Source organism: Chryseobacterium panacisoli (genome assembly GCF_008274625.1).
In the GTDB taxonomy this organism is placed as follows: domain Bacteria; phylum Bacteroidota; class Bacteroidia; order Flavobacteriales; family Weeksellaceae; genus Chryseobacterium; species Chryseobacterium panacisoli.
This window is the reverse complement of the sequence record NZ_VTRU01000001.1, coordinates 288,358-346,028: the sequence shown is the minus strand read 5'-3', so window position 1 is coordinate 346,028 and position 57,671 is coordinate 288,358. Positions and strand designations below refer to the sequence as shown.

50 protein-coding genes (2 of these 50 only partly in view) are annotated in these 57,671 nt (G+C 38.0%); 11 read left to right on the top strand and 39 right to left on the bottom strand.

The genetic code is table 11. The features are described from left to right. Positions 1 to 268 carry the 5' portion of an NUDIX hydrolase gene (locus tag FW781_RS01620; RefSeq protein WP_149385826.1) on the bottom strand. Its footprint begins 194 nt before the window's first position, so only the first 268 of its 462 coding nucleotides appear in the window; it begins with the start codon at positions 266 to 268; its stop codon lies off the left edge, out of view. 260 nt (positions 269 to 528) lie between these two features. On the opposite strand from FW781_RS01620, the gene FW781_RS01615 reads away from it, so the two are divergent. The 4 genes from FW781_RS01615 (at position 529) to FW781_RS01600 (ending at position 4,232) form a co-directional block, all read left to right on the top strand. After that, positions 529 to 1,464, top strand: a complete 936-nt coding sequence (locus tag FW781_RS01615; protein ID WP_149385825.1) for an NAD-dependent epimerase/dehydratase family protein — start codon at positions 529 to 531, stop codon at positions 1,462 to 1,464. 94 nt (positions 1,465 to 1,558) lie between these two features. After that, positions 1,559 to 2,467 carry a helix-turn-helix domain-containing protein gene (locus tag FW781_RS01610; protein WP_149385824.1) on the top strand — a complete coding sequence of 303 codons (909 nt, stop codon included), beginning with the start codon at positions 1,559 to 1,561 and terminating at the stop codon, positions 2,465 to 2,467. A gap of 7 nt (positions 2,468 to 2,474) precedes the next feature. Beyond that, positions 2,475 to 3,164 carry a type 1 glutamine amidotransferase domain-containing protein gene (locus FW781_RS01605; RefSeq protein WP_149385823.1) on the top strand — a complete coding sequence of 230 codons (690 nt, stop codon included), beginning with the start codon at positions 2,475 to 2,477 and terminating at the stop codon, positions 3,162 to 3,164. 573 nt (positions 3,165 to 3,737) lie between these two features. Beyond that, a complete protein-coding gene (locus tag FW781_RS01600) occupies positions 3,738 to 4,232 on the top strand; it encodes a DoxX family protein (protein WP_149385822.1) in 495 nt (164 codons plus the stop codon). 438 nt (positions 4,233 to 4,670) lie between these two features. Here the strand turns inward: FW781_RS01600 and FW781_RS01595 are convergent, their stop codons facing one another. The 18 genes from FW781_RS01595 to FW781_RS01510 all read right to left on the bottom strand — a co-directional run bounded on the left by FW781_RS01595 (position 4,671) and on the right by FW781_RS01510 (position 27,732). Beyond that, the gene (locus tag FW781_RS01595; RefSeq protein WP_149385821.1) at positions 4,671 to 6,188 is read right to left on the bottom strand and encodes a TSUP family transporter; all 1,518 of its coding nucleotides are present in this window, start codon (positions 6,186 to 6,188) and stop codon (positions 4,671 to 4,673) included. A 5-nt stretch (positions 6,189 to 6,193) separates the two neighbouring features. Continuing rightward, complete coding sequence (locus FW781_RS01590; protein ID WP_149385820.1) at positions 6,194 to 9,070, bottom strand: TonB-dependent receptor; 2,877 nt, start codon at positions 9,068 to 9,070, stop codon at positions 6,194 to 6,196. Between the two features lie 316 nt (positions 9,071 to 9,386). Next, positions 9,387 to 11,066, bottom strand: a complete 1,680-nt coding sequence (locus FW781_RS01585; RefSeq protein WP_394349703.1) for an NADPH-dependent assimilatory sulfite reductase hemoprotein subunit — start codon at positions 11,064 to 11,066, stop codon at positions 9,387 to 9,389. A 39-nt stretch (positions 11,067 to 11,105) separates the two neighbouring features. Beyond that, positions 11,106 to 12,818, bottom strand: a complete 1,713-nt coding sequence (locus FW781_RS01580) for a diflavin oxidoreductase (protein WP_149385819.1) — start codon at positions 12,816 to 12,818, stop codon at positions 11,106 to 11,108. Further along, the gene (gene cobA / locus FW781_RS01575; protein ID WP_149385818.1) at positions 12,808 to 13,653 is read right to left on the bottom strand and encodes a uroporphyrinogen-III C-methyltransferase; all 846 of its coding nucleotides are present in this window, start codon (positions 13,651 to 13,653) and stop codon (positions 12,808 to 12,810) included. Before cobA ends, FW781_RS01580 begins: the two co-directional genes overlap by 11 nt. Before the next feature lie 23 nt (positions 13,654 to 13,676). Beyond that, positions 13,677 to 14,588: a cysteine synthase A gene (gene cysK, locus FW781_RS01570; protein ID WP_149385817.1), complete on the bottom strand. Its 912-nt coding sequence runs from the start codon at positions 14,586 to 14,588 to the stop codon at positions 13,677 to 13,679. 22 nt (positions 14,589 to 14,610) lie between these two features. Further along, entirely contained in the window at positions 14,611 to 15,447 is an 837-nt protein-coding gene (gene epsC / locus FW781_RS01565) for a serine O-acetyltransferase EpsC (protein ID WP_149385816.1), read from the bottom strand. Positions 15,448 to 15,451: 4 nt separating this feature from the next. Further along, complete coding sequence (locus FW781_RS01560) at positions 15,452 to 16,690, bottom strand: sulfate adenylyltransferase subunit 1 (protein WP_149385815.1); 1,239 nt, start codon at positions 16,688 to 16,690, stop codon at positions 15,452 to 15,454. 107 nt (positions 16,691 to 16,797) lie between these two features. After that, complete coding sequence (gene cysD / locus FW781_RS01555; RefSeq protein WP_262884113.1) at positions 16,798 to 17,706, bottom strand: sulfate adenylyltransferase subunit CysD; 909 nt, start codon at positions 17,704 to 17,706, stop codon at positions 16,798 to 16,800. Between the two features lie 11 nt (positions 17,707 to 17,717). Then, entirely contained in the window at positions 17,718 to 18,431 is a 714-nt protein-coding gene (locus tag FW781_RS01550; RefSeq protein ID WP_149385813.1) for a phosphoadenylyl-sulfate reductase, read from the bottom strand. Between the two features lie 82 nt (positions 18,432 to 18,513). Next, entirely contained in the window at positions 18,514 to 18,930 is a 417-nt protein-coding gene (locus FW781_RS01545; protein WP_149385812.1) for an RrF2 family transcriptional regulator, read from the bottom strand. Between the two features lie 241 nt (positions 18,931 to 19,171). Then, on the bottom strand, positions 19,172 to 19,672 hold the full coding sequence (locus FW781_RS01540; protein ID WP_149385811.1) for a GNAT family N-acetyltransferase: 501 nt from the start codon (positions 19,670 to 19,672) through the stop codon (positions 19,172 to 19,174). Between the two features lie 179 nt (positions 19,673 to 19,851). Then, on the bottom strand, positions 19,852 to 21,999 hold the full coding sequence (locus FW781_RS01535) for a M43 family zinc metalloprotease (protein WP_149385810.1): 2,148 nt from the start codon (positions 21,997 to 21,999) through the stop codon (positions 19,852 to 19,854). Positions 22,000 to 22,082: 83 nt separating this feature from the next. Beyond that, positions 22,083 to 23,348 (bottom strand): NAD(P)/FAD-dependent oxidoreductase, encoded by a 1,266-nt coding sequence (locus tag FW781_RS01530; protein WP_149385809.1) that lies wholly within the window; start codon positions 23,346 to 23,348, stop codon positions 22,083 to 22,085. Positions 23,349 to 23,356: 8 nt separating this feature from the next. Beyond that, a complete protein-coding gene (locus FW781_RS01525) occupies positions 23,357 to 24,355 on the bottom strand; it encodes a 4-hydroxyproline epimerase (protein WP_149385808.1) in 999 nt (332 codons plus the stop codon). Then, positions 24,352 to 25,839, bottom strand: a complete 1,488-nt coding sequence (locus FW781_RS01520; RefSeq protein ID WP_149385807.1) for an aldehyde dehydrogenase (NADP(+)) — start codon at positions 25,837 to 25,839, stop codon at positions 24,352 to 24,354. The genes FW781_RS01525 and FW781_RS01520 overlap by 4 nt, the downstream gene beginning before the upstream one ends. Then, on the bottom strand, positions 25,836 to 26,759 hold the full coding sequence (locus tag FW781_RS01515; protein ID WP_149385806.1) for a dihydrodipicolinate synthase family protein: 924 nt from the start codon (positions 26,757 to 26,759) through the stop codon (positions 25,836 to 25,838). The genes FW781_RS01520 and FW781_RS01515 overlap by 4 nt, the downstream gene beginning before the upstream one ends. 91 nt (positions 26,760 to 26,850) lie before the next feature. Next, on the bottom strand, positions 26,851 to 27,732 hold the full coding sequence (locus FW781_RS01510; RefSeq protein ID WP_149385805.1) for a helix-turn-helix domain-containing protein: 882 nt from the start codon (positions 27,730 to 27,732) through the stop codon (positions 26,851 to 26,853). 175 nt (positions 27,733 to 27,907) lie between these two features. Between FW781_RS01510 and FW781_RS01505 the strand changes: the two genes are divergently transcribed. The 3 genes from FW781_RS01505 (at position 27,908) to FW781_RS01495 (ending at position 32,367) form a co-directional block, all read left to right on the top strand. Next, entirely contained in the window at positions 27,908 to 29,302 is a 1,395-nt protein-coding gene (locus FW781_RS01505) for an aminopeptidase P family protein (protein ID WP_149385804.1), read from the top strand. Positions 29,303 to 29,315: 13 nt separating this feature from the next. Beyond that, positions 29,316 to 31,487, top strand: coding sequence for a S9 family peptidase (locus tag FW781_RS01500; protein WP_149385803.1), 2,172 nt, complete (start codon positions 29,316 to 29,318; stop codon positions 31,485 to 31,487). A gap of 274 nt (positions 31,488 to 31,761) precedes the next feature. Next, positions 31,762 to 32,367, top strand: a complete 606-nt coding sequence (locus FW781_RS01495) for a DNA-3-methyladenine glycosylase (RefSeq protein WP_149385802.1) — start codon at positions 31,762 to 31,764, stop codon at positions 32,365 to 32,367. Positions 32,368 to 32,459: 92 nt separating this feature from the next. On the opposite strand, the gene FW781_RS01490 is transcribed toward FW781_RS01495, so the two are convergent. The 3 genes from FW781_RS01490 to mug all read right to left on the bottom strand — a co-directional run bounded on the left by FW781_RS01490 (position 32,460) and on the right by mug (position 35,966). Continuing rightward, positions 32,460 to 34,340, bottom strand: coding sequence for a hypothetical protein (locus FW781_RS01490; RefSeq protein ID WP_149385801.1), 1,881 nt, complete (start codon positions 34,338 to 34,340; stop codon positions 32,460 to 32,462). Positions 34,341 to 34,353: 13 nt separating this feature from the next. Next, positions 34,354 to 35,253, bottom strand: a complete 900-nt coding sequence (locus FW781_RS01485; RefSeq protein WP_149385800.1) for a T9SS type A sorting domain-containing protein — start codon at positions 35,251 to 35,253, stop codon at positions 34,354 to 34,356. Positions 35,254 to 35,450: 197 nt separating this feature from the next. Then, entirely contained in the window at positions 35,451 to 35,966 is a 516-nt protein-coding gene (gene mug / locus FW781_RS01480) for a G/U mismatch-specific DNA glycosylase (protein WP_149385799.1), read from the bottom strand. 257 nt (positions 35,967 to 36,223) lie between these two features. Here mug and FW781_RS01475 point away from each other — a divergent pair, with 257 nt between their 5' ends. Beyond that, the gene (locus FW781_RS01475) at positions 36,224 to 36,541 is read left to right on the top strand and encodes a DMT family transporter (protein ID WP_149385798.1); all 318 of its coding nucleotides are present in this window, start codon (positions 36,224 to 36,226) and stop codon (positions 36,539 to 36,541) included. A 326-nt stretch (positions 36,542 to 36,867) separates the two neighbouring features. Here FW781_RS01475 and FW781_RS01470 read toward each other — a convergent pair whose 3' ends face one another. From FW781_RS01470 to FW781_RS01445, 6 genes are all read right to left on the bottom strand, one after another. Continuing rightward, positions 36,868 to 37,572 carry a LytR/AlgR family response regulator transcription factor gene (locus tag FW781_RS01470; protein ID WP_149385797.1) on the bottom strand — a complete coding sequence of 235 codons (705 nt, stop codon included), beginning with the start codon at positions 37,570 to 37,572 and terminating at the stop codon, positions 36,868 to 36,870. Beyond that, positions 37,550 to 38,635, bottom strand: coding sequence for a sensor histidine kinase (locus FW781_RS01465; RefSeq protein ID WP_149385796.1), 1,086 nt, complete (start codon positions 38,633 to 38,635; stop codon positions 37,550 to 37,552). Before FW781_RS01465 ends, FW781_RS01470 begins: the two co-directional genes overlap by 23 nt. A gap of 141 nt (positions 38,636 to 38,776) precedes the next feature. After that, the gene (locus tag FW781_RS01460) at positions 38,777 to 39,184 is read right to left on the bottom strand and encodes a DoxX family protein (RefSeq protein ID WP_149385795.1); all 408 of its coding nucleotides are present in this window, start codon (positions 39,182 to 39,184) and stop codon (positions 38,777 to 38,779) included. 130 nt (positions 39,185 to 39,314) lie between these two features. Beyond that, positions 39,315 to 39,818 carry a TlpA family protein disulfide reductase gene (locus FW781_RS01455; RefSeq protein ID WP_228720112.1) on the bottom strand — a complete coding sequence of 168 codons (504 nt, stop codon included), beginning with the start codon at positions 39,816 to 39,818 and terminating at the stop codon, positions 39,315 to 39,317. Between the two features lies 1 nt (position 39,819). Beyond that, entirely contained in the window at positions 39,820 to 40,254 is a 435-nt protein-coding gene (locus FW781_RS01450) for a rhodanese-like domain-containing protein (protein WP_149385793.1), read from the bottom strand. A gap of 80 nt (positions 40,255 to 40,334) precedes the next feature. After that, a complete protein-coding gene (locus FW781_RS01445; RefSeq protein ID WP_149385792.1) occupies positions 40,335 to 40,601 on the bottom strand; it encodes a hypothetical protein in 267 nt (88 codons plus the stop codon). A gap of 106 nt (positions 40,602 to 40,707) precedes the next feature. Between FW781_RS01445 and FW781_RS01440 the strand changes: the two genes are divergently transcribed. Both FW781_RS01440 and FW781_RS01435 read left to right on the top strand, forming a co-directional pair. Further along, on the top strand, positions 40,708 to 42,372 hold the full coding sequence (locus FW781_RS01440; RefSeq protein ID WP_149385791.1) for an FAD-binding dehydrogenase: 1,665 nt from the start codon (positions 40,708 to 40,710) through the stop codon (positions 42,370 to 42,372). A gap of 14 nt (positions 42,373 to 42,386) precedes the next feature. Next, on the top strand, positions 42,387 to 43,190 hold the full coding sequence (locus FW781_RS01435) for an SDR family oxidoreductase (RefSeq protein ID WP_149385790.1): 804 nt from the start codon (positions 42,387 to 42,389) through the stop codon (positions 43,188 to 43,190). Positions 43,191 to 43,227: 37 nt separating this feature from the next. On the opposite strand, the gene FW781_RS01430 is transcribed toward FW781_RS01435, so the two are convergent. The 6 genes from FW781_RS01430 to FW781_RS01405 all read right to left on the bottom strand — a co-directional run bounded on the left by FW781_RS01430 (position 43,228) and on the right by FW781_RS01405 (position 49,872). Further along, a complete protein-coding gene (locus tag FW781_RS01430) occupies positions 43,228 to 44,037 on the bottom strand; it encodes a phosphatase PAP2 family protein (RefSeq protein WP_149385789.1) in 810 nt (269 codons plus the stop codon). A gap of 33 nt (positions 44,038 to 44,070) precedes the next feature. Next, positions 44,071 to 46,491: a TonB-dependent receptor domain-containing protein gene (locus FW781_RS01425; protein WP_149385788.1), complete on the bottom strand. Its 2,421-nt coding sequence runs from the start codon at positions 46,489 to 46,491 to the stop codon at positions 44,071 to 44,073. 58 nt (positions 46,492 to 46,549) lie between these two features. Beyond that, positions 46,550 to 47,296 carry a COG4705 family protein gene (locus FW781_RS01420; RefSeq protein ID WP_149385787.1) on the bottom strand — a complete coding sequence of 249 codons (747 nt, stop codon included), beginning with the start codon at positions 47,294 to 47,296 and terminating at the stop codon, positions 46,550 to 46,552. Between the two features lie 182 nt (positions 47,297 to 47,478). Continuing rightward, positions 47,479 to 48,765, bottom strand: coding sequence for a sensor histidine kinase (locus tag FW781_RS01415; RefSeq protein WP_149385786.1), 1,287 nt, complete (start codon positions 48,763 to 48,765; stop codon positions 47,479 to 47,481). A 29-nt stretch (positions 48,766 to 48,794) separates the two neighbouring features. Beyond that, positions 48,795 to 49,172, bottom strand: coding sequence for a four helix bundle protein (locus FW781_RS01410; RefSeq protein WP_228720111.1), 378 nt, complete (start codon positions 49,170 to 49,172; stop codon positions 48,795 to 48,797). A 25-nt stretch (positions 49,173 to 49,197) separates the two neighbouring features. After that, the gene (locus FW781_RS01405; protein WP_149385785.1) at positions 49,198 to 49,872 is read right to left on the bottom strand and encodes a response regulator transcription factor; all 675 of its coding nucleotides are present in this window, start codon (positions 49,870 to 49,872) and stop codon (positions 49,198 to 49,200) included. A gap of 173 nt (positions 49,873 to 50,045) precedes the next feature. Between FW781_RS01405 and FW781_RS01400 the strand changes: the two genes are divergently transcribed. Beyond that, the gene (locus FW781_RS01400; RefSeq protein ID WP_149385784.1) at positions 50,046 to 51,893 is read left to right on the top strand and encodes a chloride channel protein; all 1,848 of its coding nucleotides are present in this window, start codon (positions 50,046 to 50,048) and stop codon (positions 51,891 to 51,893) included. Between the two features lie 115 nt (positions 51,894 to 52,008). Here the strand turns inward: FW781_RS01400 and FW781_RS01395 are convergent, their stop codons facing one another. The 5 genes from FW781_RS01395 to FW781_RS01375 all read right to left on the bottom strand — a co-directional run. Continuing rightward, on the bottom strand, positions 52,009 to 52,953 hold the full coding sequence (locus FW781_RS01395) for an aldo/keto reductase (RefSeq protein WP_149385783.1): 945 nt from the start codon (positions 52,951 to 52,953) through the stop codon (positions 52,009 to 52,011). 977 nt (positions 52,954 to 53,930) lie between these two features. Then, positions 53,931 to 55,739: a hypothetical protein gene (locus FW781_RS01390; protein WP_149385782.1), complete on the bottom strand. Its 1,809-nt coding sequence runs from the start codon at positions 55,737 to 55,739 to the stop codon at positions 53,931 to 53,933. Positions 55,740 to 56,030: 291 nt separating this feature from the next. Beyond that, positions 56,031 to 56,600 (bottom strand): Crp/Fnr family transcriptional regulator, encoded by a 570-nt coding sequence (locus tag FW781_RS01385; RefSeq protein WP_149385781.1) that lies wholly within the window; start codon positions 56,598 to 56,600, stop codon positions 56,031 to 56,033. Between the two features lie 45 nt (positions 56,601 to 56,645). Then, positions 56,646 to 57,404, bottom strand: a complete 759-nt coding sequence (locus FW781_RS01380; RefSeq protein ID WP_149385780.1) for a siderophore-interacting protein — start codon at positions 57,402 to 57,404, stop codon at positions 56,646 to 56,648. 2 nt (positions 57,405 to 57,406) lie between these two features. Beyond that, positions 57,407 to 57,671, bottom strand: the 3' end of a protein-coding gene (locus FW781_RS01375; RefSeq protein WP_149385779.1) for an MFS transporter. The gene runs 911 nt beyond the window's last position; the window shows 265 of its 1,176 coding nt (coding positions 912–1,176); its start codon lies off the right edge, out of view; its stop codon occupies positions 57,407 to 57,409.

Genomic DNA, 57,671 nt, shown 5'->3' with positions numbered 1-57,671 from the left:
CCAATGCCCAGGCATAAACTGTTTTTCCTCCTTTTTGCTTAATGGGCGACAATTCAATAAAGCTCCCTTCCAATGTTTTCCCTGTTTCTTCTTTAAATTCTGTTAATGCACGTTCCAATGGATTTTCATCTGGAAGCAGCTCTCCTTTTGGAATAGACCATGCCTCCAGGTCTTTATTTTTCCAGAAAGGCCCGCCAGGATGAACCAGAAAGTAAGATAGACTGTCTTTTTCTTTTTTAAAGAGCAAAATCCCGGCACTTGCTTTCATAGACTTAAAGGTTTGATTATTAAAGATATAAAAAATATATTAATTGAGCTGGAAAGAAAAGCCTTAAGAAGGCTGAAGTAAAACCTATCTTAATCATTTTATCATTGATCTCTTTTTAAACTCAGAGATTATGTTACAACTTTCCCGGATTCAGCTACTCTGTTTTTATGATTATGCCCGAATTTTGCATCAGAAATAAAAGCAATTGAAAGTATATTGTTTATTTTCAATGCAATATATAACCCTCAAAATTAGAAATGATGCAAACCATATTAGGAGCCAATGGACAGATTGGTGAAGAACTGGCAAGAGAACTGAAAAAAAAATACACTTCAGATATCCGTATTGTCAGCAGAAATGCTAAAAAAGTAAATGATACTGATACTGTTTTCTCTGCAGATTTATCAGACAGGAAAAAAGCAATAGAAGCAGTGAAAGGAAGCGAAATTGCTTATTTCACACTTGGGCTTCCCATGGATACAGATCTGTGGGAAAAACAGTTTTTGACAATATTGAAAAATGTAATTGAAGCCTGTAAAATCAACAAAACGAAGCTTGTATTTTTTGATAATACCTATATGTACCCTCAAAACAATGAAGTTTTAACGGAACAGGCCCGGTTCGCTCCTGTGGGCAGAAAAGGAATTGTAAGAAAAAAAATGGCAGACATGCTTTTAAAAGAAATGGAAGCCGGAACAATAGAAGCCGTCATCTGCAGAGCCCCTGAATTTTATGGTCCCGGGAAAACTCAAAGTATTACCAATAGTCTTATTTTTAATGCCATTAAAGAAGATAAAAAACTGAAAGTTCCTTTAAGAGATGATAAGTTACGAAGCCTGATCTGGACACCTGATGCAAGCCAAGCTACCGCTTTAATTGGCAATACTCCTGATGCTTATGGACAAACCTGGCATTTGCCGGTAGACGATAATAAATTAAGCTATAAAGAGTTCATTGCATTGGTCTCTCAGATCTATGGAAAAGAATTCAGATATTCTGTAATTCCGAACCTGGTTTTTAAAATAGGGTCTTTATTTAACAAAAATGCAAAAGAATTGCTGGAGCTTCTTCCAAGATATAAATATGATAATCTCTTTGATGATTCAAAGTTCAGAAAAAGATTCCCGGAATTTCAGGTAACTACTTACAGACAGGGAATTGAACAGATCAAAAAAGAACAGTTAGCGTCAAAATAGTTTCCTTAAAATAAGTAACTTAGAACAACCAATACTGCAACCGGAGGGCAATACATTCCCCTCTTCTGGCAGGGTGGTTAAATAAAGAAATAAAATGAAAACTCCTGAAAAAGTAACCTCTATCACAGCATTACACAACTATCTGAAACTGAAAAGGCCTTCCAACCCTTTGATCAGTGTGTTTGATTTTAATGATGTGAATATAGATCCGGAAACTATTCTGAGTGCCGTGATTACAGATTTCTATGTGGTTTCCATTAAAAAGGATTGTGCAGGAAGATGTAAATATGGACAGCATTATTATGACTTTGAGGATGGAATCATGTATTTTATTGCTCCCCATCAGGTATTGCAGTTTGAAGATATTCTGCTTTCTGAAGTGAGAGGAAATGTACTGGTTATACATCCTGATTTTCTGCAGGGATATCCATTAGCCTCTGTAATAAAAGATTATGGCTACTTCTCTTATACGGCCAATGAAGCACTGTATCTTTCCGAAAAAGAAGAAAAATCTGTAACGGATATCATAGATAATATCAGCAGAGAGATAGAAGCCAATATGGATGGTTTTACCCAGGATTTATTGATATCCAATATTGATTTGCTGTTAAAATACTGTGACAGATTCTACAACCGCCAGTTTTTAACCCGCAAAAAAGTAAATCATGATCTTTTGACTCAGCTTGAAAATTTACTGAATGATTATTTCAAAAATGAAAAACTGCTGATCAATGGGATTCCTACCGTACAATTTGTGGCAGGACAGATGAATATAAGTCCCAATTATCTAAGTGACATGCTAAGGGTTCATACAGGACAGACAACGCAGCAGCATATTCAGAACAGAGTGATTGAAAAGGCAAAAGAGCTGTTGTCTACCACAACCATGTCCGTGTCTGAGATTGCTTATAATCTGGGATTTGAGCATCCACAGTCTTTTCATCGTTTGTTTAAGAATCAGACCGCTGTTTCCCCTTTAGAATTCAGAAAATCTTTTAATTAATAGTGCTATGGTAAAAAATATTTTATTAATTGTAACCAATGTAACCCAATACACCAACAGTCTGCTTAAGACAGGATTGTGGCTGAGTGAACTTACCCATATTTATCATGCCGCAAAAGAAAGAGGATGGCAGATTACCATTGCTTCTCCGCTGGGAGGGTACACTCCCATTGATCCGGAAAGTCTGAAGCCGCTTATGCTTGATGGAATTTCAAAAAGGTATTATGAAAATCCTGCATTTATGGATATTTTGGCTCATACAAAAAGTCTGAATGAAATAGAAAACAACTCTTTCGATTGTGTTTATCTGACAGGCGGGCATGCTACGATGTATGATTTTCCAGATAACTCCACATTACAGACTATTCTCAGGAAGCAATATGAAAGCCATAAAATGGTTGCCGCGATCTGTCATGGAGTCGGAGGATTGTTGAATGTAAGACTATCAGATGGAGAATATATGATCAGAGGAAAATCTGTAACCGGATTCGACTGGTTTGAAGAAACATTAGCAAGAAGAAAAAACGCAGTTCCTTTTAATCTTGAAGCAGCACTTAAAGAACGGGGCGTACATTACAGAAAAGCCTTTATCCCAATGACTTCCAATGTGGTGATTGACGGTAATCTGATCACAGGACAAAATCCGTTTAGTTCCAAAGAAATGGCTAAAGCAGTTGTTCAGGAACTTGAAAAATAATAATCGTTTAAAAGGAAGCTATCAATATTTTATTATATTTGTCTGAATTGTAAGGGATTTATGACAGGAAAAAGTGGAATATTATATTGTATACAGATAGTTAGTATATTTTTAATACTAGTCCATTTTCTGATCCCCAAAACAGAAAACATTGTTTTTTCTGCTATAGAAATTATAAGTAATTCCAGTTCGCAAGAAACGCCTCAGAAAAAATGCAATAAGATTTTTCTTGAAGAAAATAACAAGACTCCGATAAAATGCAATAATAACTATTGTTCTAATTCTTCTCTCTTTTTTACCACATCTTTTCCTTCTTTTGGATTTGAGAAATTTATGGATCCGGAAATAAGCAACAGTTTCTTTTTATATAATGATCCTCCCTATTCATCTTTTTTTAATTCTATTTGGATTCCGCCCAAAATAAAAATGTAATTTTCAGTTATTGGTAAAATAACATTTTTCAGCTATGGAAGAGTTTTTTCCATACACTCTCCTATTATCTAAATCAGAATTACATGATCAACGGCTGCTAATGGCTTTACTATGATGATGTAATCAAACGAATAAAAAATAATGAAAACAATACAATCAAATCTCGAAAAACACACAAATAATATCTATATAATATGCAGAATATTAATTGGATTGTTCTTTTTTGTAGCAGGATTTAACAAACTTTTTCATCCTGTTTTTCAGGGATATATGTTGAATACCATCAGTACTATAGGATTTCCTTTTCCTCAGTTTACGGCCAATTTCACTGCATTTTGTGAATGCATCTTTGGGTTATTTTTAATGTTGGGCTTTTGGACGAGAATCAGCTCTGTATTTTTAATGATCATTATACTTGTCGCTTTATTTACCCATGATCTGGGTACAATTCCTAAGGAACTTATTCCGGTCAAACCCGAAACCGGAGTTTATGAAATGGATCCTTTTACATGGCTTAGCTATTTTCTATACCTGCCTCAAATGTTATATCTCCTGTTTTTGCTTCTGTTTTTGTTTCAGGGCTGCACGGGATTTGGAATTGATACTTTCAGGACAACAAAAATTAGAAATAACTAATTATTATAAACAGCTCTCTTTTGGGAGCTTTTTTTTGTTGGATAATCAAAGGTAATTTAAGTTTTCTTGAAGATTAAGGAGATTGTGCAGGTTTTATATATCTGCAGAATCTGCTAAATCAGCGTGATATAAAAAGTAATGCTGTATTCAATTTTATTGAAGATAAAATCCTTGTTTCTTAATATTAGCTTTTTGATATTATTTTGAGCCCTTGCGTATCTAAAAACGTTCTTGTTTTGTAATAAAGAGAAATAAAAACGCAAAGATTTAATGGTTTCAGATTTTTACTAAAAATGAGTAATGATAATGTCAATAGATTGTATCATTAATTTTCCCCTTTTGCTACCTCAATATAAAGTAAAACATTAAAATCTTTGCGTTAAGTAAATAGACTTCTTCTTTAAATTGTATGTCTGATTCTCACTATCATTGATTTTATCATGAAAAGATTGATTTTGTTATGGTCACAAGGCTCATCAGGATGACCACGATTCCTACCACGACAAACATTTTCTTTGTTGGAAGTTTTGCGGTAAGCATTGCAGAAAACGGTGCCGTAAAAACACCACCTAATAGTAGTCCCAAGACAATATTCCAATGATGAATACCTATTGTAAAGATGAAAGTAATCGCGCTCGTTACAGTCAGTAAAAACTTGGCTACAGTAGAGCTTCCTACTACATAACGGGGAATTCTTCCCTCTTTGATCAGGGTTCCGGTAACCAATGGTCCCCACCCGCCTCCTGCAAAGGAATCAATAAAACCTCCTGCTAATCCTAATAATCTAAGATTGGTTCTTCGTTTGGTTTTTACTGTTCCTGATTTTTTATCTTTAAATGCATTTTTTAAAATATTAATCCCAAGATATAGCGTGTAGCAGGCAATAATAGGTTTTACAATATGAGCATATTTCTCGCCATAATGAGACAGGGTTAATGCTCCAATAACTGAACCTACGATAGCCAGCGGAAACAGTACCCAAACCATTTTTTTATTGACGTTCCCCAACTTATAATGACTGAAACTTCCGGCTGCCGTCGTAAAAGATTCGGCAGAGTGAATGCTTGCGCTCACAACAGGCGGCGGAACATTAAGCAATAAAAGAATTGTGGTACAGATTACTCCATACCCCATTCCCATGGATCCCGCAACAATTTCGGCCATAAAACCGGCAAATAGCATCCAGTAAAAGATATGCCCGTCCTTATTCAGAAAGTACTGAATATCACCCAAAAGGCTGAACTGGTACACCACGAGTCCAAATAGACCGAAAAGAAGTAAAACCCCTATAATGACCAGATAAATATTAGCTTTTCTCTGAGCTGTTTTGGTAATATTGATCAGTTTCTCAATTTCCATATCCGGTTTTGAAGAAACTTTTTTGTCTGACAGATATTCTGTCGTAATTTTATTAAGTTCCTTCACTTTATAATTGAAATCTCCAGTCAATTGATTTCGGATATTTTGCATATTATCCAGAACATGATCCATTTCATCAGGGATGACTTCAGTAAAGGTTTCTCTTAATCTTTTGGCAATTGTAGGAGACTTTCCGTTGGTTGAAATGGCAATTTTAAGGCTTCCTTTTTTGACAATGGAACCTAAATAAAAATCACATAAATCCGGTTTATCTGCTATATTGACCAGTACATTTTTTTCCTGAGCCTTTTCTCTGATTTCTCCGGCCAATACAATATCATTCACCGCAATGATAGCAAGATCCATATCATTAAAATCATAATCATCATAGGGCCTTTCATGCAGTGTTATATTGGAAAACTGACTTTCTAAGGTTCTGATCTCCGGAATAATTTCTTTCGCCACCAGTTTGATGGAAGTTTCCGGTGAATTGCCCAATACAGATTCTAATTTTTCAAGAGCAACCTTGCCACCGCCGATGATCAGCAGTGACAGGTTTTCAAGTTTTAAGAATATGGGATATAAAGAATTGCTCATGCTGATTACAGTTTTAAGTCATAAGTAAAGGCAAGATAATACAGTCCTCCGATTTCAGGACCTGCTGCATACTGGAAATAACGGCGGTTCAGCAAATTGGTAGCTCCGATTTTAATATTCGCACGGATTTCCGGAAGCTTCCATGTTGCCTGAGCATCAATGGTGTAATAAGCCGGAATTGCTCCCGATGCTAAAGGACTTTCCCACATAAAACCGCTCTGCCATCTTGCAACAAGCGTAAACCCTATGTTTTTGATAATTTCTCTGTTTCCTACACTTACATTCACCATCCATTTTGGCGTGTTGAATGCGGTAATGAAGAGATCAGAGGTATTGTTGGAAGCAAGATCATTATAAGAAACATTGGTGTTGATATTATAATTTCCGGTAATATTATAGCGGATACCTAAGGAGGTTCCATAACTTTTGTAGGTGCTGTTGCTGTTGGTATATACTCTGTACCGGTCCTGTTTGCTTCGGTCCAGCATCGCAAGTACGGCTGCATTACTTCCTATCTGGCTGTTTTTAGGGACGGCTACCTCTACCTGCCCCAGGAATCCTTCGTAAATGTTATAATAGAAATCCCAGTCCAATACAAGTTTATTATTGAAAAAAGTAGACTTATACCCTACTTCAAACGAATTGATCTTTTCCGGCTGCAATTTTTGCAGGTTGGCTACCGCTAAAAGCTGTTTGTTATCCTGAGCTGCCTGAGCCTGGGTTTTTCCTGCATCTATGTCGGCATTCACTGCTGAGGTAAATTTATCAATGGAAGCCAAAGTGTAAGAATTTTCCAGATAACCTAATCCGTCATTTACTTTTGAGAGGCCTCCTACTCTTCTTACATTCCCGTTATTGACGAAAGAAAGGGCTTCAAACAACGATGGAAAACGATACCCGTTTTGAAAAGAGGCTCTGAAATTATGCTCTTTAACAGGAGAATAAACAATACTTATTCTAGGGTTTAACTTGGCTTCAAATTCGGGGTTTCTGTCGATACGTAAGGCTGCATTGATTTTTAATTTATCATCAAAGAAAAGCTTGGTAATCTGGGCAAAAGCACCATATTTCTGATAAATAACATCTTTCCCAAAGGTCCCATTGGCTAAAGGAATATTTCTTTCATTCACCGGGCGGTTAAAATCAACAAAATTGTTTCCATCCGGAGTAATGCTGTACAGACGGTAATCTACACCAGCAAGAAGGTTGAATATCTTCACAAACCTGCTGAAATCGTAGGTGAGTTCTCCTTGGTAAAAACGGGATTTCTGTTCAAGTTTAGCTCCTCCTGTTGCCGGAGCTCCTGCTACTCCTCCATTGGCTGAATCCCAGTTGTTGATTCCGATAATGGTGTTTTTCAACTGTTCAAAGGCTGCAGTTCCCGGTACGACTCTGTTTTTATCGGCTTCCTGACGGGCAAGAATAAAGGCATCATTAAGATTGGCTCCTGCATTTAAGTTATTCTGAAGAGAAGTCTGGAATATATTTTTCCAGTTGGTATTGGAAAGATTGGTGAGATCCAGATTGTCTGCCAAAGGTTTAAGGTTATAAGAGTCGCCTGTATTTTCTATAGATACATAAGCTCTGAAGGTCAGTTCTTTTCCTGTCAGCTCTATTTTATGGTTCTGAACAGTAGCATTTTGTAATCGGATTTTATTTCCTCTCTGGAAAGTTCCGTCCAGTAAGCCATAGCGATACACATAAGAAGTTCTCCACTGATCTCCGAAACGATAGTACAGTCCTGCATCAAACTTGATGTTTTTTACATCAGGGCTCACAAGATCTTTTTCCAGATATCCTGTTCTGGAAACATTGAATGTAGTAGGCTTCCCGTTATAATCTACTTTTACAGCCACACGGTTGTTTCTTTCATCACCGTATTTATTCCAAAGGTCTTCGGCCGGATTGTTTGCCAGGGCAAAATTAGGATTGGCAGTAACCAGAGATCCGGGATTCTGATCTGTCAGATTATTTGAGATCCAGTCGGTTCCGCTGAAATAGGATGCATTTACCTTTACGGCAAAGTTTTTATTGATCACTTTTGCAAAGCGGATGGCACTTTCTCCAAGTGAACTTATTTTGTGATTCACATTGTCTACATGATTGACTCCGCCACGGAAATAAAGGCTTATTCCTTCAGAAGTAAAGGGATCTTTTGTCTGTAAACTGGCCAGCCCATTAATTGCGTTCATTCCGTACAGGGCTGAAGCGGCTCCGGGAGTGACCTCCATAGATTGGATATCCAGTTCTGTAGGGCCTATTGCATTTCCCAATGGGACTCCCAGTGTTGCCGATTGTACATCTACACCATCTACCAACTGCATGAAACGGAAATTGTTTGGTGAGTTAAAACCTCTTGAATTAGGGATTTTTAAAGTAAGGCTTGATGTTAAAAGCTGTAACCCTTTTACATTCTCCAACGTTTCATAGAACGAGGCCGCCGGACTTTCCCTGATGGTTTTAATATCAATTTTCTCGATGGCTATCGGAGATCTTAATATTTTTTCCGGAACCCTGGAGGCTGAAATTACAACATCATCAATAATTGTATTCTGAGGATTCAGTCCTATCGTTATTTTGTTGGAAGGAGAAAGGATTTCAACAGTCTGACTGGTAAAACCCTCTTTCTGAATAACGACCCGAAATGGTATCGTTACTCTTGTTCTGATTTTAAAGTTACCTAATTGGTCTGTTAATGCAGTATCCTGTGTGTTTTCGATCTGTACTTTTACAGAATCCAAAGCTTTGTGTGTACCTGTATTTTTAATGCTTCCGCTAAGCTCTATAAGCTGCTGCTGTGCTTCTGCCAGGTTAAAAAATAAAAATGTGAATGCGATAATACCTGCTTTAGGCAGAAAATTTCCCTGCTTTTTGTGTTTCATTTTGCTTCATTTTTTAGGTTGAGAATGAAGCTGTCTGAATTTTTTTAATTAAAACATAAACGTTTTTAAACCATTAAGAGGGTGCAAGATTCTTAAAGTCTTAAAAAATTATTTGATTGTACCCTAATTGTCCTTAGTAACTTTATTTCTTTAATGGATTATTTAAGTGGTGTAAACTATAATGCTCTAATTATTCAAACAGCTTTGATTGTGTTGTCATTTTGAGGATCAACAACACATACACATTCGTCTGCCTAAATGAAGAGGTGGAGTCTTTTTGTTTTTTTTCAGATCATAATGAAAATTGGCCATATAATTAATTTAAGGTATGTAAGTAACGGTATGAAAAATCACCAAATGTTTCTTCTGCAAGTCTTTTCTGTACATAAATTCCGAAAAGCTCATCCAGAGTGGTAAGAATCTCCTCTTCACCAATATTTTCTTTAAATTTTGTATTCAATCGCATTCCCAGGCGGTCTCCTCCGATGTGAAGGTTATATTTTCCATAGGCGGTACCTACAAATCCGATTTCAGCATTAGGAGATCTCCCACAACCATTAGGACATCCGGTCATACGAATGGTAATATCTTCTTCCAGCAGACCATATTTTTCAAGAATAGGTTCTATTTTAGTGACCAGTGAAGGCAGGTAGCGCTGAGCTTCAGCCAAAGCCAGTGAACAGGTATTCAGAGCAACACATGCCACAGAGTTTTTGCGTAATGCGCTGGCTCCGTTGGTATATTCTGAAATTCCGTGTTCTTTTAAGATATTTTCAATGTCAGCTTTATCTTTTTCATCAATATCAGCGAGAATAAGGTTTTGGTTACAGGTAAAACGGAAATTGGCTTTTCCTGTCTGTGCAATTTTTAATAATCCTGATTTTAAAGGATATTCAGGAGTATTAAGGATTCTTCCATGTTCTACAAAAACAGTGTAAAACCATTTTCCTTCATGATTCTGAATCCATCCATAACGGTCTTTTCTCTGTTCAAACTTAAATTCTCTGGCGGGTTCAAAACTAAATCCTGTTCTTTTTTCTACTTCCGCTCTGTACTGTTCAATACCCAGTTTATCAATTGTGTATTTTAATCTTGATAGTTTTCGGTCGCTTCTGTTTCCGAAGTCTCTTTGAACTGTGATGATCTCGTAGACAGCCTTCAATACTTTTTCCTCCGTATCCACAAATCCGAGGATGGATGCAAGCCGGGCATAAGTGGCGTCATTACCGTGAGTGGCTCCCAAGCCTCCTCCTGCAGCAATATTATACCCTACAATTTTATTATTTTCGATAATAGCGATCAATGCAATATCATTGATGAATACATCAACATCATTATTGGGGGGAACGGCTATTCCTATTTTCAGCTTTCTGGGAAGGTATCTGTCTTGATATAACGGGTCTTCTTCTGTTTTTCGGTCTACCAGAAGTTCATCATCAATCCAGATATCGTAATAGGATTTGGTTTTCGGAAGACACATTTCACTGATTTTACCGGCCAGCTCGTAAGCTTCCTGCTGTAAAGGTGATTCTGATGGATTGGCTGTACAGGTCACATTTCTGTTGACATCTCCACACGCTGCAATAGAATCAAGATGCTGCAGATTGAAACTCTGAATGGTAGGTCTTAAATTTGATTTTAAGATACCGTGCAGCTGAATCGTTTGTCGTGTCGTTACTTTAATAGTTCCGGTAGAATGATCTTCAGCCGTTTCATTCAGTCCTACCCATTGTTCCGGAGTTAAAAAGCCACCGGGAAGTCTTAATCTGATCATATAAGAATACAGCCACTCCAGTTTTTTGGAGACACGCTCTTCCCTTCGGTCTCTGTCGTCCTGCTGGTACATTCCATGAAATTTGATCAGAGTCTGATCATCTTCCCTGATGGCTCCGGTAAAATTATCAGCAAGGCTCTCTTTTAAAGATCCTCTGAGCCCGTTACTGCTGGTTTTAATCCTTTCTACCGGTGAAAGGTTTTCTTTATCATTGTTCATCATTATTTTCTTTAATTTTTTTACAAGTACTTCCTATCCCTTTTAATAAACATCTTTGGCGTATCTGCCGCTAAGCTCCATTTCTTCCAGATAAAGGACAGCGTCTTCTCTGCTTCTCTTTCCCTGATTCTGAATGATTGTGAGAAGTGTTTCTTCTACATCACGAGCCATTGGCTCTTTGGCGCCGCAAACGTATAAAGAGGCTCCGCCTTCCAGCCAGTAGAATACTTCCTGAGCTTTCTGTTCCAGCCGGTGCTGAACGTATACTTTCTCAGCTGTATCTCTGGAAAATGCCAGGTCCAGATGGGTCAGACTGCCCGTTTTAAGAAAATCCTGAAGCTCTGCCTGATAAAGGAAATCGGATATAAAATTCCTGTCCCCGAAGAAGAGCCAGTTTCGTCCTTCTGCACCAGTGGCATCACGCTCCCAGAGAAATGATCTGAAAGGAGCAATACCTGTTCCCGGACCAATCATGATGATATCTCTATCAGCTTCCGGAAGTTTAAAATGTCCCGCTTCCTGGATATAAAACTCAACATCTTCTCCTTCTTTGAATTCACTCAGAAAACCACTGCATAATCCGTTATGTTTCTGATGGTCAATAAAGAATTCTGATCTGGCAACCGTAATGTGAATCTCTGTGTCTCCATGAGCTTCCATAGAGGACGAAATTGAATACAGACGAGGTGCCTGAGCGGTTAATATCTGTATGATTTCTTCAAATTCATCTGCATTGTTCACGGGATAAATCCTAAGCAGGTCAAGAAGGCTTAATCTCACTTCAGGAATGGAATGTCCTGTTATTTTTGCATACTGAGCGACTACGGATTTGAGCAAATAGCTGATGTTGAGATGTTTGTATAGCAACTCTTCAACAGTAGCTGTAACCTTCGGTGTTCCTACCTGTTTTTGAGGATCAGTTCCTGTGAGAGTAATGATTTCATGTACTACTTCTTTTGAGTTGAACGGGATTACTCCCAAAGCTGAACCGGGTTGATAAGCAAGAGCTTCATCTGTTTCAATTTCGATATGATAGGTTTCTTTTTCAGAAGTAATATCGTTCAGATTGATGATGGCTGAAACTTTTCCCTGGTATTTTTTTCTGCCTGCAGAAACTTTTGGAGCTGAAATATTTTTAGCACCCTGATCAGTACTTCTATTGACTGCTTCAAATACATGTTCTATCCAATGTGAAGCTTCCTGTTCGTAATCAATATCACATTTCTTTAATGGAATAATGCGCTGTGCTCCTAATATTTCAAAACGTGAATCTACATCTTCCCCAGTCTGGCAGAACAGAGGATAACTGCTGTCTCCCAAAGCCAATACTCCGAATTTAAGCCCATTGAGATTGATTTCATTTTCATGGATATAATCGTAGAATTTTTTGGCAAGAGCGGGTGGTTCACCTTCTCCCTGAGTGCTGATGACTACAAAGAAGAACTCTTCTTTCGCCAGGTCTTTAGGCTTGTATTGGGAAAGATCGGCCAGTTTTACCTGAAGTCCTTTTTTCTTGACTATACCTGCCAGCGCTGTAGCCAGTTTTTTACTGTTCCCGGTTTCTGTTCCGTAAGCCAGTGTTATTTTCTTTACTGCATTTTGAGTGTTATTATTGATTTGCTGTGGAGGCAACACAGCGGTCAATGAGGCTCCTCCGGCAATACCTGCAAGATATCCGCTTGCCCATATCGCTTCATCTCTGGAGAGGTCTCCGGATATTTGTTTTAGTACATTTAATTTAGTTTCAGACAGCATATTCAAAGAAATTTTGAGTTGTAGGGATTAAACTTCCGTTTTCCACTGATTTGAAGTATAGGCCTTCCTGTTCAGCATTTTCAAGCCATGAAAACTCTTCATGAAGATTGACAATCTTACCGACCACCACCAATGAAGGGGATGCAAAGGTTTTGTCTCCGAATTTTTCATTAAAATCATCAAACGATGAAGTGTACACCTTTTGATATGGCGTTGTCGCCTGCTCAATGACTGCAATTTTTTTATCACTTGAAATCCCCAGTTGTTTCAATTTTTCCACAAGAGAGGTAAGGTTTCCTTTTGACATGTAGAAAACAAGAGTATCATTAGTCAAAGCAAACTCTTTCCAGTAGTCTTCACTCACGATCTCTGATTTATAATAGGTCAGAAAACGTACTGATGTGGAGTATCCTCTTGCTGTTAAAGGCATCCCTGCAAACGCTGCCGCTCCCAACGCCGCCGTAATTCCCGGAATGATTTCGTAAGGAATATGATTCTGTTTTAAAGCCTGCAATTCGTCCAGAATATTGGAGAATATAGAAACATCCCCTCCTTTCAGTCTTACAATGGTCTTATTCTGAAGAGCATATTCTACCATCAAGGTATTGATATGTGACTGAGGAGTAGAAGCATTTTTGCTGCATTCTTTCCCTACATAGATGATTTCTGTGTTTTCATTGACGTAGGTTTCCAGGATCTCGGGGCTTACAAGGCGGTCACATAAAATGACGTCTGCTTCTGCGATTGCTTTTACTGCTTTTATAGTGATCAGTTCAGGGTTGCCGGGCCCTGCACCGATAAGGTAAACCTTTGGTGATTTTATATTTGTTTTCATTGAAGTAGGTGTTAATTAAGGATTTAGAAAAGTCCTTCTACGGATAGGTATCTCTCTCCGGTATCGTAATTGATGGTAAGGATTTTAGCGTTAGATTGTATTTCCGGTAAATGTTTTGCAATGGCGGCTAAAGCGGCTCCTGTAGAAACTCCTACAAAAAGGCCTTCTTTTTTAGCGGCATTAAGGGCATACTCATAGGCTTCCTCCTTGCCTACTGTGATCACTCCGTCTAAAAGGGTAATATCCAGGATAGAAGGAACAAAACCGGCTCCAAGTCCCTGTAATGGGTGTGGTGCAGGACTTCCTCCGCTCAATACGGGAGATAATTCCGGTTCTACTGCAATCACTTTTACGGCAGGATATTTTTCCTTTACCGTTTTTGCAATTCCGGTGATGTGTCCTCCCGTTCCTACTCCTGTAATGATATAATCAAGCCCGTCCGGGAAATCTTTTAAAATTTCCTGAGCAGTAGTTTCTACATGTACTTTTACATTGGCAGGATTATCAAACTGTCTTGGAATCCAAGAATTTGGAGTTTCTTCAGCAAGTTCATTAGCCTTTTCAATGGCGCCTTTCATTCCCTTTTCTCTTGGGGTAAGTACGAATTCAGCTCCATAAGCTTCCATAATTTTACGGCGCTCTATACTCATACTTTCAGGCATAACAAGGATAAGTTTGTATCCTTTTACGGCAGCAACCAAAGCGAGTCCTATTCCCGTATTTCCGCTGGTAGGCTCTATAATGGTGCTGTCTTTATTTAATAATCCTTTTGCTTCTGCATCTTCAATCATTGCTAATGCAATTCTGTCTTTAATGCTTCCGCCAGGGTTGCTTTTTTCAAGTTTAATCCAGATTTCATGGTCTGAATTGAATAGTGTATTGATTTTTACGACGGGAGTATTTCCAATCGTTTCTAATGCGTTCTGAAATCTCATATCAATTTACTTTTTTGTTTTTTTAAATCACAAAGGTTAATGATTCCGGTAATGAAGTATTATCCTTTATTTTTATTTCGCTTTTGTGATAGACCAGAGAATTGGCAGGAACGTTCTGTGTAATCCAGACATTTCCTCCTATAATACTCTCTCTTCCTATCGTAGTTTCACCTCCCAGAATAGTTGCTCCCGAATAGATAATCACATCATCTTCAATATTGGGGTGTCTTTTCTGATGGGCTTTTTCTTTGGAAACATTTAAGGCTCCAAGGGTTACTCCCTGATAGATTTTGACATTATTTCCGATAACAGTTGTTTCTCCGATCACGATTCCTGTTCCGTGATCAATAAAAAAAGACTTTCCGATGGCAGCTCCTGGGTGAATGTCAATTCCTGTTTTACTGTGCGCATATTCTGAAATGACACGGGGCAAAATTTTCACTTCCTGAATCCAGAGCTGGTGTGAAATACGATAGACATAAGTAGCCAAAAAGCCCGGATATGCCAGATATACTTCTTCCAGAGAGTCAGCGGCAGGGTCAAATTCCAGAATTGATTTTGCATCCAGAACCAGCTGATCATACAATCCCGGTAAAGCTTCAAAAAACTGACTAACCTGTTTTTCGGTAATGATTTTATTACCCGTTACAGTATTGATAAGGTCTGAAAGTGTTTCCTGAAGTGCTTCAAAATTTCTTTTCAGCTGTTCTTCCGTAATGTCATTCTGAGGGAGAGGAAGAAAGAGTATTTCATACAGATCCTTTACCCATTTTTTTGTCTTTATTTTATCAAAGAATCCATGAATGCTATGTTGTTTGGTCTGATGAACTCTTTGTGTTAACTGATCGGAAACTATCATTTTTCTATTGAATTATACAGGCTGCCACTGTTGAATTGGATGTTTCATCCACTAAAATGGCTGAGCCCGTTGTTTTATTATTGGCAAAGCTGTCATAAACCAGAGGCTGTGCTGTACGGAGTTTAACTTTTACAATTTCGTTCAGTTTAACTTCACCATCAGCCTGTTCCCGGATAAGGGTATTGACATTGATCTTGTAATCTACCTCTTTTACCACTGCTTTTACCAGTCTGCTGTTTTGTTGCAGAAGGTACTTATTACCTGGCTGTAACGGTTTCTGATCAAGCCAGCATAAAAGAATTTCAAGATCTTTTTCAACTGCCGGAATCTGTTCTTTGGTGGCAAAAACATCTCCTCGGCTAACATCTACATCATGGGCAAGGTGAATAACGGCAGGTTGTCCTTCAAAAGCTTCTTCTTTTTCAATACCATTGATTTCTATTTTGGTGATTTCGGTGGTCAGATCTGCCGGAAGGATATGAATTGGATCTCCTTTTGTGAATTTTCCGCTTAATATTTGTCCGGCATATCCTCTGTAATCGTGCAATTCCTCGGTCTGAGGGCGAATCACATACTGAACCTGAAAACGGCTACCGTTATTTTTTTCTTCATTTAAAGTGGCCTCTTCAAGATATTCAAGAAGAGAATTTCCATCATACCAATCTGTTCTTGAGGATTTTGAAACAATATTATCTCCTTTCAATGCAGAGATTGGAAAATAGCTTACATCATTTAATCCCAGATTATCTGCTATTTTTGAATATTCTGATTTTATGTTTTCAAATACCTCTTCTGAATAATCTACCATATCCATTTTATTGATGGCAACCGCTACCTTTTTTAGCTGTAATAAAGATGCGATGATAGAATGTCTTCTGGTTTGTTCAATCACCCCTTTTCTTGCGTCAATCAGAATGACCATCAGATCTGAGTTGGATGCTCCGGTAACCATATTACGGGTGTACTGAACGTGTCCCGGAGCATCGGCAATAATAAATTTTCTTTTTGCGGTTGAAAAATAGCGGTAGGCGACATCAATTGTGATTCCCTGCTCTCTTTCGGCGCGCAGACCATCCGTTAAAAGGGCAAGGTCTACTCCATCTTCATTTTTGTTTTTAGAATGTTTTTCAAGGACTTCCAACTGATCCTGTAAAATACTTTTGCTATCGTAAAGCAGTCTGCCGATAAGGGTGCTTTTTCCGTCATCTACGCTTCCTGCTGTTATAAATCTTAATATATCCATCCGATTTTTGTTATAAATAATGAGTAATTGGTAATGAGTAATGTTCTGTTGTTAAGAAGTAAAAGGTGTTTGTCCTAATTACTTATTACTCATCGCTGATTGCTTATCTAGAAATAGCCTCCTTTTTTTCGGTCTTCCATGGCTGCTTCAGTCACTCTGTCGTCAATTCTGGTTTCGCCGCGTTCTGAAATTCTGGTGGCTACAATTTCTTCGATTACCGCATCTATTGTAACAGCATTAGATTCCACAGCCGCAGTACAGGTCATATCTCCTACAGTACGGTAACGTATTTTTTTTGTGGTGATAATATCTTCGGGTTCCAGGAAAACATGTGATGAATTGGCAAGCCACTGGCCATTAAAATCTATCACTTCCCTTTCATGCGAGAAATAAATGGAAGGAAGTGCAATTTTCTCTCTGCGGATATAGTTCCAGATGTCAAGTTCTGTCCAGTTACTGATGGGGAAAACTCTTACATTTTCTCCTTTGTGGATTTTTCCGTTGAAAATATTCCAAAGCTCAGGACGCTGAAGCTTAGGATCCCACTGCCCGAATTCATCACGGACAGAAAATATCCTTTCTTTGGCGCGGGCTTTTTCTTCATCTCTGCGGGCCCCTCCGATGCAGGCATCAAATTCAAATTCTTCAATAGTATCAAGAAGAGTGTAGGTTTGCAGCCAGTTTCTGCTTGGGAATTTACCTTTAGCTTCAGTTAATCTCTTACTTTTTATAGTATCTTCAACTTTCCGGACTACAAGTTTAACATCTAACTGCTTTACCAGCTGATCACGGAAATTCAACACTTCCGGAAAGTTGTGCCCGGTATCTACATGAACAAATGTAAATGGAATTTTTCCATGGAAGAATGCTTTTTTGGCCAGATGAGCCAGTACAATACTGTCTTTTCCTCCACTGAATAATAAGGCAGGACGTTCAAACTGGCCTGCTACTTCTCTTAATATATAAATAGATTCGGCTTCTAACTGATCTAAATAATTTAATTGCTGTATTGACATTTTTTCTTTTTTTATTGATGAATATGCAGACCGCATTCTTTTTTGTTGGCATCTTCCCACCACCATCGGCCGGCTCTGAAATCTTCCCCTTCCTTGATCGCTCTGGTACAGGGTTCGCATCCTATGCTTATAAATCCTTTTTTATGAAGATGATTGTAGGGTAAATGATGGTTTTTTACATAATCTGCAACCTGCTCTGAAGTCCAGTGAAGAATAGGATGATATTTAATGATCTTATTATCCGGATCCCACTCCAGCTGCGGCACATTCTGTCTGTTGGCAGAATGTTCAGATCTGAGCCCGGTGATCCATACTTTATATCCTTCCAGCGCTTTTTTTAAGGGATGAACCTTACGGATCGTACAGCACGCCTTCCTCTTTTCTACAGATTGATAAAATGAGTCCGGACCGTTTTCTGTAACAAACTCTCTGAGTTCTTCCGTATCCGGATAATATGCTTTGATGTTCTTTTTAAAGAAAGCCTTGGTAGATGTCCAGGTTTCGTAGGTTTGCTCAAAAAGTCTTCCCGTATCCAAGGTAAAAATTTCAATATTTAAATCTTTTATCAGATGAGTGATAACCTGATCTTCATAGCTGAAACTGGTTGAAAAGATTACTTTACCCGGAAATCTTTCAGTCAGTAATTGCAGCCCATTAGTTTGAAAAGAAGCTTCAGAAGCCTCTTTTACAATATTTTCGAATTCATTTTTCAGACTGTATTCCATTTTGGATTGAGATTTAAGTCTTGCAAATATATATAAAATTCTATAACTCCCATCAAAATAGTAGAATTTAAATAAAAAAAATTTAATCCTTGTTGATAAACTTAGTCAGAGTGGCTTCCATCATACTTTTTCTGGTCTTTTCACGAACGATGATGAGTTCTTTTCTCAGATAGCAGACTGCTTCATCTACACAATCGTCACAGGCTTCGTAAAAGTTTAAAGAGACACATGGTGTAAGGGCAATAGGTCCGTCAAAAATCCGGTAAATATCTGCTAATGAGACATCATCAGGCGATTTTAATAAATAGTAGCCTCCTACTTTGCCTTGCTTACTGTTGACAAGTTTCGCTCTTTTAAGTTCAAGGAGAATTTGTTCCAGAAATTTTTTTGGGATGTTCTCATCTTGTGCAATAATGGAGGTTGACAGAAAGCCCTGGTTGTAATTCCTTGCTAATCTGACCATTGCTTTAAGCGCATATTTGCAACGTTTTGACATCATAATTTCTGCAAGTTATGATAAATTATTGTATAAACGAAATGTTTTCCGTGGAAGGACTTTATTCTATCTTAACTGTAAAAGTCAGCAAAAAGTTAAAAATACCTAAGTTGATTTTAAGTTATATATAAGGTGCTGAGAGGTTCACTGAACGCTAAAAAAATCTTTGATTTATTGACTGTTAAATAAACCTTATAGGTTTCACAAACCTATAAGGTTTAAATTTTTCAATATCAGGATATGTTTATTTTTTCTCTAATATAAAATAAGCCAGTTCTCTATCCTGCTCCTCGCGCATCAGGTTTTCAATTCTCTTAAAGCTGCTTTTCAGAAGGACTTTCTGAGATCCGATATTCTCAAGATCGGTTACAGCGACGATATCTTTCTGATGATTTAATGATAAACAATAATCAACAAGGGCTTTACAAACTTCAGTTCCGAGTCCTTTTCCCCAGTAATTTTCTCCCAAAGTATACCCTATTTCTAACTGATCAGGATTATCAAGAAAGATTCTGGCCAGGCACATTCCCACAAAATCGTTATTTTGGGTATCAAATATTCCCCATCTGCTGAATGGTCCTGCTTCATAATCTGCCAGTGCTTTGTCAAACATGTCTTTATATTCTTCAGGAGTTTTGTAAGGCAGATAGCGGGTAACATTCTCATTTTCAAAAAGAGTGGAAAACAATAAAAATTCTTTAGGTGTAAATTCACGGATGATAATCCTTTCGTTTTTATAATGCATTGAAATTGTAATTACAGAATAAAAGTACATAAATAAATTATGAACTGAACCTATATAATAAAAAATTGGGCTTAACTGTTAAGCCCAATCAACTGCATATGAATACTAAACTATTATTCATATTTCTGAGAAAAGTGTTTTGTTATTTAAAGAGTTTTAAACCAGCTTTAAGTTTGATTCTATCTTTTAATGAATTTTTGGGAAGATTTCCCTAAAGAGGTTTCGATATCAATTAAATAAGTTCCGCTTAGGAAGTGTTTAACATCAACCTTATCACCAATAACTTTAGCATTCATTTTTCTTCCAAACATGTCGTAAACAGAAATTGATTTAATTTTCCCTTTTGTTTTAATATTCAATACATCAGAAACTGGATTTGGATAGATGGATGTTTCTGAGTTTGTTGTATTAACGTTTGCAGTAGATAATGATAATGCACAAGGTGTTGTAATGCTGCCATATGGTTGTGTATTATATCCAAATTCTGTTACAGAATAATTTGAACCATTGGCCCCCACAATCAGTTTGAAATAGCCGTTAATATTGTAGCCTTCGAATTGGTTTCTAAAACCAACATAAGCGGTTTGGCCAGACCAGTTAGTATATGTAGGAGTGTATACGTCAAGTTGTCCGGGAGTACCAGTTGGGTAACCTATATTATTTGCATTAGTTATAGTGGTGCAAGCCGGAATTAAACTAATATTTCGTGTTCCTGTTTCACATACTAATCCTTTCCAATAGGTTTCAAATTTTAATTGATTTGCTCCATAGTACCAAGCACCATACCCTGCATCATCACTAAGCTCCGGGTTAATGATAAAATATTTCCAAGGTGCCCCGGAGTTGGTAGTTACTGTTGTTGGTGTTGGGTTGGCATAACTTTCCAGAGGAGTTCCTGTAACTATTTTATAAGGATCTTTATAAGAAAAAGTTAATGCTAAAGCTGTTGTGGATCCTAATGACGTTGCACCTCCTGTTATAGCTGGATTAAGGAATGTAATTGATGAATTCAGGACCTGGCTTTTAGGATGACTGGTTGCCGCACCATTTATGGTAAGTGTAGCAGTAGTAGGGCTTGTAACTGCTATAGTTGCTGTTAGTCCTGCTGGTAATGAAGAAGTGAAATGTGTTCCTGCAGTAAGAGTTGTTCCATTTGGTACGGCAAATGTTGCTCCGTTTAGCGTAATCGTTGATGTAGGGGCAGATGCTACTGTTCCATCTAATGACACGGCCCCACTATTGTTTAAGTTCTCTGTAAATGTACTGTTGCTAAGGGTTAATCTAGGCGGAGTATTAGCAACTCCGGTTGCGGCTAAGTTGGCAGGCTGCCATAAATTCTTTCGTGAAGGATGGTTTAATGCTGCCAGCATTCTGTTAACTTGTCCATTGGTAAACATTTTATAACAACCGGAAGAACCATTGTATCCCATATAGTTTTCAACGTTCACTTTTTGTCCAAGACAATTGTTGCCAGCTGCACATCCTAATCCATTAGAATTATTTTCTACAGGGGTGTCAGCAACTCCATCACCATCATTACTAGGGTTCGCAGTTGAACAAAGAACATTAAACGTATGTTGAAGATTTAACCAATGTCCAAATTCGTGAGTGAATGTATCAGAAAACTCGTTTGAAGCTGCTGTTCCTGCAGCATTAAATATATAACGTCCATTATAAACAACTCTGGCTGTATTCACTGAAGTCATGTATGAATCCGGATACCAGGCAACTCCTGATTGATATAAATCTTTATTAGCATATAGGTCATTTTGTATATATACATTCATATACTTTGTATTATCCCAGGCATCTGAACCAATTTGTGCATCATATCCGCCTCCGTTGCCATATCCACCTTTGAAAGGATGAAATACCACTCCGCTTGTTGCTTTTCCAGTTGGGTCAATTTTAGCTAATCGAAATTCAATACTTAATGCTCCTCTGATAGATTGGAAATCAGAATCCACAGTATTTGAATCAGTATTGATTCCATTGAAATTTAAGTTGATTTGTTGCAGCAAGTCAACTACTTTTTGGTAATTTACTTTTACATTACTCTGAGATTCTCCATACACATGAAAAACCACAGGGATGATATAGGTGGGAGCGTTGACCTTTTTATTCAATGGAGTTTTGTTTGATTCCATTTTTTTTACAAAATCTTTGGTGAATTTTTCAAAATTTTCATATTCAGCCTTAGATTCAGGGTGCAGTTCAAAATGTTTTTTCATCATTTCATCTGCTTTACACTCATGAGGTCTATTTTCTTGAGCAAAACCTATTATTGGAAATAGGGAAACAAGTAGTAGTAATTTAAATTTTTTCATGATTTTTGGATTTGGTTGTTAATAAATTATTTGAATATTTAAATGGTTTTAGGCATAATTTTTTGTGTGTTATGTGATGTTTTTTAACTAAACCTTTCAGGGTTGAATATCTTTATCTCAACCGTTGGCTTTTGGCTATTGGCAAGTTCTGAAACTGTTTTTCCAAAAATGGGTCCTAAACTTAGCCCCATCATACCCCCACCACCTGCGATAATCAGGTTTTTTAATTGGGAAGATTGTCCCAGATAAGGCAGCCCATCCGGTGCGCACGGTCTGTAACCAAACCAGATTTCAGATTCTTTTTTATAATGCATCTGAAAGTCAGGTAAATATTGAGGAATAGACCGGACGATCCCTTCTACTCTTTTCATGTTAATTTTATCATGATGGGAAGCCAGCTCCATAGTTCCTCCGAAACGGATCTGCCCGTTCATAGGAGTAACAGCCACTCTTGCTTCCAGTAATAAAGCAGCATGGTTCATGGTGTTGACCGGATTTTCAGGGGTGTGCATGAACGAATATCCTTTGCCGGGCATTAATTGAATTTTGATTCCTGCCTTCTGAGCCAATTCGGGTAGAAATGAACCTCCTGTCATGACGAAACAATCTGCAGTAAACTTTTTATCATTGGCAATTACGGCTTTAATCGTACTTTCTGAAGTTTCAATTCCGGTTACTTTGTGATGGGTATAAAAAACGACACCATTATTTTTAAGATAAGAGATCATTTGTTTCATCAGTTTCATCGGATTCATATGGCCGTCACATTTATAATTGATCCCTCCTATGACATCCATCCGGATATTGGGCTCAAGTTCCTGAATACCTTTTTGATCCAGAATGTCAACAGATAATCCCAGACTGACTGCTTTGTGGGCAAGTTCTGTTTCTTCTTCCCTTACTTTTTCGGTTTTGTAAAGCATTAGAATACCGTTTTGATTAAGCTCGAAATTAAATTCATCTTTTGCTGCAATCTCGTTATAAAGAAGACTGCTGGCCAGATTAAGATCCCTGATAGCTGATGCCGAACGGTCTACATGCTTCTGATTGGAGTGTTTTAAGAATTTAATTCCCCAGGAAAACAGATCAGTACTTAGTGAAGGCTTTACATAAAACGGACTTTTACTATCAAACATCCAGCGGATTCCCTGTGCCACAACTCCTGGTGCTGCCAACGGAGTAAAGTGGCTGGGTACGATCATTCCTGCATTGCCATAAGAACAATTGTTGGAAAGATCATTCTGCTCCAGAATTTCTACACTCCAGCCTTGCTGTAAAAGATAATAGGCGGAGCTTAAACCTGCTATTCCTGCACCGATAATGAGTGCTTTTCCTTTATTCTGTGTCATATGTTTGTTTACATAACCTGAAATCCCTGCCAATAAGGATCTTCATCATCAATAATAATGTGATTATAACCGGTAATCCTTGCCCAGCCTTCTACTGACGGGATGATGGCTGGTTTTCCGTCTACAGTATCGGTTCCTTCAATTCTTCCGATGAACTGGGATCCGATATAGCTTTCATGGATAAACTTTTCTCCTTCTTTTAATTTTCCTTTAGCATACCATTGAGCCATTCTTGCAGAAGTACCTGTTCCGCATGGTGAGCGGTCAAGGGCATTTTCTCCCACTAAAACGGCATTTCGTCCGCTTGCTTCAGAATCTTTGGGATTGCCTGTCCATTGAATGTGGCTTAATCCGGTAATGTGTTCATTTTCAGGATGGATAAATTGATATTTTTCATTAAGTAATTTTCTGATGATCTTTCCGTAATGAATAAGCTGGCTGGCTGTAAAATCAGAAATATCACTGAAATTTTCCTGTGGATCAATAATAGCATAGAAGTTCCCGCCATAAGCTACATCAGCTTTTATGACTCCAAGATCCGGGCATTCAACTTCCAGATTTTCAGCATACAGAAAGGATTTTACATTAGTCAGTTTTACAGACGTTACTTTTTTTCCTTCTTGTATGTAATCAATGAGAATAAGTCCTGCCGGTGTTTCAAGACGCAGCTTTCCGGGAATTTTAGGAAAAATCAGGCCTTCTTCTATGGCAATGGTTACGGTCCCGATTGTTCCGTGCCCACACATGGGAAGACATCCGCTGGTTTCAATATATAAAACTCCGATATCATTTTCTTCATCAATAGGCGGATACAAAATACTCCCACTCATCATATCATGACCACGGGGTTCAAACATAAGCCCTTTCCGGATCCAGTCGTATTCTTTCATAAAATGAAGCCTGCGCTCCATCATGGAATTTCCTTTTAGAATGGGACCACCTCCTGCAACAAGACGTACAGGGCAGCCACAGGTGTGCGAATCTATACAAAAAAATGTTCTGTTCATGTTGTCTGTAATTTTAATGATCCTGAATTGACTTCCCCGTCTACTATTCTGCTGATCTGTAGAGCGTTTTCATTCTTCAGCTCTTCGGGTAAAAATTCATCCGGCCAGTTTTGGAAAGAAATAGGACGGATAAACCTTTTGACAGCATCCGGACCTACAGAGGTAAAACGGGAATCAGTTGTGGAAGGAAAAGGACCTCCATGCTGCATGGCATAAACAACTTCCACTCCTGTAGGCATTCCGTTGAATAGCAACCTTCCGCATTTATCTTTCAGAAGATTGATCAGCATAAGGTTATTCCGGGCATCTTCTTCGGTAGCTGCTAGAGTAATTGTTAACTGTCCTTTCAGTTGTTTAGCAATTTCCATTATTTCTTCCCGGGTTTCACAAGTTACAATGATCCCAAAGGGTCCGAAAACCTCTTCACTCAGCACAGGATTTTTTATAAAGTTTTTGGCACTGGTTTCTATCACCATAGCACGCGCTTGCCATTCATCAATTTCTGTATCTGCTGTTGCAATACTATGTACTTCCGGCTGTTCTGCTGCAATGGTTTTATGTTTTTCAAAGCTTTCATAGATTCCTTTGTGAAGCATCTTTGCTGGAATAACTTCCTGAATTCCGTTTTTCAGGGCAATGATAAAACGGTCCAGAGCTTCTCCTTTAAGAGCAATACATACTCCCGGGTTGGTGCAGAACTGCCCGGCTCCCAATGTTAAGGAGAAAAGATATTCTTTAGCGAATGCTTCTGCTCTGTTTTCAAGCAAATCCGGCAGGGCAAATACAGGATTGATACTGCCCATTTCTGCAAAAACCGGAATGGGATCTTCACGGCGGTTCGCCATGTCAAACAAAGCTTTTCCTCCAGCAAATGAACCGGTAAATGCAACGGCTCTGATGTCTTTATGCTGAACTAAATAAGCTCCAATATCATGGGATGCTCCGGTAATGTGGCTAAAAGTTCCTTCAGGCCATCCAAATTCTTTTACAGCAGCTGTTATGGCATCAGCCATTAGTTGAGAGGTCTTAGGGTGTGCCGGATGCGCTTTTACAATGACGGGACAGCCTGCTCCAATGGCACTCGCCGTATCACCGCCCGCTGTAGAAAAAGCAAACGGGAAATTGCTGGCCCCGAAAACAACCACAGGCCCTATCCCTACATTGTATTTTCTGAGGTCTCCTTTTTGCCTGTCAGGCTGGGCAAGATCGATCCGTGGTTCTGTGTATATTCCTGTGTTTACAGCTTTGGCGTAGCTTCTCCATTGTCCTGATGTCCTTGCCTTTTCACCGGTAAGTCTCGCCAAAGGAAGTGAGGTTTCAGCATGGGCTGTTGTCAAAAGTTCTTTTCCCAACACTTCAATCTTATCGGCAACGGTGTTCATAAAGGCCGCCCTTTCTTTTACAGTGGTATTTTTCAGAAACTGATAGGCTTCGGCGGCCATCTGGATTCTCCTGTCAATATTTTCTTTTGATGTTTCAATCATATTTGTTTTTCTGGAGTTAATAGTATCGGGCGGCTGGCTATACCTTCTTCAATGATCTTTTTGATTTTTTCAGCTTCCTCTCCATGAAGTTCAAGACGTGGAGCTCTTACATAAGGACTGCTTATTCCTTCCGCTGTAGCTGCCAGCTTGATGTACTGAATAAGCTTTGGGTGGATATCAAGTTCCAGCAATGGCATAAACCATCTGTAGATTGCTACAGCTTTGTCATATTTACCTGCTTTAACAAGATTATACATTGCCATTGTTTCATTAGGAAATGCATCTACAAGACCTGCTACAAGGCCATCTGCCCCAAGCATCAGGGTTTCCAGACAAATAGTATCTACCCCGCCAAGAATTTTGATTCTTTTTCCAAAACGGTTGATCATTCTGGTTACATTGGCAAGATCTCTTGTAGATTCTTTAACCGCCTGAATGGTTGGGTACTCAATAAGTTCCTCAAACATTTCAAGAGTAACATAAATTCCATAATCTACCGGGTTATTATAAATGAGGATAGGAAGATCTGTAGCAGCAGCTACCGCTTTAAAATATTCTACCACTTCACGGCTGTCTGCTTTATAGCGCATAGGAGGAAGCAGCATAAGTCCGTCAGCACCTGATTCTTTAGCTTTTTCAGCGAAGTGTACTGCATTTTTGGTCGTATTTTCAGAAAGGTTGAGAATAACGGGGATTCTTCCCTGTGTGATCTGTTTTGCGTATTTCAGCAGTTCAAATTTTTCTTCGGTTTCCAAAGCGCTGGCTTCACCCAATGTTCCTGCAAGGATGATTCCGTGAACACCTGCTTTAATCTGGGCTTCCGTATTGAGAGCAAACATTTCAAAGTCGATCTCACCTTCTTTCGTAAAAGGAGTTAATACAGCAGGATAAATTCCTTCCCAGTTTAGTTTTGTACTCATATCAAATAATATTTATTCAAAACTAGGTGAATTTTAAAACGGTAAATGTTAATATTTTAATAGATACTAACCATATTTTAACAGGTTGTATTTATTGCTCTATGGTAGCCTCTTTGTAATGCTTAAGGTATTCTTTAGGTGAATATTTCATAATGGATTTGAAAACCCGGTTAAAATTGGTAAGACTGTTGAATCCGCTATTAAAAGCAACAGAAGAAATACTGTACATATTGCTGGATGTCAGTAGTCTGCAAGCCCGCTGTACACGGAGCTCATTAAGATATTCAATATAAGTGATTCTGGTTCGTTTTTTAAAAGATCTGCAGAATGCCTGCGGGGTCATACAGGCTTCCCGGGCAATACTGTCAAGGGTAAGTTTCGTTTGGGCAAAATTCTTCTTAATAAAGGTCTGGGCATCTATAATTCTTTGATCATAGTCTGAAATATGGTTAGGCAGATTCTTTTCTGAAGATAAAGGTATATGCAGATGTCTGTTTTGCATAAGATGGTTCAAAATCCGGATGAAATCTATGATCTGCTCTACTCCTTCTGTTTTTTGTAATGCGGCAATGTTTTCCCCGATATTTATTGTTAGTTTAGGAGCGACTTGGAAACCTACTTCTGAATGGGTAATAAAATTTTTAAGTTCCCCAAATTCCGGCAAGTCGAAAAATGCGGCGATCTTTTTATAAGGATCAAAAAATATGGAGATGGAATGAACTTTTTGTTTTTCATCTTTATCAAAATTACCTCTGAAAACATGTGACTGATTGGCGCCCAGATAGAAAATATCACCAGCCTCAAAATTAAAGAGATTCTGTTCTATGGCCAGAGTCCCGTGTCCTTTAAGAATCCACATGATCTGGGTTTCCGTATGGCGATGGAAATAGGGATAGAAATTGGGCATTATATCTTCCTGGATGCGGATGCTTTTGTTGGTATCAGCAGGGACTGAAAACTGGAGGCTCTTCATAGAATCAATATTTTATGAGCTTGCGGTTAAAATATGACCGAATTTAAGCAAAATATGAACACTGAATATCAAATTAAAATCCAAACTTTACATTATTCTTTATTTTCATGAATAAAGAGTGGTCAATAGTACAAAATCGTAACTTTAAAGCTTTAAATTAAAAAGTACCCATAATATGTTTTCAGCACAAACCTATCAAGATAGAAGAAAAGTATTACAAAGTAATGTAGCCAACGGAATTTTATTGTTTCTGGGAAATATAGAGAACCCTGTGAATTTTGAACACAACCCTTATTATTTCCGGCAGGACAGTACGTATTTATATTACTTCGGAATTCAGGAACCCCGCATTGCTGCGATTATTGATATTGATGAGAATAAGACCATTGTTTTCGGAGATGAATTAAGTATAGATGACATCGTATGGATGGGCAGACAGGAAACACTGAAAGAGAAAAGTCTCAAATCCGGAGTACAGGAAACCATGCCATATACAGAACTTTCTCAATATATTATGAAAGCACAGACTTTCGGCAGAAAGGTCCATTATCTTCCTCCATATCAGTCTTCCAATAAAATTTTGCTTGCTGATCTGCTTGGTATTAAAATAGAGGCGTTGCAGCCTTCTGAAGAGATGATTAAAGCCATTGTGAAGCAGCGCTCTATAAAAGAATCTCAGGAAATAGTGCAGATAGAACAGGCAGTGAATGTATCCAATGAAATGCATTTGCTGGCAATGCGGACTGCCAAACCGGGCATTAAAGAATATGAAATTGCCAATGCCATCCAATATCTTGCTGCCAATAAAGAATGTCAGATGTCCTATCCTCCGATTGTAACCATCAATGGGGGAATCCTGCATAATCACTACCGTCTCAATACCTTGAAAGAGGGAGATCTTTTCCTGAATGATTCCGGAGCGGAAACTGCAATGGGATATGCTGGAGATCTTACCAGAACGTTTCCTGTGAGCAGGACTTTTAGTACAAAACAAAAAGAAATGTATGAGGTTGTACTGAATACTTTCAACAATGCCCAGCAACTTCTGAAACCTGGAGTAAGGTTCAAGGATATTCATCTGAAAGCCTCTCAGCATCTGGTAGAAGGTCTTATAGATCTGGGACTGATGAAAGGAAATCCTGAGGAAGCGGTAAAAAAACATGCTCATACTCTATTTTTCCAATGTGGATTAGGTCATATGATGGGACTGGATGTACATGATATGGAAGATCTTGGAGAGCAGTACATAGGCTATACCAAAGAAGAACCCAAAGATACAAAGACATTTGGTCTTAAATCTTTACGCTTAGGAAAGGCTCTTGAATCCGGATTTGTAGTAACAGTTGAACCCGGTATTTATATAATTCCGGAACTGATTGATATCTGGCAGGCTGAAAATAAAAATGCAGACTTTATAAATTATGATAAAGTGAATGAATACCGAAACTTCGGAGGAATCCGTGTAGAAGATGATTTCCTGATTACAGATGACGGATACAGACTTCTTGGGAACGGACTGATCAAAACAGTTGAAGAAATTGAAAATTACAGAGCTGAACATTTAGCTTAATCAAATACGATCTATGAAGAACATAAAAAAACTAACGGTTATTGCATTGTACTTCCTGTGTCTGTCGCCACTGGCTGCCCAAAAGACACAATGGACTCCGGATGGCAATGCCTATTATTCGTTTACTAAAAAAGGGGTTGAAATTGTTGACGTACTGCAGCCCGGAAAAGACCAGACTCTTTTAAACAGTAATGAACTTGTTCCTGCGGGAAGTTCTGAAGCATTGCAGGTACAAAGTTTTCAGGTATCTCCGGATGATAAAAGTCTATTACTCTTTGCCAATACAAGAAAAGTATGGAGAGACAATACCCGTGGTGATTACTGGATTTTTGATAAAAACACTAAAAAACTTACACAGCTTGGGAAGGGCCTGCCTTCTTCATCCCTGATGTTTGCAAAATATTCACCCGATGGCAAAAAAGTAGCGTATGTGTCTAAACACAATATTTATATTGAAGATCTTTCAAATAACCAGCTTACCAAGGTTACTACCGATGGTACAGACGGAATGATCAACGGGACTTTCGACTGGGTATATGAAGAGGAATTTGGAACTCAGGATGGTTTCCGCTGGTCACCGGACGGTAACAAAATTGCGTACTGGAAACTGGATGCAAGAGGTACAAAAAACTTTCTGATGATCAATAATACAGACAGCCTGTATTCATTCACCGTTCCGGTAGAATATCCGAAGGTGGGTGAAAATCCTTCAGGATGCAGCATCTGGTTCTATGACCTTGCTTCTAAATCTTCAAAGAAAGCAGATATTGCAGGGGATGAAATACAAAACTATATTCCGAGAATGGAATGGGTACTGGATTCTAAATCCGTTATTCTCCAGCAACTGAACAGAAAGCAGAATCAGAGTAAAATCATCGTGGCAGATGCCGCTTCCGGCAGCAGTAAGACTATTCATACGGAAACAGATGCTGCATGGATTGATATCAAATCCCGCTGGAACGATAATGACCCAAGTGGCTGGGATTGGATCGAGAATGGAAAAGAATTCCTTTGGCTTTCTGAAAAAGACGGATGGAGACATATTTATAAAATAGATATGAGCGGTAAGGAAACATTGATTACAAAAGATGCTTTCGATGTAATAAAACCTGAGTTCTTCGATGTTCAGAACAAACAAATCTACTTTTCAGCTTCACCCAATAATGCGACTCAGAAATACCTGTATAAAGTAAGTATGAAAGGAGGAAAAGCTCAAAGAGTAACTCCTGAATCTTATACAGGATCTAATAACTACACAATATCTCCTAATGGAAAGATCGCGATGTTTACGAATAACAGCGTCAATGCGGTTTCAATAGGATCTGTAGTCTCTCTTCCGGAACATAAAGAACTGGTTGCTGCCAAAAGAACAGCAAAAGCAGATCCTGCAAAGTCTAAAGCAGAATTTTTCCAGATTACCACGCAGGATGGTATTACCCTGGACGGATGGGTGGTAAAGCCTAAAAATTTTGATCCTAATAAAAAGTATCCCATCGTATTTACAGTATATGGAGAACCGGGATCACAAACCGTAACCGATAATTTCTATACGGGCTGGAATCAGTTATATGTTGGAAATATGGCTGAAGATGGTTATTTATATGTTTCTCTTGAAAACCGCGGAACCCCTGCTCCAAGAGGTCGTGAATGGAGGAAATCGGTGTACCGTAAGATAGGACAGCTTAACATCCGTGATCAGGCAATGGGAGCGAAAGCTTTATTTGCAAAATGGCCTTATGCAGATACTTCAAGGGTTGCCGTATGGGGCTGGAGCGGCGGCGGTTCTTCTACCCTGAACCTTTTGGGACAATATCCTGATATTTACCAGACGGGGATTGCTATTGCTCCGGTGGCCAATCAGTTATTCTATGACAATATCTACCAGGAAAGATATATGGGGCTTCCACAGGAGAACAGAGAAGATTTTGTCAATGGATCTCCACTGGCTTATGCTAAAAATCTAAAAGGAAATCTTTTACTGGTTCACGGAACAGGCGATGATAATGTACACTATCAGAACACGGAAGTATACGTCAACGAACTGGTAAAATATAATAAGCAGTTTCAGCTGATGTCTTACCCAAACCGTACACACTCTATTAATGAAGGGGAAGGAACTTCACTGCACCTTGCTACCCTGTTTACCAAATATCTGAAAGAACACTGTCCTCCTGGAGGAAAATAAATAACGAGAGTCTCACAGTAATGTGAGACTTTTTCTTTGTTTCAGAATTAAATAAAAATTCCCCAGAGTAATCTGGGGAAAATAAGTGTCAAAACCTATAAATTTTTATAGTGGTGTAAAATGATGTTGAATAGTATGAAACAATGGATGTGCCAAATTAATCACTATTTTATGAAATGTAGCTTTTTGTGGTACCTTTTTCATTCTTATTACATTCTTCCATTTTTATAAGATTATCATTAAATTTGAATGAATAATTTCTAAAACCATTCATTTGAAACTGCCACTCTCCTATTATTCCAATCAAGACGTTCTTTTTCTCGCTCAGGATCTTCTGGGAAAAGTTCTTTTTACAGATATAAATGATGAAGTAACAGCCGGGATTATTGTAGAAACAGAAGCCTATTTCGGAGTACTGGATAAAGCTTCCCATGCTTATGGCGGCCGACGGACAGACCGCACTGAAACGTTGTACAGCCATGGAGGTGTTTCCTATGTTTATTTATGTTACGGAATTCATCATCTGTTTAATATTGTAACTTCTGTAAAAGACGAACCTCACGCGGTATTAATCAGAGCTGTTGAGCCTCTTGTAGGAAAAGATATCATGGAACTCAGACGGAATATGCCTGCCGATAAAGCGGCTATCTCTTCCGGCCCCGGATCTGCAGCCAAAGCTTTAGGTATTGATAAATCTTTTAACAAAAAAGACCTGGACGGAAATGAAATATGGATTGAAGATCACGGAATTCAATATCCCTCCGATGATATTATAAAAGCTCCCCGTATAGGTGTTGCGTATGCACAGGAAGATGCATTTTTACCCTGGCGGTTTTTTGTAAAAGGCAACAAATATGTAAGCAAACCGAATAAAGGATAAGCGTTGCTCTATTAAGATTGTAGCTCTAACAGCAAAAGAAATCCCGACATTTTTTTGTCGGGATTTTTTATAAAATTGAATCTGAAATCAAATTACTGTACAAAAGTTACATCACCTTTAAAAGTTTCACTGCCGGAACAGTTGCTTAGCTTAAGGTACCATGAGTAAACTCCCGGGATATTAACATAGGGTCCCGGATTACCGTTCGCATCAGGAGTGTATCTTCCATCCCAACTGATCTGGCCGTTATAAAAACCGAGACAGGTTGTTTCATATTTGTAGTAAACACGGGTTCCCCAGCGGTCATACACACTAAGTTCATACGAATAGGCATTGTATGCAGGTATGGCATATTGGTTCATCATTGTGTTGTAAATAACAAACGGATTGGTAACAGACATGCCCGTAGGTTTAAATAAGCCTGGAAAAGCGCCTGTAAAAACCGGAGGAGTGACCGTTGCTGTATTCGTTCCGCAAGCACTTGTAACAGTCACCGTGGAGGTTGTATTTCCTGTCACGGCAGAGGTATCACTGGTGCTCCCTGTATTCCAGGAATACTTAATGCTGTTTGTAGCCTGCTGCATATGGAAGTTGTAATCAGGACCTACTTCAGCTTCATTACCACAAAGTTTGATCCACGGGTTAAATTTCACAGTGCCTGATCCTGTACAGTTATTATAACTTACACAGCTGAAAGCGCCTCTGACATTCTGAATAAGAGTAACATATACCCATTGTGAATTTTTACAGCCGTTATATTCAAATACAACCCTGTACTTGGTACACTTGGTAGGTGTTACACTGATATCGTTAGCGGGAGTAAAGGGCCCACCAATAGGTCCGCTATAGGATACGCTGCCGTTACCTATAAAATTACCCGCTTCATCATACCATTTGTAACTGGTGGCTGCACCATTACCCGGAGCATTAACACTGGCTCTTAATTTAACGCTTGAGCCACAGCAAATCACCTTATTGCTTGTCTGAATGATGGGGAATTCTATTTTAACAATTTTGGAAATCACTACCCAGCCACTGGTACAGTTACGGACCTGGAGGGTAACCTTATAATAATGCCCGCTTTGTAAATTTATCCCGCTGGACCGTAAACTGTACGTTCCTACAGGCCCATTACGGATGACAGCAAAAGGAGGACTTCCGATGAGGTTCCCCATGGCATCACATTCCTGGGCAAACCATACATACTGAGATTCATTAGTTGTGCGGCTTCCGCTAAAAAGAATGGGATCATCAATATTACATACCGTAGAAGGGCCTACAAGTACAGGTTCAGGAGGTACCGGCTTGCAAAGGGCATCAATATACGCATAGCCAAAATGTCCGCTATCCCTGCAGTCTGCTGTTGCAAAATAAATGGTCAGCTGCTGGCCGACATCCTGAGAAGGAATAGGAAGACACAAGGTCTGCCACTCTTTCCACGACAGAGGCTCTCCATTATAGCTTGTGGATTGAAGGAATGGATCAGCGACGTTGCTGCCGTTGATTTTAACAGGGGCAATGACCAGATTGCCAGGTGCCGTACTGTTGGCAAGGTCATTGGTTCTGCTGACCCAGTAACTGAAAAATCCATTGATCATAGAATCAGTGTGGGCTCCCTGTAAAACCAAAGCATACATAAATGATATAGAGCTTCCTGCTGTGAAAGTATAAGACATGATCTCCGCACCGTTCATAGCGGTAGAGTTTCCTAATCTGAAAGCACTGTTGCCTTCTCCCACCATGGGTAAAGAAGCTCCTAATATCGGGTCATTGCCTATTCCCGTCACGGTATGCTGGGTAGGTGAAAGACTTGGAGTAAAGGTTGATAAATTCAGGGTTCCTGTGGTGTTGCTTCCAACATAGGTCTGCCAGTTGCTGAAATCCCCCATTTCTGCATCACCATTGGGACATTGGGCATTCATGCACGTTATGCTCCATAACATGCAGGTTAAAAGTATAATTAATTTTTTCATAATTGACTGCATTTTATTGAACAATGATTTTTTGAGTAACAGGCGCCTGTCCCTGAGCATTGAACTTTATCAGATAATTGCCGGCCGGAAGATTGATGTTATGCTGTACCGTATGTCTTCCGCTCTTAATCTGCTTATCAATGAATACAGTATCTGCAGTACGGCCATTTATATCTATGATCTGAAGGCTGGCCTGGCTCTCTTTTTCCACCTGATATGTAATATTGATCACATTTTTGGCAGGATTGGGAGCGACAAGCAGAGGAAACGTAACAACAGATTTCCCTTTACTTACAACTTTATACTCTGACTTTAAGAATCCTACAGTCCGGTCAATATAATATACCGTTGCAATAGTATTTCCTGAGGCATCACGAAAAAGATAGTAGGCATTGTCATAAGAGTAATCAATATCTGCATTCTTTAAAGTGTACTGATCAATGATTTCATCAACCCGGATGTTCTCGTGTTTTTGGCCGTCAAAAATAACATTCTGATTGTCGTAATGGCGAACCTGAGGATTGTGGCCGGAAGGCGCTTTTACCCCCTCATTTAAAAAAAGATCTGCAGGGAAATAGTCCTGCCCTGTCAATACTTCTTTAATTTCTTTTGACCGGAGTTCAATCGGAACAGTGTTTGAAGATCTTCGCTGAATGTCACTGGAAAAACTACTCCTTTCTTTACCATACAAAGAAATGACCTGATCCGCCGGATAAGGCTTTTCATTCACAGGTTCACTGGCTCTGGTCTGAGCTCTGAATTGAGATGAAAATGCCGTAATAAGGACCGAACATAGTAAAAGCCGGTTCACTTTTTTGAAACATCGCTGTGGTATGCCTGAACATAGATTCCCTTTTGTTGAATCCAATAAGACAAAATGTCTTTTAATGAATTCGTACTCTTTTGTTTTCATAGTACTATTTAATGGTTTGAGTTCTAAATGTATCAAACAATCAAATATCCGGGGAGAATGAATAATTAACCGGGAGAATTAGATTAGTAAATGTGCTGTTTTTTCCCTTAAGTGTGATTTTGGTAAATGGGACTAATAATAATCGGGTACAAAAATTGAGGAGCAGTTTTGCCGCTCTCTTTATTATTCTGTATGGTCTATGACTGGTTCTGACTGTTTTTTACCGCCTGATAAAAACTGCTGTAATAAAAAATAAGATCAGCAAGAGAAAATCCCCGGTTCAGACCGCTGGTATTGGGCAAGACCCATACTTTTGCCCCACAGAAATCTTCTGCCTGCAATCCCCATAGAATTTCTTTCTTTTTAGAGAATGCCTTGTAAGCCGCTTTGCCGAGAAAAGCCACATATTGGGGCTGATATTCCGTTATTTTTGCTTTAAAAGTACCCAGCGCATTGTCAAACTCTTCTTTTGAAAGTTCATCAGCACGGGAAGTTGCTCTTGCAACAGCAGTTGTGAGGCCCAGTCCGAAATCCAGAATAGAAGTATCATTCGTTGCTTCAACTTCATAAGGAGTAAAACCTGATTGGTGAAGAACTTTCCAAAAACGATTGCTCTTTCCTGAAAAATGATGTCCGTCATTGGAGGATTTTAAGCCGGGATTGATTCCGCAAAAAATAACGTTAAGGTGAACGGTAATGATATCTGTCAACATAATTAGATACTTCTTGATTCTCTTTTTACGGTATAAAGATATCAATATTAGGGATATTTTCAGACTTACATTTTATTCATGAATATTGAACGGTTCACAGTCTGTATCATACGTTCCATCTCTGGTTTTTGCGGTGTCACACAGTTTATTATATTGAATATGAATGGATAATGATAATTTTGTGGTAGTAATTGAGATGAAGCATTTTATTGTAAAAAACTCATTCAATAATAGCAACATCGTTAAAAATAAGGAGTATGAACTGGATTGCATTAATTATCGCAGGAATTTTTGAAATTGGATGGCCTTTGGGCCTTAAATTATCTCAGCAGCCGGAAAATAATAAATTGAGCTGGATTATATTTTCTATCGTATGTATGTCCGTTAGCGGCGGTTTTCTCTGGTATGCTCAGAAAAGCATCCCTATTGGAACAGCCTATGCAGTGTGGACCGGAATTGGTGCGGTAGGAACTTTATTGGTGGGAATTCTGTTTTTTCAGGATTCAGCAGGTATTTTACGACTGCTTTCTGCATTACTGATTGTTGTAGGTATCATTGGCCTCAAACTATTTTAAAATAAATCTATAGCTGAAAAAAAGAAATTGGCTTAAGATTATTTAATCATTAAGCCAAATCATTATTCAACATTCGAATAATAAACTCTAACCACATTCATTTTCCTGACTTAATATTCTTTATTTATTGCGCTTTTTTCATAAAACAAATTTGGATAAACAAAAACAAATTCGGAAAAAATATCTATCAACAGAGATTCAGAATCTACAAAACTTTTAATTTGGCTGGCTTTTTAAACTAAAAGACTCAGAATTTTCCTGTTTTAGAGGGGATGAAAATTCAAAGAACTTTTGAAGGGTAGTTTAAACAAATTTCCTCTTCAATATTAAAGCTCCAGAAACGGCTTATACGTTCTTCCCACAGGAAGTTTTTTGCCATTAATCTGGATAATATTGGCAGATTTGACTTCAATTTTTGATTTGGATATAATGTACGATTTATGAATACGGGTAAACATTTTGGGATTTAAAGCCTCTTCTATTTTGCTGATAGGCATTTTGAAAGTGAAGCTTTCTGTTTTGGTGTGAATATTAATATATTCTCTCAAACTTTCGATGTAGAAAATATCATGTAAAATAATTTTAACCTGCTTTTTCCCGCTATTGATGAAGATATAATCACGTTCCGAAATTTCAAGTAAAGCGTCTTCCGCCTCCATTAAATGTTTGAATTTTCCAATGGCTGTCAGAAAACGCTCATACGGGATAGGTTTCAGCAGATAATCCGTAATATCGAGTTCATAGCCTTCTACGGCATATTCATGATAAGCAGTGGTAACGATAACGAATGGAGGATTTTTTATTTTCCTCAGAAAATCAAAGCCTTTTACCACGGGAAGATGGAGATCCAAAAAGATCAGATCCACCTGATGAATGCTTAAAAGACTGCTGGCATATACAGCATCGGCACATTTTCCTACAAGATTCAGTTCCTGATCTCTGGAGATAAAACTTTCCAGAATTTCTGCTGCAATGGGCTCGTCTTCTACGATAATGCAGCTGTATTTTTTAGAGGCTGGGTTTGGTGTCATGGAAATCTATGGTTAATGTTACAATATAGCGGTCGTTTTGATTTTCCACAGAAAGGGTGTGTTGAGGATAAAGCAATTCAAGCTGTCTACGGATATTTTTCTGACCTATTTTCGTGGAATGTGTATGAGGCTTTTCTTCCTTGGAATTTTCTATGAAATAAGTGAGAATTCCATTTTTCAACCGGATATTGATGGTAATAAATGTCTCTCCCAAGCTTTCAGAAACCCCATGTTTGAAGGCATTTTCAACAAATTGTATCAAGATCAGCGGAGAAATTTCCTGAGAAGGATGATCGATATCTTCCGTAAAGCTTATGGTAAGATGGCGGTGGCGGATCTTCTGAATCTGTATGAAATCTTTAATGTTTTCAATATCCTTGGCTATAGAAATCCTTTTTTCTGCTGCTTCATAGATATTATACCGCATTATCTTGGAAAGCTGAAGGATAACATCGGGAGTTTCATCAGCTTTTTTCAGGGCCATTCCGTAAATATTATTGAGGGTGTTGAACAGAAAATGCGGATTGATCTGTGCCTTCAGCATACTGAGCTCCTGATCCAGCTTTTCAGACTTTAGCAGGGAGATCTGTTCCTTCAGAAGATTTTTCTGCCGGGTAATTTCAACCCCAAAAATCAGACCCACCATAAAAATAAGGTCCATAAAAGAATTGAATGCCACATACCCATTGATAAACCCCGACGGATACTTTCCGTCCAGAGTTTCTGTAACTCCATAAATATAAGGGTAAATGATATAATGCGTTAAAAAGCGATGCCCAAAAACAGCGGTGATCACGATAAAAATATAGAGAAGATATTTGAAAATTTCCTTAATATGAATCTTTTCAAATACATACAGCAAGGCATAAGCAAGCGGCATTTTGATCAAAAGATATCCCAGCTCCAGGATCAGAGTATTCTGAAGTCTTACTGACCATTTGAAATCCGGAAACTGATACCTGGACCAATAAAAGTCAAGGTAAACTTCCAGGATATAATACAATATCCAAAAAAGAAGATGAATCTGCCATTTAGATCTTTTGTATGGTTTCAGCTTGATCATGATTTTAAGAATACAAAATACTATTTGTTCAATCAAATATAAAAATATAAGTCGACCAAATTAAAGTAATGATCTACAAACTACGATTTTGAATGGTAGTCTTGGGAAACTAAAATAAAAAACTGCGAATGGTAAGAAAGTTTAGCTATCCTTTTTACAGGGAAAGCGGTTCTGCTTTTTAAAATAAATTTCAGGATACATAAGGCTCAGAAAACTGAAGATCAGCAAGACATTGAACTCAATGCCATTCGTTCCTCCTCCCACTACAAACCAGCCATTTTGCCAATGAACGAAATAAATTCCAAAAACGAAAATAAGAATATTACTAATAGCCACGGGCTTTATATGTCGGTCAAACCAAAGTAATGGCACAGAGAAAAGATGTGTGAGCTTTACAGCCCATGCAATATAAATCCCAAAGGGACTAAACCCTATGTTATCCAGATAAAAATGCCCGAAATTATTAACATCTCCACTAAAAATGGAAATCACACTATGCATCAGCAGTATCACAGACAGCCCCAAGCGAAGGAAGACGTTTTTTTTCATACCTCAAAGCTATAAGACAATAGAAAGGATTGGTGTATGCTGTATATCAATTGCTTTGTAGTGTATATGAAAAAAATAAAGAGCAGTAATGTATGCACTGCTCTTTCAATATTTGTAAGATTTTATTTTCTTAATTCTGATTTAAAGTTTTCTTTAAAAAATCCTCCAGATCTTTACCGTGAAGATTTTTAGCTAAAATCGTTCCCTGTCCGTCGATGATGACATTAAAAGGAAGTTCATCAATTTCGTAAAGTTTGGCTACAGGACTTTTCCAGAATTTTAAATCGCTGATCTGTATCCATTTGATTGTAAACCTGTCAATGGCTTTCTGCCAGCTTTCTTTATTTTTATCTAAGGAAACCCCCAGAATTTCAAACGTATTGTTTTTTACCTGTTCAGAATAGGTGTCGTACAAAGTTTTCAGCTCAGGCTGCTCTTCTACACACGGAGCACACCAGGTTGCCCAGAAGTCGATCAGAACCACCTTTCCTTTTAATGTTGAAAGGGTGAATGAGGTTCCGTCTGCCTTAGCCATTATAATTTCAGGAGCTTTCTTCCCTACCTCTATTGTACTTTGGGCAGCAACAGACCCTGAGAAAATTATTAAAAATAAAAGGGTAAAACCAGTTTTCATATTAATCATTTGTAGGATAGTCTTTATCTAGCCAGTCTGTTTTGATGTTTTTCGGAAGGTTTAAAAGTTTCGCATTTATAAAGCCCATTTCCATCAATAGTGCAAAAGCAGGGCGTATATTAGGACATTTTATAAAAGGGCAGCATCCGCAGTAGATGACAACTTCTCTGTCTTTAGGAATATCTTTAAGATAATTTCTCAGTTTTTCCAGATTTTCCGGATCATGGGTTGGCCCGATGTCTACAGAACCTTTAATGATGGCTTCCGGACCTACTGAAATGATCACCAGGTCTTTTGTTGAATGCTTTACAATTCTGGAAGCTAATAATGCCGGATCCATCAGCTGGCTGTCTTTCCACGGATCCTGCTTTTGCTGTTGCTGTGCCTGGCTGAAAATGGAGCAGACAAAGCAGGCAATGATAAACAAATACTTCATAATTCTATTTTTCACAAAGATAAAAATGTTTTATTGAGGGGTTACAGGAAAATCGGCATTTATGGGATATTTTGTAGAGATCAGATTTTTTTCGGAGTGATATGGATCACATTAGAGGCTCCAGGTTCTATAATGAACTGTGTCCCCTGTTCTCTTTCATTCTCTCGGCCCTGAATGGCTGATCCGGTAGCGAGGGTTAATTTCCCCTGAAAAACAGGATGTAATGATGCCAATGGAATTTCAATTTCTTCCTCCTCTAGCTGGATAATAATTGATTCAGCTTCAATAGGCTTACGGGTTCTGTTTTTTAAAACAGCAAATGCCTGGTATTTATGGTTTTCTTTCATTTTTTTATTCTATGTAAACAATAAAAGTATTAAGATTTTTTTAATTGTTTCATTTAAATATTTAATACATTTATGGGAAGTATCATCCAATAAAAACACCTAGAACATGGAAGAAACATTCCAGCCTGATGCGATCATCATAGGAAGTGGACTGGCAGGGCTTACTGCTGCTATGGAAATAACCGATGCCGGAAAAAAAGTACTGCTTTTGGATCAGGAAACTGAACAGAATATGGGTGGACAGGCATTCTGGTCTTTCGGAGGTCTGTTTCTGATTAATTCACCCCAGCAAAAGAGAATGGGAATCAAAGATTCTTATGAACTGGCACTTCAGGACTGGAAAGGGACAGCTGGATTTGACCGTCCGGAAGACTACTGGCCGCGTCAATGGGCTGAAGCCTATCTTAAATTTGCTGCCGGTGAAAAATATGAATATATCTCCAAATTAGGCATCAAACTGATGTTTATGGTGGGCTGGGCAGAACGTGGTGATGGTTCGGCAACAGGGCATGGGAATTCAGTTCCCCGTTTTCATGTCAGCTGGGGAACTGGCACAGGGGTAATAAAGCCTTTCGTAGAAAAAGCTTACAAAGCTCAGGAAAAAGGATTGCTGCAGATGAAATTTAGGCACAGAGTGACAGAATTGCTGGTGGAAAATGGAAAAATAAAAGGCCTTAAAGGTGATATTCTTGAAAATGATACTAAGGAAAGAGGTGCTGAGACAAACAGAACTGTTATCTCAACATTTGAATATACCGCTCCGAACATCATCATCGCTTCCGGAGGAATTGGTGCCAATCATGAGCTGGTAAGGAAAAACTGGCCCGAAAGACTGGGTAAAGCACCGGAAAATATGGTCTGCGGTGTTCCTGCCTATGTAGATGGTAAAATGATTGGTATCGCAGAAAATGCAGGAGCTCATATTATCAACCGTGACAGGATGTGGCACTACACAGAAGGTTTGCAAAACTGGAATCCCATCTGGCCCAACCACGGAATCCGGATACTGCCCGGACCTTCTTCTTTATGGTTTGATGCTGAAGGCAAACGGCTCCCCGCTCCTTTTCTTCCCGGATTTGATACATTGGGAACTTTACAATATATACAGGAAACAGGATTTTCATATTCCTGGTTTATCCTCACTCAGAAAATTATTAAAAAGGAATTTGCCCTTTCGGGTTCAGAACAGAATCCGGATATTACCAATAAGGATTACACTCTTTTTCTGAAAAGGATTTTTGGTAAAAAAGCTCCCGGACCAGTAGAAGCTTTTAAAGAACATGGAAAAGACTTTATTGTATCCGATAATCTGGAAGATTTAGTGGACAGGATGAATGAATTGACTGGAAACAGACTTTTGAATTATGAAAAAATAAAATCTCAGATTGAAGCCCGGGACAGAGAGTTAGATAATAAATTTTCAAAAGATACTCAGGTCAATTATCTCCGGAATACCCGAAATTATTTAGGGGATAAACTTGGGCGTGTAGCAGCTCCCCATAAGATTTTAGCTCCTGAAAACGGACCTTTGATTGCTGTACGGCTCAATATTTTAACCCGTAAAACGTTAGGAGGTATAAAAACCAATCTGAACGGACAGGTATTAAAAGATGACGACAGCGTTATTGAAGGACTGTATGCTGCCGGAGAAGCGGCTGGTTTTGGCGGAGGCGGAATGCACGGCTACAGAGCGCTGGAAGGGACATTTCTGGGAGGCTGTATTTTTTCAGGAATGAAAGCCGGGAAATATATTGCAGGACTTAAAAATTAAATAATAGGAGAAGTATGAGCAGTTATTTTGATCATAAAATCATTTGGATTACCGGAGCATCATCAGGTATTGGAGAAGCTCTGGTAAGAACTCTGGCAAAGAATAGTCATGCAAAAATCATCCTGTCATCCAGAAAAGAAGAACAATTGCATCTGGTGGCTGAAAAGGCAGGCTTGAGTACAGATCGGTATGTGGTGATTCCTTTAGACCTGAAAAATTATAAAGAAATGCCCGCCATTGCAGCGAAAGCATCAGAACAGTTTGGGAAGATTGATATTCTTATCAACAATGCGGGACTGTCTCAACGTTCTTTAGCCATGGAAACAGATATTGAAGTAGATAAACAGCTGATCGATATTGATTATATCGGAACGGTAGCCCTTACTAAAGCAACTGTACCTTATATGATCAGAAATAAAGGAGGACAGATTGCGGTTGTAACCAGCCTTATGGGAATATTCGGTGCTCCTATGCGAAGTGGATATGCCGGCGCAAAACATGCTTTACATGGCTTTTTTGATGCTTTGCGGGCAGAATTATTCAGCCAGAATATTGGAAATACGATCATTTGTCCGGGTTTTATACAGACGGATATTTCTATTAATGCAGTCACCGGAGACGGATCATCACAAGGGACAATGGATGATGCCACGAAAAATGGAATGCCTGTAGATATTTTCGCAAAAAAAATGCTCTATGCCATTGAAAAACAGAAAAAACAAAAAGCTATAGGAGGTAAAGAAGTAATGGCGGTTTATCTGAAGAGATTCTTTCCCAACCTATTGGCAAAAATGGTCCGTAAGGCGAAAGTGGTATAAAGAAAAGCACCATCCAATACTGAATAGTGCTTGTATGCTAAAAGGTTTTTACCCATCCTATTCCTACAATTTTATTCTGATAAAACGGCATCACCATCGTAGATGACAAGGTATTTTTACTTTTAGTTTTTCCACGTAATAAGTTATCAATTTTTGGAAACAGCCAATACGCCAGTTCGGTAGAAATGATCCCAAAACCTGCTCCCGCCACAACATCTCCCAGCCAGTGTTTATCATTCAGCATTCTGTAGACTCCGGTGAAAATAGCAAATGGATATCCTGAAAGGCTCAGCCAGAAATTGCTGTCTTTATATTCTCTAAACATAAACTGCGCTGAAGAGAATGCCGCCGCCGCGTGCCCTGACGGAAAGGATAATGTATTTGATCTGTCTGGTCTTTCCTCTTTTACAAGATACTTTAAAGGCATAGTAAAGGCTGCTGCAATCAGTTGTGAAGAGGCGTAAATGATAGTGCGGTCTCTCAGGTTATGTTTCCCTTTTATCCCTGCTGCATTCAGTCCATATACAATAACTGCAGGAGCATATTGGGTATAATTATCCAGTTTTATTTGTGTAGGCTGGTGCTCGTTGATTTCAACTTTTGTAGAGATGTTAAGCTGCTTCAGATTATTCATCATCAAACCTGCTACTCCATAGGCGATGAATGCTGTAGGAATGATCAGACTTTTGTAATTCAGGTTGTTTTTTTGAATTTCCGTAGTGATCATACTGTCTTGTGCAGGTTTCTGAACTTCAATCGTGTCATTTGTATTCTGAGCATTGATTGTGCTTACCGTTGAACTCAAAACCAATATATACATCAGTGCTTTTTGAAAGTGTTTTTTCATCTTAAATCACATTTAAAATTATCCAATTCTGTATTAAAATTTATAGCTGTATCCCAAACGGACTACCTGAGTTTCGTAGTAGTCATTACTGGTATAAGCGAATCCGCTACCTTGAACAGACTTTTTGATTACCATAGTATTGAGTAAATCCGAGGCATTTAAAAACAGTTCCCCCTTCCCTTTCTGAATGGCTTTTTTCACTCCTGCATCCATTGAAAACCTTGATTTTATTCTTCCCTGCGGAATAATATCCGGAGCCAGATAAACAAATGTACACTGCATATCAAATCCTTTTGAAAAATGAAAAACGTTATTCATCTTGATATTCCCGGATAGGGCTGTCTGCTGGGCTGCAGCGAAAGTATTAGGCTGAGGATACAGGTTCTGTACAGTAAATGCATTGATCTGGTTACGGTATAAATTTCCATTGATGTTAAAGGAATATACATCTGATATCTTTTGGTTCCATATCGTTTCCAGTCCTGTATTATAGCTTTTCCCGGCATTCTGGAATATGGCATAAATAAGCGTGCTGTTTGGAACAATACTTGAAATTCTTGTAATGGTTCCGTTGGCAAAACGATGGTATAATGCAGAATATAGATATCCGGTATCCCAATTGTGCTTATATCCAAGCTCAATAGAATTTGTAAACTGAGGGCGCAGTGCAGGGTTCCCTACTTTAATGATTTCTGCATCATCATATTTTGGAAAAATACGGATGTCAACTTCATTGGGACGGTCTACCCTTCTGTTATAAAAAACGGAAAACTTATTGCGGTCATCAATTTTATAAGCAAGTCTGAAATTCGGAAATGGCTGGGTATAATTATATCCGTCACTTTTATAAGTTGGGTGGTTGGGATTTACATCATATTGAATTTTTACATATTCCAGCCTCAATCCCAGTTCTGCTTCCCATTTTTCGTTTTCGAAAACATAATTTCCGTATACCGCAGGAATAAATTCTTTATAATCAGCTTTTCCTCCTGCAGAAACATCCAAAACAGAGTTGGCACCAGGAATAAAATTCATATTGGTTGGAATGCTTCTGTTTCTCAGTTTAATTCCGGTTTCTATTCGTCCATACTTTAAAGGTTTTATATAATCGATATTGAAATCATAGACCTGTTCGTCGGATAATAATTTGAAAGCATCAGTTCCTGTAGAAGAAGGAAGATAATTATCATAGAAATACTTTTCATCCTCTCTATGGAAAGTATAATTGAATCCTACATTCAATACATGTCCTGCTTCTTTGAATTTATGCTGATAGGAAGCGGTTCCCATCGCGGTAGTTTTCAGTTCATCCTCCAGAAACTGCCACAAGCGGAGACGCTGGGACATATTCCCATTGAGAAAAGGCTGATCTCCCCTGTCGATGATCTTTTCGCTTCCATACATTCCTGAGATAGTTACTGTATTTTGCGGATCAATATTCCAGTCTATTCCGGCTTTGGTGGTAAAGAAATTCGTATTCCTGTTTCTTTTCAGCTGGGAATTGATAACTGTTCCATTATCATAAGTACGGGTTACAAATTCATTTTTATTAAGTGTTTCTGTGTATAGATTATCTGCCTGCAGAAATATATTGACCTTATTTTTTCTGTAATTAACAGATAATGAAGGATTAATTTTTGGAGTTAGCGTATACTGCGGTCTTATTGTGGGAAGGTTTTCTTTTCTTATCCAAAGTGAACCTAAGCCTGCTGTAAACCCTGCCTTTCCGTTCCATCCGTTCTGTTTATTCTTTTTCATGATAATATTGATGATTCCAGCGTTTCCATTCGCATCATATTTTGATGAAGGATTGTTGATGATTTCAATTTTATCAATAGCAGAAGCCGGAATATTATCCAACCCTGTCTGGCTTCCAAACCCTGTGAGAGCAGTTTGTTTACCATCAATAAGTACTGTTACTTTATCATTTCCTCTTAGCTGTACTTTACCATCTTGTACGGTGATTCCGGGAAGGTTCTGCATGCTTTGTAATACCGATCCGCCACTTTGGCTGATATTGTCTGCTACGGAATAGGTTTTTTTATCAAGGCGGCTGTCTATTTCATTTTTTTTAGAAGCTGTAATGGTAACCGCTTCTATTTTGGTTTCATCTTCCTGTTTCTGAGCCAGCACAATAGTGGGGATTTCCAAAAACTCTGAAAGTGTTCCTATGAAAATGGGCTGTGTGTATGTATTATAACCGTTGATGGAAGTTTCCAGAAGATAATGATCCGGTTTTATACCTGTAATAGAAAATCGTCCTTCCTCATTGGTAATGGTTCCGGCTGTAAATGTGCTGTCTTTTTCCTTTTTTAAAATAATATGGGCATAAGGTATTGCTGTCTGGTCTTTATTTATGATTCTTCCGGATGCCGTTACAGAAACTGTCTGCGCTGAAGCAAGGGAAGAAATTACCATACAGGCTGGAAACAATAATAAGGCTGTTTTATTCATTCTGCTAGTCTTTATTTTCTTTAAAAGTTTGTTATGAGGGAAATATTAATTATTCGTTTTAAAAGAGTAATTCCCGGCTGTGTTTTCTTTGTGAAATGATGATCATCAAAGCCATCAGAGCAAGAGATACCAAAGAAGCATTGAGAGTTCCAAGATCTAAACCTCCTTTGGCTAAAGGTTTTGTCAAAAGATCTCCGAATGTAGCCCCGAAAGGTCTGGTAAAAACAAAAGCAATCCAGAACAGAACAACATGATTAATTTTCGTAAAATAATGAAGTGCCACTACCACTACTATGATGAGCCCTGTAACTAAAGCTCCCATCATATATCCGAGTCCTAAATTATCACTCAGAAAATCTCCAAAAGCTGTTCCCAGACTATTGGAAAATAAGATAGCTGTCCAGTAATAGAATTCTTTATTTCTTTCAGGGATCGGATAAACTTCAAGGTTTTTATATTTTTTGTACCATAAGAATAAGGAAGTTAAAAGACCAAAAAGCAAAACCATACTCCCTGCCAGATATCCGGTTTTTAAAGTCCTGTCAATAAAATCAGAGATTTCTGTTCCCAAAGTTGTTGTTGCGATAATGACGATCCAATAGACTGCCGGAATATATTTTTTTACACGAAGCTGTACCGATAGTATGAGGATGAAAAACACCAGTGTAACCGAAATTCCTACAACATATCCCAGATTAAGAGTCATAGAAATAAAATCTCCCAAGGTTTCCCCCAAGGTAGTTGCCACAATTTTCATAAGCCAGAAAAGGAGTGTAACGGCTGCGACTTTGTTTGCTATTCTCATTTCGTTTTATTTTTAGATACCACAAATAGTACTGCTCCAGAAAACCAGAATAGTTCCTGTGATAAAAGGACAATTTTTGTAATCATTTCTCAATAAAATATATACCTCAGTATGTTTTCTATACAAAGGTGCAATACGATTTAGAAGAAATTTTGAATTGTTGGAGCCGTAAAATTTTTTAACTATAATTTAACAGTGAAGATATGATGATTGTTATCAAACCTATAACTGATCGTCCAATGGTGAAATCTGCAGATTTCCTGGATGATAGAGAGCCCCAGCCCGCTTCCGCTGTTATCTGTTGAAAGTTTTGAAAATCTTTTGAACAGGAAGTCCGGATTCAGCTTTTCAACTCCCGAATTGGAAACTTCAAAAGAAGAATTTGTCAGCTGTATAGCAATAGAACCTCCGGGAGCTGTATGACGGATTGCATTGATGATGAGATTGTTGATCAGTATTTCTGTCAGAATACTGTTTCCCCTTGCCTGCACACCGCTTGAGATGTCTTCCTGAATAGAAATATTTTTTTGTTCAATATGTTCCCCGAGATTATCAATACTTTGTTGAAGTAAATGATCAAACGAAATAATCTCTGAACTGTCAAACTGATTATTATCAATTTTAGCAAGCAGCAATAGGTTTTTATTAATGCGTGAACTTCTGGTAAGAGCCTTGTTCATATCTTCCGCGATTCTGTACTGCCCTTCAGTAAGGTTCTGATCCTGAAGTAAAAGATCAAGCTTATTTTTAATAATAGCCAACGGAGTCTGCAGCTCATGGGAAGCATTTTCTGTAAATTCCTTCTGGGTTTTATAAGTAGAAATATTACGCTCTATCAGTTTATAGAGAGATTCATTAAGCACTTCAAATTCTGTGGTGTCAGAAGCCTGAAATTGTACGGTATCCTGGCTGTTAAGATTAAATGTTTTCAACTGATCCAGTGTATTTCTGAATGGTTTCCAAATTGATGAAGAAAGCTTTCTGTTCAGATATAAAAGCCCTAAAACTATGATTACAAAGAAAAAAATGGTAATCATTGCAATCACAGCTATTGTTTCATGAGATTCTTCAATATTGGTCTGTATCGTAAAAAGATAGGGTTTGTTCTGCAGATAAACGACTTTTCTAAGGCATCTGTAACGCTCCTTTTTTTGTTCCGAAATAAAGGGTAAATGTTTTTCGTAAGTATAAACCGTATCCCGTTTGATCTGTTGAGTTGAAATTTTTTCAATATTCGTTTCAGGCTGGATGTGATTCCACAATGCAAGACTTTTGTTTAATTCTTCTTCAGACAGTTTTAACTGGTTAAACTCATAAGCCGTTTTCTCTACAATAATCTGATTATGCTCATCTAGTTCACTTTTCCAGATGGTATCCACCACAAAATAATACACAGGAATACTGATCATCAGTACAATAAGTACGTAGATAAGAAAGGGTTTCGTGGTTTTGGTTAACAGAGGCTTCAAGATAATTATGATTTATGAGTTGTTGTGCTTTACAAAAAATTATTTATTTTTTGATGTAATGAGATACTTCGGATTATCTTTAATATTTCAATAGCTTCATTGTGAATACTTTCATATTCATTGGATGACAAATATTCGGTATGATATAAAAGCTCAATCCAATAAATAGATTCATCACATTCTTTTTGAGCAATAGCGAGTTTATGGATAAAGTCTGCTTTACTTTCTGCATTCTGTGACTCTCTTATTAAAGCTCCCACCGCTGTTCCACTTCTTAATAACTGTTTACTCAGAACATATTCATTTCTGCTATTTGAGAGATATTTGTAAAGGTTAATAATCCTTATTGCAAAACTAAAACTTTTATCTTTTAACACATTTTTCTTTCGCTCATAATAACTCATCATTTATAATTTTTAATTCATAATTAACCTAGCTTTCCCACTTATACCCCGTTCCATATACCGTTTTGAGATAGTGGCTGCATCCGGCGTCATACAGTTTCTTCTTGAGGTTTTTCACGTGAGCATATACAAAATCATGATTGTCGAGCATATCTGCAAGGTCACCGGAAAGATGTTCCGCCAGTGTACTTTTTGAGATGACCTTATTTTTGTTACCAATAAAATAAATTAAGAGATCAAATTCTTTTTTGGTTAATGAAATTGCTTCATCGTTTACAGCAACTGTTTTTGCAAGCAGGTCAATCTGAAGTTCATTTTGTTTTACTACATTGGAACTACTGAACTGCTTCCTCCGAATGATAGAATATACCCTTGCCATAAGTTCGGAGAGGTGAAAAGGTTTGGTAAGATAATCATCCGCACCCAGTTTTAATCCTTCAATTTTATCATCCAGAGCATTCTTGGCAGAAATGATAATAACTCCATCCTGCTTCTGCTGCTTTTTTAGTTCTTCAAGTATTTTCAGACCATTTCCGTCCGGAAGCATAATGTCCAGTAAAATGCAGTCATAATCAAATGTCTCTATTTTACTCATAGCTTCACTGAATGTGCCGGTAGCTTCACAGAGATAGTTTTCTCCGGAAAGATATTCGGAAATGCTTTGAGCAAGAGCTGCTTCGTCTTCAATGATGAGAATTTTCATGCGGTAAATCTATTCCTAAATTTAGAAGAAATTTTGAATTTTAAATTAAAATAGAAATTACAAAAATAGAAACGATAAAACAAGTGTAAACGTTCAAAAGGAGTTTTTTTATTATATATTTCATAAATTTACGGTGCTGTATCAATCTGATGATAGTTTAAAATATTTCCAAGGTGAAAATTCACAACAAAAAAAAATACCTGAGCTTCCTTAAATTTAAAAGAGATTTCCAGAAATACGGATTAGAAAAAGCACGCAGTTATGAGCTTATTCTGCATTGGCTGAACAACAGGCTGAGCCGAAATCAGTTTCTGGTTCTTTCCGGGATTCTGGTAGGCTGTACAGCAGGTCTTGCAGGAGTTATTCTGAAAACGCTGGTACACAACATCCACAATTTCATTACCACTAAAGTCCACTTTGAATATCAGATCTTATTCTATATTGTTTTTCCTTTTTTAGGAATTGTTTTGACCACGTTGATTGTTCTGACATTATTCAAAGGGCAGGACCGTAAAGGTATCGGGGCTATTCTCTATGAAATTGCACAGAATTCCAGTATTGTAGCTTCTGTTAAAATGTATTCCCAGGTGATACAAAGTGCGGTTACTGTAGGATTGGGAGGTTCGGCAGGGCTGGAAAGTCCTATTGCCGTTACCGGAGCTGCTATTGGTTCAAACTATGCGCAGACCTATAGGCTAAGTTACAAAGAACGTACTTTATTACTGGCCGCAGGGGCTACAGCAGGGATTGCATCTGCATTCAATGCTCCTATTGCCGGAATTATGTTTGCGTTTGAAATTCTGTTGACGGGAGTGGTTTTTACAGATTTTATTCCTTTGGTAGTGGCGGCAGTCTGTGGAAGCCTTTTGTCGAGGATTTTGCTTCAGGAAGATGTTCTTTTCAGGTTTTATACAAGGGATCCGTTCAACTATAAAAATGTTCCTTATTACCTTATTTTAGGAATTGTAACTGGTTTGTATGCCCGTTATTTTGTGATTATTTCTCAAAAAGTAGAACATTTTATAAAAGGGCTTCAGCTTTCCAGAATGCGTAAAGCAATGTTTGGTGGAGCTGTACTTTCATTGCTGTGTGTGCTTTTTCCTCCCTTATTCGGAGAGGGATACGAAACCGTGAAAGCTTTTACCAACGGAAATACCCACTCTATTATTGAAAACAGCTTTTTCAGATATTTTGAGATCGGAGACTGGACGATTATTGTATTTTTAATTCTGGTATTGCTTTTAAAAGCATTTGCCACTTCTTTTACGATATTCAGCGGTGGAAACGGAGGTAATTTTGCTCCGTCCCTTTTTGCCGGAGGAACTTTAGGGTACTTATTTGCTTTGGTTTGCCAGCACATAGGTTTTACAGATGTTCCGGTAACGAATCTTGTTCTGGTAGGAATGGCCGGAGCAATGAGCGGTGTATTATATGCTCCTCTTACTGCGATATTTCTGATTGCTGAATCCAGTTTCGGATATGACCTGTTTATTCCTCTGATGATCGCTTCTGTGATATCTTACCTTATTGCCAAATGGTTTTCTCCTATTTCTCCGGAACTGAAATCTTTAGCAGATGAAGGAAAGATTTTGACCAATAAGCATGATAAAAACTTGCTTTTTGCTTTGAGAACGGAAGATTTTATTGATCAGTATTCTCAGACCATTAATGAAAATGCCTCTGTTACCGAACTATTTGAAATGGTAAAGAATGGGGATAAAAATATTTTTGCCGTTGTGGATGAAAATAGAAAGCTAAAGGGAATTCTTACCCTGGATGATATAAGACCTTATCTTTTTAATAAAGAAATGGATGCTTCCCAACTTGTTATTCAGATTATGAAAGCTCCACCGGCTATACTTCACCGTGACAATAAACCTCTGGAGATTCTTCAGATTTTTGATGATACAGGGGTATGGAATCTTCCTGTCGTGAGCGGGAATAATGATTTTATAGGCTTTATTTCAAAATCTTCAATTCTGATGAGCTACAGACAGCTTTTGAAGGAATATTCTGATTAATAGCTCAATATTACAACTGAAGAACTGAATTCCCTTCTTTTGAAGGGGTTTCGAATAAAAAAAATCCGTTCAGAAATGAACGGATTAACTTTTAGTCTATAATGAAAGTTGAAAATTAGTTACTTGCGTTATTTAGCAGATCAATATCTTCCTGATCCAGAATGAGTTTTGGTGCATTGAATACCGTTTCAAGCTGTGATGCACTCGTAGCACTTACAATAGGTGCTGTGATCAAAGGGTTGGATAACAGCCATGCCAGAGAAACCGTTCCCTGAGTGGTATTGTGTTTTGCACTTACCTGATCCAGTGCTTTTAACACTTCAAGTCCTTTAGGATTTAAATATTTTCTTACCCCTTCACCTCTCGCACTTTTTGCAAGATCAGCTTCATCACGGTATTTACCCGTTAAGAAACCAGCCGCCAGAGACCAATACGGGAATACACTTAAATCAAATTGCTCTGCCAGAGGGGCATAATTTTCCTCAAAACCTTCTCTTTCCATCAGGTTGTAATGAGGCTGTAATGCAACATATTTAGGAAGATTATTCTTTTCTGCAGCTTCAAATGATGCTTTTAATCGATCCGGTGATAAATTGGAAGCTGCAATATAACGAACTTTTCCAGCCTTAATGATCTCATCATACGCAGAAAGTGTTTCTTCTACCGGAGTGATCTTGTCATCAAAATGAGTATAATAGAGATCAATATGATCAGTCTGAAGCCTTTTCAGCGACTCATCTACTGATTGTAAGATATGCTTTCTGCTGATATCATAGCCGTGTTCTTTCGTTTCTGAACCTACTTTGGTTGCCAAAACGATATCATTACGGTTAGAACGACTTTTCATCCACTTTCCGATAATTTCTTCAGACTGCCCGCCTTTCCCATTTACCCACCATGAATACGTATCTGCAGTATCTACAAAATTGAATCCTGCTTCTGTAAAGCGGTCCAGTATATCAAAAGACTGTTTTTCATCCAGTGTCCATCCAAAAACATTACCTCCGAAATTGATTGGCGCAATCGCTAAATCGGTATTTTTGATCTTTCTTTTTTCCATAAAAATAATTTTACTAAGTGACCTCTAAGGTAAGGAATAATAAATCTGATGAATATTAAAAATAGCCATTCCTGTAATAGTTATTATAAATGGAAATGCTGATGTTTACACAGTTTTTTTGATTAATACTATTTTGGAAAAACGCAAAGGCGCAGGAATTATTTATCTGTAACATCGTTTTAAGGCGCATTTTATCCCCGATAAAATTGTGTGTTGCAAAAATTAGACATACGCTTGCTGAAAATCTTTGATTTTCTAGCGCCTTATATTCTACAGTAATATTATAAATCTTAGCGTCTTTGCGTTTTTCCAACCCTTAATCATTTCATACAATGTGATTGTTGGAAGATCGCAAAGGCACAAGAATTCTTTATCTGTAATATAGTTTTTAAGGCGCATTTTATCCCCGATAAAATTGTGTGTTGCAAAAATTAGACATACGCTTGCTGAAAATCTTTGATTTTCTAGCGCCTTATATTCTACAGTAATATTATAAATCTTAGCGCCTTTGCGTTTTTCCAACCCTTAATCATTTCATACAATGTGATTGTTGGAAGATCGCAAAGGCGCAAGAATTCTTTATCTGTAATATCGTTTTAAGGCGCAAGGATTTTATCTCCGATAAAATTGTGTGTTGCAAAAAATTAGACATACGCTTGCTGAAAATCTTCGATTTTCTAGCGCCTTATATTCTACAATAATATTATAAATCTTTGCACCTTTGCGTTTTTCCAACCCTTAATCATTTCATACAATGTGATTTTTGGAAGATCACAAAGGCGCAAGAATTCTTTATCTGTAATATCGTTTTTAAGGCGCATTTTATCCCCGATAAATTGTGTATTGTAAAAATAAGATATATGCTTTGCTGGAAATATTTGATTGCCTGCACTTATATTTTCCCAACAGAACAGCAAAAAACAAAAACAGCCTCCGCGTGAAAGCTGTTTTTATTATCTATCAATTAAAAAATACGGTTATTTTTCAACCTGCGGAATATCAATAGCAGTAAGCTGAAGTTTATATTCCTGTAATTGCAGATTGATGGTTGATAATCCGTTGCTGAAGAATGATGATCCTATAAAAAGATCATGATAATATTCTATTCCTTCAAGTATATTTTTCTTGAAAGCATTCCATTTTTTTGTTTGGGCATGGGTCATCTGTACTGATGATTCTGTTATTTCCTTTCTCAGATAGTCAACATACATTTTCAGTTCATTGATAAACATATTCGGACGTTGGGTATGGGAAAGAATATTGGTGTTTCCATAAATATGTTTTACCATCTCCGAAAGCGAAACTTCTTTATCAAAAAAGGCAATATTAGGTCCGGGACATATTACAACACCCTGTTTTTCTCCCTTGATTTCAAGATTCTGTTCCATATATGCTGCATTCACAAGTCCTACACACAGACAGGCTTTATCGGTAATCTGAGACTTTCTTTTATCGAACTCCTTTTCTGTTAAGGTTTCCCGGTCAGCATACAACTCTTTCAGTTTGATATCCTGATATTTTTTTGAAGCGGTACAGGTTCCCTCGGGAGAGAATTCTTTGCTTAATGCCAGAAGTTTTTTCGGACATGAACTTCCGTATTTCCCTTTAGCTTCCTTTTCATGCTTCAATAGTTCATTAGACGTTCCTTTTACCGTATTAAAAGGTACTCCCAGAGGCGAAATATGACTCAGATACAAATCCTGTTCTTTTGATTTTACAAGCAGATTTCGGGTTTCCTTATCTACAGAAGTGGCTTCCGGGACCAGTAAAAACGGAGAGCCCCATCCTACACTGTCTACATTGTAATTAGCTAGCAGAAACTCATGTTCTTCGGAAGTTCCTACTCCACCCTGAACGGTAATTTTCATTTTCAAAGGCTCAGAAACCAAAGGCTTTCCTTTTTGCTCCAAAGCAGCTGTCATTAACGTATGCGCTGACTGTATCAGATCATTTTTTTTCTGCTTAAATTCTTCCATGATAGGCCCAAGAAGCATTCCTTCGGTTGCAAAAGCATGGCCACCGCAATTCAGCCCGGATTCTATTCTGTATTCTGAAACCCACAGTCCTTTTTTAGCCAGAAAGTTTCCCTGGATCATTGCAGAACGGAAGTCGCTTACTTTAAGAATGATTTTCTTTTTGATCTTTCCGTTTTCATCCGGGAAAAAGTCTTCAAACTCTTCCATATAGCTGTACAGACGAGGATTCATTCCTGCAGAAAGAACCATTGATGATGACAGTTTGCTTTTGGCAAATCCCCGCAGTGAAGCATGGGCATCGTTATACATTACCGGAAGCTGCTCGTTGTTCTGATAATTGTCCTTATCCACTTTCGTCATGATATTGACGTCAATACTTCCTGGTCTTAAGTTGGCTTCTATGAAGTTTTTGATATTGGAGCTCCAGTTATCTTTTTGATTAATAAGATTCTGAAGACTTGTTTTAAGATCCGAAGTATTCGGAAGTATGGCCATGAAGTCTTTTAACGCCTCTTTGTTTTTGCTGATTTCCTGCTTGAAAGATTCAAATTTTTCATTCACGATATCATCCACCATATCCAGATAGGCAGTAACTCTTCTTGCCCTGTAATCGTCTGTTTTTGTTGAGATTCCAAAATAGTCAAGATTAAACTTTTTGTTATAAAAGTTTTTCATCTTTTCAAGGATTTCATCATCAATGATAGAGATCACAGAAGAAATTCCATATTGTGCAACACGGATCGGGCTGTCTATAGTGTAAGCCAGTCCCATTACCGGAATATGGAAATTGTGCAAAGGTTTTTTTGTCATAAATTTTCGATAAAAGTTCTTTTCTTATTCATCTAAAAAATCCTTTAAAAACTATTCACTTCCTAAATATATTATTTTAAAATGAATTATGCATCAAATAGCATTTATCGAAATGGGAAATATGACAAATGTCATTTTTTTCATTTGTGTCAAATAAAAAAGATCAGCCGGCTGACTGATCTTTTCGTATTGTACTAAAGTATTTAAAAATGAACGATTTATTAACTTTTGCAGTTATATAAATTAAATTAAAAAAATTAGGCAGGCTTAAATTATTCTGTCAAACAAAAGTCAAAGTTTTGATTTCAATCTACTTAAAGTTTCCTGGGAGATATTAAGATAGGAAGCTACCATTTTATTAGAAAGTCGTCTTACTACAACGGGATTTTCATTCAGCAGCTGACGGTACTTTTCAAGGGCATCCTGAACAAGGAAAGACATCAGCCTCTTCGTATTATTCACATACGCTGTTTCCAGATATATTCTGTAAAATTTTTCCCATTGCGGAATAATATCCAAGAGATGGTAAAATTTTTCATGACTAATATAATATACTTCTGAATCCTCAACGGCCTGAATAAATTCGTCAGAGGGTTCAGAAGTAATAAAACTGGTTAGTGCTGTTGCAAACTGATTTTCAAATGCAAAATATCGCGTGGAATCCTGCCCTTCTTCATTGATAAAAAATATACGGAGACAACCGTTTACAACAAAAAAAGTACGTTGGCTGTGCTGTCCGTTGGTAAGGAGCGTCTCATTCTTTTTTAACTGAACAAGTCTGAAATAAGAAAGAATAGTATTCAATTCTTCATCAGTTACCGATATTCTGTTTTTAATATATGAAGCTAAAAGTTCCTGCATGTAAGCAAAAGTAGTGATAAAAAGGTTTTTGCTTACTATTTTTATCTAAACTGTCCGGATATTTTCCGCCTGTCCTGCTTTCCAGTACGAGCAGATATATAAACCATGGGGATCCCATTGCAGGGTTGTTTTAAAATGATTACGAAGTTCACGAACTGTTGTATATTCTGCAGCGATATACACATATTCTTTTAAAACTCCAGGCGGAAACTGAACAGATTTTACAGCTTCTGCAAGCCGGCTACCCTCTTCCGGGTGAGGATTATACAGCCATTCGACTGAAATATCTGCTGCAGAGCACAGAATAAGTTCATCTTCTTTGCTTACCACCTCTAATAATATCTTTGCGGATACATAAGGCGGAAACTGCTCGGCAATAGCACAAATGACAGGTAATGCTGTTGCATCTCCTGCCAGCAGATAAAAATCAGCATCGGGAACTAAAGGTTTTGTACTTTCTTTCATCCCAATTTCCAAAGAATCGCCAGGATTCGCTTGTAAAGCCCATGCAGAAGCAGGCCCGTTATCACCATGGGCAACGAAATCTATCGTTAATTCCCGGTTTTCCAGGTCAATTTTTCTGTTGGTATATGTTCTTATTAAGGGAGTACTTCCCTCTTCAGTTGGAATAAAGATTTTATTATTAGAGCCGGAGCGTACACTGGCTAGCAATTCCGTCTGATTTTCATCGATTTCAAATACTACACGGATAAGATGTGGGGTGAGATACCGTTTATTTTTAATGATAAATGCAGAACGTATTTTTTTCGTTTTCTCTGCTTGAGTGATTATAGAATTTTCCATTTTTATTTTTTATTAAATAATAAAATAATCATTGATACCATACAGCTGATCCCCCCAAAAAGGTAAACTGCCTGATAATCAAACCAGCCTGCAATCAGTCCGGCAATAGGACCTGCTAATCCTAATGAAAGATCAACAAAAGATACATACGCTCCCAATGCTGTTCCTCTCATTTGTGGTTTTACTTTTTGAATAGCAAGAACTCCCAAAGCCGGAAAGACTAATGAAAATCCAACCCCGGTCAATCCACATCCGATAACGGCTAAT

Coding starts and splice junctions, on each gene's coding strand:
- FW781_RS01475 (WP_149385798.1), top strand. CDS start 36,224: ATGAACTGGATTGCATTAATTATCGCAGGAATTTTTGAAATTGGATGG.
- FW781_RS01560 (WP_149385815.1), bottom strand. CDS start 16,690: ATGGATATATTAAGATTTATAACAGCAGGAAGCGTAGATGACGGAAAA.
- FW781_RS01380 (WP_149385780.1), bottom strand. CDS start 57,404: ATGGAAAATTCTATAATCACTCAAGCAGAGAAAACGAAAAAAATACGT.
- FW781_RS01405 (WP_149385785.1), bottom strand. CDS start 49,872: ATGAAAATTCTCATCATTGAAGACGAAGCAGCTCTTGCTCAAAGCATT.
- FW781_RS01525 (WP_149385808.1), bottom strand. CDS start 24,355: ATGAACAGAACATTTTTTTGTATAGATTCGCACACCTGTGGCTGCCCT.
- FW781_RS01410 (WP_228720111.1), bottom strand. CDS start 49,172: ATGATGAGTTATTATGAGCGAAAGAAAAATGTGTTAAAAGATAAAAGT.
- FW781_RS01465 (WP_149385796.1), bottom strand. CDS start 38,635: ATGATCAAGCTGAAACCATACAAAAGATCTAAATGGCAGATTCATCTT.
- FW781_RS01535 (WP_149385810.1), bottom strand. CDS start 21,999: ATGAAAAAATTTAAATTACTACTACTTGTTTCCCTATTTCCAATAATA.
- FW781_RS01515 (WP_149385806.1), bottom strand. CDS start 26,759: ATGAGTACAAAACTAAACTGGGAAGGAATTTATCCTGCTGTATTAACT.
- FW781_RS01605 (WP_149385823.1), top strand. CDS start 2,475: ATGGTAAAAAATATTTTATTAATTGTAACCAATGTAACCCAATACACC.
- FW781_RS01395 (WP_149385783.1), bottom strand. CDS start 52,953: ATGGAAAAAAGAAAGATCAAAAATACCGATTTAGCGATTGCGCCAATC.
- FW781_RS01505 (WP_149385804.1), top strand. CDS start 27,908: ATGTTTTCAGCACAAACCTATCAAGATAGAAGAAAAGTATTACAAAGT.
- FW781_RS01610 (WP_149385824.1), top strand. CDS start 1,559: ATGAAAACTCCTGAAAAAGTAACCTCTATCACAGCATTACACAACTAT.
- FW781_RS01385 (WP_149385781.1), bottom strand. CDS start 56,600: ATGCAGGAACTTTTAGCTTCATATATTAAAAACAGAATATCGGTAACT.
- FW781_RS01580 (WP_149385819.1), bottom strand. CDS start 12,818: ATGCTGTCTGAAACTAAATTAAATGTACTAAAACAAATATCCGGAGAC.
- cysD (WP_262884113.1), bottom strand. CDS start 17,706: ATGTCAATACAGCAATTAAATTATTTAGATCAGTTAGAAGCCGAATCT.
- FW781_RS01590 (WP_149385820.1), bottom strand. CDS start 9,070: ATGAAACACAAAAAGCAGGGAAATTTTCTGCCTAAAGCAGGTATTATC.
- FW781_RS01520 (WP_149385807.1), bottom strand. CDS start 25,839: ATGATTGAAACATCAAAAGAAAATATTGACAGGAGAATCCAGATGGCC.
- FW781_RS01430 (WP_149385789.1), bottom strand. CDS start 44,037: ATGAAAAAACACTTTCAAAAAGCACTGATGTATATATTGGTTTTGAGT.
- FW781_RS01390 (WP_149385782.1), bottom strand. CDS start 55,739: ATGACAAAAAAACCTTTGCACAATTTCCATATTCCGGTAATGGGACTG.
- FW781_RS01425 (WP_149385788.1), bottom strand. CDS start 46,491: ATGAATAAAACAGCCTTATTATTGTTTCCAGCCTGTATGGTAATTTCT.
- FW781_RS01545 (WP_149385812.1), bottom strand. CDS start 18,930: ATGATGTCAAAACGTTGCAAATATGCGCTTAAAGCAATGGTCAGATTA.
- FW781_RS01540 (WP_149385811.1), bottom strand. CDS start 19,672: ATGCATTATAAAAACGAAAGGATTATCATCCGTGAATTTACACCTAAA.
- FW781_RS01595 (WP_149385821.1), bottom strand. CDS start 6,188: ATGAGCAATTCTTTATATCCCATATTCTTAAAACTTGAAAACCTGTCA.
- FW781_RS01470 (WP_149385797.1), bottom strand. CDS start 37,572: ATGACACCAAACCCAGCCTCTAAAAAATACAGCTGCATTATCGTAGAA.
- FW781_RS01485 (WP_149385800.1), bottom strand. CDS start 35,253: ATGAAAACAAAAGAGTACGAATTCATTAAAAGACATTTTGTCTTATTG.
- FW781_RS01455 (WP_228720112.1), bottom strand. CDS start 39,818: ATGAAAACTGGTTTTACCCTTTTATTTTTAATAATTTTCTCAGGGTCT.
- FW781_RS01490 (WP_149385801.1), bottom strand. CDS start 34,340: ATGAAAAAATTAATTATACTTTTAACCTGCATGTTATGGAGCATAACG.
- epsC (WP_149385816.1), bottom strand. CDS start 15,447: ATGATAGTTTCCGATCAGTTAACACAAAGAGTTCATCAGACCAAACAA.
- FW781_RS01420 (WP_149385787.1), bottom strand. CDS start 47,296: ATGAGAATAGCAAACAAAGTCGCAGCCGTTACACTCCTTTTCTGGCTT.
- FW781_RS01550 (WP_149385813.1), bottom strand. CDS start 18,431: ATGGAATACAGTCTGAAAAATGAATTCGAAAATATTGTAAAAGAGGCT.
- cysK (WP_149385817.1), bottom strand. CDS start 14,588: ATGAGATTTCAGAACGCATTAGAAACGATTGGAAATACTCCCGTCGTA.
- FW781_RS01600 (WP_149385822.1), top strand. CDS start 3,738: ATGAAAACAATACAATCAAATCTCGAAAAACACACAAATAATATCTAT.
- FW781_RS01615 (WP_149385825.1), top strand. CDS start 529: ATGCAAACCATATTAGGAGCCAATGGACAGATTGGTGAAGAACTGGCA.
- FW781_RS01510 (WP_149385805.1), bottom strand. CDS start 27,732: ATGAAGAGCCTCCAGTTTTCAGTCCCTGCTGATACCAACAAAAGCATC.
- FW781_RS01500 (WP_149385803.1), top strand. CDS start 29,316: ATGAAGAACATAAAAAAACTAACGGTTATTGCATTGTACTTCCTGTGT.
- FW781_RS01440 (WP_149385791.1), top strand. CDS start 40,708: ATGGAAGAAACATTCCAGCCTGATGCGATCATCATAGGAAGTGGACTG.
- FW781_RS01460 (WP_149385795.1), bottom strand. CDS start 39,184: ATGAAAAAAAACGTCTTCCTTCGCTTGGGGCTGTCTGTGATACTGCTG.
- mug (WP_149385799.1), bottom strand. CDS start 35,966: ATGTTGACAGATATCATTACCGTTCACCTTAACGTTATTTTTTGCGGA.
- cobA (WP_149385818.1), bottom strand. CDS start 13,653: ATGAAAACAAATATAAAATCACCAAAGGTTTACCTTATCGGTGCAGGG.
- FW781_RS01435 (WP_149385790.1), top strand. CDS start 42,387: ATGAGCAGTTATTTTGATCATAAAATCATTTGGATTACCGGAGCATCA.
- FW781_RS01450 (WP_149385793.1), bottom strand. CDS start 40,254: ATGAAGTATTTGTTTATCATTGCCTGCTTTGTCTGCTCCATTTTCAGC.
- FW781_RS01445 (WP_149385792.1), bottom strand. CDS start 40,601: ATGAAAGAAAACCATAAATACCAGGCATTTGCTGTTTTAAAAAACAGA.
- FW781_RS01530 (WP_149385809.1), bottom strand. CDS start 23,348: ATGACACAGAATAAAGGAAAAGCACTCATTATCGGTGCAGGAATAGCA.
- FW781_RS01585 (WP_394349703.1), bottom strand. CDS start 11,066: ATGATGAACAATGATAAAGAAAACCTTTCACCGGTAGAAAGGATTAAA.